Genomic DNA, 57463 nt, shown 5'->3' with positions numbered 1-57463 from the left:
GGACCCGGCCAACAGAGCGACCGCCCGCCACCCCCGAGGCCACCAAGGACCCGCCTTCCTGGTCGAGTCGGCTCTGGTCTGGGGGTTCACCGCCGGGGTGATCGACGGGATCCTGCACCACGCCGGATGGGAGCGGCCGTGGGACCGCTCCCGGCAGGTCCCGCTCGACTGGCGTGCATGAAAGGCTGACCCAGTGTCCTGGCCCGGTCCGGAGCGACCGGAGACATTTCCGCGAGGCAAGCGAGGCTATTGACGGTGAACGTGCTGGACATCCTGCTGCTGCTCGCCGCCGTCTGGTTCGCCGTCGTGGGCTACCGCCAGGGGTTCGTCGTCGGCGTCCTGTCGGTGATCGGCTTTCTCGGCGGCGGTCTCGTCGCCGTCTATCTCCTTCCGGTGGTCTGGGCCGAGCTCACCCAGGACTCCGAGGTCTCCACGACGGCCGCCGTCGTGGCGGTCGTCATAGTGATCGTCTGCGCCTCGGTGGGGCAGGCGTTCACCACACACCTCGGCAACAAACTCCGCCGCTACATCACCTGGTCCCCGGCCCGGGCCCTGGACGCGACGGGCGGCGCGCTGGTCAACGTCGTGGCCATGCTGCTGGTCGCCTGGCTGATCGGCTCCGCCCTCGCCGGTACGTCCCTGCCGACGCTCGGCAAGGAGGTCCGCGGCTCGAAGGTCCTCACCGGCGTCTCCCAGGTCATGCCCACGGAGGCGTCGACCTGGTTCACGGACTTCTCGTCCGTCCTCGCGCAGAACGGCTTCCCCCAGGTCTTCAGCCCGTTCGCCAACGAGCCCATCCCCGAGGTGATGCCCCCGGACCCGGCGCTCGCCGGCAGCCCGGTCGCGGCCCGCGCCAAGAACTCCATCGTCAAGGTCGTCGGTACGGCCCAGAGCTGCGGCAAGGTCCTCGAAGGCTCCGGCTTCGTCTTCGCCGACCGCCGGGTGATGACCAACGCGCACGTGGTCGGCGGCGTGAGCGAGCCGACGGTCCAGATCGGCGGCGAGGGCAAGCTGTACGACGCCAAGGTCGTCGTCTACGACTGGCGACGCGACATCGCCGTACTGGATGTGCCGGACCTCCCGGCCGCACCGCTCAAGTTCAGCGAGGAGAGCGCGGCCAGCCGGGACGACGCGATCGTCGCCGGCTTCCCGGAGAACGGCGCGTACGACGTCCGCTCCGCCCGCGTCCGCGGCACCATCGAGGCCAACGGCCCCGACATCTACCGCCGCGATGAGGTCCAGCGCGGCGTCTACTCGCTCTTCGCGACCGTGCGCCAGGGCAACTCCGGCGGCCCGCTCCTCACCCCGGAGGGCGAGGTGTACGGAGTGATCTTCGCCAGGTCGCTCGACGACCCCGACACGGGCTACGCCCTGACGGTCGACGAGATCCGCGACGACATCACCCTCGGCCGGTCCGCGAACCAGCAGGTCGACACCGAGGGGTGCGCGCTCTAGTGCCCCCCGCCGCGCTGGTGGCGACAGACTCCAGGGCCTCTCGTTTGGATCATGCTGGGCTCGCGTGCCCGCAGTGACATCAGCCGCTACCGCGGCGGGCGCTCCCTGATCCAGCCTGATCCAAACGAAAGACCCTAGCCGCGTTGATGGCGCAGCCGGGCCGAGACCCAGCGCGCCCTGCGGCGGAGGATCAGCGAAATGCCGAGCCGGGCATCATGGCCCTGATCTTCGGAGCCGCCCCTCCTGCGGGTGATCGGCCCCGAGGCCGAGCGGCGGTTGCGTGCTGCGTCACCGTAGTCGTGCGTCCAGCCCATACACCGACGTCTGCCCGTGCCCCATGGTCGGTAACCGCTCCCGAGGCGGCCAATCGGCCTATGCGCGCGGCATTTGGCTGTTCATAGGACAAGCGTTCGTGACGTTCGCCCAATGGGGTGTGTGCCGGTCACTTCCGCCGCCGTCCGGCCGTTCAACGGTCCGGTTCGGGATCCTTGAGCCAGTTGATGAGCTCCGACGAGAACGCCGCCGGATCCTCCTCGTGCGGGAAGTGTCCCAGACCGTCGAACAGCCGCCAGCGGTACGGCGCCTCCACGTACTCCGCCGACCCGGCCGTGCTGCGCGTTCGCATCGCCGGATCGAGTGACCCGTGGAGCTGCAGGGTCGGCACCCGCACGGGCCGTTTCATCCGCCGGTTGAACTGGATGCCGTCGGGGCGCGCCATGGACCGCACCATCCAGCGGTACGGCTCGATCGAGCAGTGCGCCGTGGAGGGAATGGCCATCGCCCGCCGGTAGACCTCGACGGTCTCGTCGTCGGGCAGCCGGGGCCCCGACCAGTCCCGGATCAGCCGCCCCACCAGCGCCGCGTCGTCGGCGAGCAGTTGACGCTCCGGCAGCCACGGCCGCTGGAAACCCCAGATGTACGAGCCGGCCCGGCTCTGCGAGAAGTCGGAGAGCATCGCCGAGCGCCAGCGCCGCGGGTGCGGCATCGAGGAGACCGCCAGTCGGCGCACCAGCTTGGGCCGCATCACCGCCGCCGTCCAGGCGAGGTAGCCGCCCAGATCATGGCCGACGAGCGCGGCGTCCGGCTCGCCGAGGGAGCGCACCACGCCCGTGATGTCGAGGGCCAGGTTGGCGGGGTCGTACCCGCGCGGCGTACGGTCGCTGCCGCCCACCCCGCGCAGATCCATCGCGACCGCCCGGTACCCGGCCTCCGCGAGCGCCGGGAGCTGGTGCCGCCAGGTCCACCAGAACTGCGGGAAGCCGTGCAGCAGCAGCACCAGCGGCCCGTCGCCCATCTCGGCGATGTGGAAGCGCGCGCCGTTGGCCGCGACGTCGCGATGGGTCCAGGGCCCGTCGAGGCGTACGGCAGAACCAGGCGCCGGTGCGGGCCGGGCCGGTTCCGGCGAACTCGCCGGGGTCGAACCGGGAGTGACGCCGGGCTCGGAATCAGGGGCGGTCATGCAGTCGAGCGTGCCACAGACTTGGAGCTTTCCCCGACCTCGCGGGGGTGGGGCTTCACATTCTGGAACACGGCGGCGGTCTGCTTGGCCGAGGCGATCGACTTCTCCGGCGGCTTGACCTTCTTGAACTTCCGCAGCGCGATGAAGGACAGCAGCCCGGCGATCACCAGGAACGCGGCGCCCACGATCAGGAACGACCAGGCCAGGCCCAGTCCCAGATTGTGGATTCCGTACGCGGCGGCGAAGCTCAGCACCGGCAGTGCGAACAGCGCGAACACCGCGGCGATGGCGATGGCCGCGCTGCCTGCGACTCCGCGCTTGACGTCCTGCCGGACCTCCGCCTTGACCAGGGCGATCTCATCGTGCACCAGCGCGGACATCTCGGCGGTCGCCGAGGCGACCAGCTGACCGATACTGCGGTCCGCACCGCCGGCCTCGACAACGGTGCCGGTCGTGACGGCGTCGGCGACGTGCATGCCGGGGTCGCTCATCGGTGACTCCCTACCTTCTCGCTCTTCTCGTCTGCGGATCGCAGGTCGGTCCGTCTGCGGATCGCAGGTGCGTCGGATGTCCGATCATGCCGGACCGGCGCCGTCATCGCTCGCCGCCCCCGCGTGTTCCGCCAGCCTTCGGTGTTCCGCGGCCTTCGCCTCGTACAGCGCGGCCATCCGCAAGTGGTAGTCCGGATCGTCCTGTTCGTAGATGTCGGGGATGCCGTCCCGGTCCTCGTCGAGCTCCTCCGCCTCGTACAGCGCGCGGTACTTACGGACCCGCATCTTGAGCAGGATGCCGGCCAGTACGGCGGCGATCAGGGAGCCCGTCAGCACCGCGGCCTTCACCTCGTCGGTGAGCCCGGGATCGCCGGTGAAGGCCAGCTCACCGATGAGCAGGGAGACGGTGAACCCGATCCCGGCGAGTGCGGCGAGGGCGAAGACATCGGGCCAGGCCAGGTCCTCGTTCAGCTCGGCGCGGGTGAACCGTACGGCCAGCCACGTACCGCCGAAGATGCCGACCGCCTTGCCGACCACCAGCCCCAGGACCACCCCGAGGGTCTCCGGCTCGGTGAAGACCTGGCCGAGCGCGCCGCCGGAGACCGAGACACCCGCCGAGAAGAGTGCGAACAGCGGCACGGCCAGGCCGGCGGAGAGAGGGCGGACGAGATGCTCGATGTGCTCACCGGGGGACTGCTCCTCGCCCTCGCGGCGCGTGCAGCGCAGCATCAGCCCCATCGCGACCCCGGCGATGGTGGCGTGGACGCCGCTGTTGTACATCAGCCCCCAGATGACCAGGGCCAGCGGGACGTACACGTACCAGCCGCGTACCCCCGAGCGCAGCAGCAGCCAGAAGACGGCGAGGCCCGCGAAGGCGCCGCCGAGCGCCAGGAAGTCCAGCTCGCTCGTGAAGAAGACGGCGATGATCAGGATGGCGAAGAGGTCGTCGACGACGGCGAGCGTGAGGAGGAAGGCGCGCAGCGCGGACGGCAGGGATGTGCCGAGGACCGCGAGGACGGCGAGAGCGAAGGCGATGTCGGTGGCTACGGGCACGGCCCAGCCGTCGAGCGAACCGCCGCTCACCGTATTGACCAGCACATACACCAGCGCGGGCGCGGCCATACCGGAGAGCGCGGCGATGACGGGGAGGGCGGCGGCCTTCGGTTCTCGCAGTTCCCCGGCCACGAGTTCACGCTTGAGTTCGATGCCGGCGACGAAGAAGAAGAGGGCGAGCAGGCCGTCGGCGGCCCAGTGCTGCACGGAGAGGTCGAGGCCGAGCGAGCCAGGCCCGAGATGAAATTCGCGTACGGCGTCGTAGCTGCCGCTGAGGGGGGTGTTCGCCCAGACCAGGGCGGCGACGGCGGCGACGAGCAGCAGCACACCGCCGACGGTTTCGGTACGGAGCTGCTCCGCCAGGTAGTTCCGCTCGGGGAGCGGGAGCCGTCCGAGGAACTTGCGTGCGGGCGTGGGCGCGGGCATTCGTGTGCTCCGGTCGGGTCGGCGGGCATGACGTATCACATGCCGACCAGACTTCCCGGCGCCCCTGTGGACTTCTTGTTCATTTGTCGATGCGTTTCTCACCCTACCCGGATGCGCCGAACGGGGCGTCCGGGGTGCGGTCCCTGTGATGGACCGGGTACAGGAGCCGGGGCCCCTGTACCCGGTCCGCGTGCGCTCAGTCCTCGCTGGTCGCGGTGGGGAGCTGGGTCTGGATGAGCTCCATGACCGAGGCGTCGGTCAGGGTGGTGACGTCCCCGAGCTGGCGGTCCTCCGCGACGTCCCGGAGCAGGCGCCGCATGATCTTGCCGGAGCGGGTCTTCGGCAGTTCGGCGACCGGAAGGATCCGCTTGGGCTTGGCGATCGGGCCGAGCACCCCGCTGACGTGGTTCCGCAATTCGGCCACCAGGCCGTCGTCCGCGGAGGCGGTGCCGCGCAGGATCACGAAGGCGACGATGGCCTGGCCGGTGGTGGCGTCGGCGGCGCCGACGACCGCCGCCTCGGCGACCTTGGGGTGGGAGACGAGGGCGGACTCGACCTCGGTCGTGGAGATGTTGTGACCGGAGACCAGCATGACGTCGTCGACGCGGCCCAGCAGCCAGATGTCGCCGTCGTCGTCCTTCTTGGCGCCGTCCCCGGCGAAGTACCGGCCCTCGAAACGCGACCAGTACGTGTCGATGAACCGCTGGTCGTCGCCCCAGATGGTGCGGAGCATGGACGGCCACGGCTCGGTGAGGACGAGATAGCCACCGCCCCCGTCGGGCACCTCACGCCCCTCGTCGTCCACGACCGTGGCGGAGATGCCGGGCAGGGCACGCTGCGCGGAGCCCGGCTTCGTCGCGGTCACCCCGGGAAGCGGGGAGATCATCATGGCGCCGGTCTCGGTCTGCCACCAGGTGTCCACGACCGGGGTGGTGCCCGCGCCGATGTGCTCGCGGTACCAGACCCAGGCCTCGGGGTTGATCGGCTCGCCGACCGAGCCCAGCACGCGCAGGGACGACAGGTCGAACTTGGCGGGGATGTCGTCGCCCCACTTCATGAACGTACGGATCGCGGTCGGCGCGGTGTAGAGGATCGTCACCCCGTACTTCTGGACGATCTCCCAGAACCGTCCCTGGTGCGGGGTGTCGGGGGTGCCCTCGTACATCACCTGGGTGGCGCCGTTGGCGAGCGGCCCGTACACGATGTACGAGTGGCCGGTCACCCAGCCGATGTCGGCCGTGCACCAGTACACATCCGTCTCCGGCTTGAGGTCGAAGACCGCGTGGTGGGTGTAGGCGGCCTGGGTGAGATAACCGCCCGAGGTGTGCAGGATGCCCTTCGGCTTACCCGTCGTGCCAGAGGTGTAGAGGATGAAGAGCGGGTGCTCCGCGCCGAACGCCTCCGGGGTGTGCTCCTTGGACTGGCGGCCCACGATCTCGTGCCACCACACGTCCCGCGCGCTGTCGAAGGCGGTGTCCTGCCCCGTACGACGCACCACGAGGACGTGCTCGACCTGCGGGCACTTGGCGACGGCCTCGTCGATGGCCGGCTTGAGCGCGGACGGTTTGCCGCGGCGGTACCCGCCGTCGGAGGTGATGACCAGCTTGGCGTCGGCGTCCTGGATACGGGAGGCGACGGCGTCGGCCGAGAAGCCGCCGAAGACCACCGAGTGCGCGGCCCCGATCCGGGCGCACGCCAGCATGGCGATCGCGGCCTCGGGGATCATCGGCAGATAGACGGCGACCCGGTCCCCGGTGCGCACGCCGAGCTCGGTGAGGGCGTTCGCGGCCCGCGACACCTCGTCCTTCAGCTCCGCGTAGGTGAGGGTCCGGCTGTCACCGGGCTCGCCCTCGAAGTGGATCGCCACCCGGTCACCGTGGCCGGCCTCGACATGGCGGTCGACACAGTTGTACGCGACGTTCAGCTCACCGTCGGCGAACCACTTCGCGAACGGGGGGTTCGACCAGTCGAGCGTCTCGGTCGGCTCGGTGACCCAGGTGAGCCGCCTCGCCTGCTCGGCCCAGAAGCCAAGCCTGTCCGCCTCGGCCCGCTCGTACGCCTCCGCCCTCACATTGGCGTGCGCGGCCAGCTCGGCCGGCGGAGTGAACCGCCGCTCCTCCTTGAGCAGGTTGGAGAGGGAAGAAGTCTCGCTCATCGTCCCGTCTCCTCCTTGAGAAGATTGGCCAGGCTTTCGTTGCTCACGACATCTCCCTTTCCCAGGGCGTCCTAGCGTCCTATGTGTCCCGGGGCCGGTGCCCCGTCCGGCACGCTCTGCCCGTCACGGGCGAAGAATGCCGGTCGCGCCACTAGCTCATCAGGCGAATGACCGGGTGACAAGGGGCTTCTCCGCAGGCCCCTGGCCGCCCGGCTACCCGCGCATGGCCCTCCCGACCCGGCCTCCCGCCCGGTGCCCTGCCGGGCGGGAGCGGCCCGCTTCCCCCGGACAGGTGGGTGGGAAGAGGAGGGAAGGGGGCCACACACTCTCACGGATGCGGTACGCGGACGGTTCAGGCGCGCGACTCCTCCCGTTCGGTGGGCGGGACCCGGTTGAACACTTCCTCGTCCAGGGCGTCGGCCGTGCCCGTCCCGGCGCCGTCCGCCAGCAGATACGCCTGGGCCTCGCCGACATGGAAGTACATGCCGTGCAGCGCCAGCCGGTTCTCGGCGAGTGCGCGCGCGACCGCCTCGTGGGCCCGGAGATGCTCCAGCTGCTGGACCACATTGGTCAGACAGAGCTGCTCGACCACGTCGTCCGTCGGCCGTCCGGAGATCCCGGCCCACGCATGCTGACGGCTTCTCATCCGCGCCAGGCTGGGCTGCCCGTGGCGCAGCCACCGTGTCAGTGAGGTCGCCGGCGCGTCGGGATCGCCGGGACGCTGCTCGGGCGTGTTCAGCAGGGCCTGCATCGCGCCGCACCCCGAGTGACCACAGACAGTGATCGACTCCACGCGCAGCACATCCACCGCGTACTCGATCGCGGCCGCCACACAGTCGTCCGCGCCGTCGGCCCCCGGCAGGGGTACCAGATTCCCCACGTTCCGTACCGTGAAGAGGTCGCCCGGGCCGCTGGACGTGATCATGCTCGTGACCAGCCGGGAGTCGGCGCAGGTGAGGAAGAGCTGGGAGGGGCGTTGGCCCTCGCGCGCCAGCCGCGCCAGCTCGGCGCGCACCAGCGGGGCCGTGTTGCGCTGGAAGAAGCTGAGCCCGCTGGCCAGTTGCAGTCCGCCCGACCACGGGGCCTCATCACCGCTCCGGTGGTGATTGCGCCACGGCGTCCAGGGGCCGCAGCGGGCATGCGGCTCACCGGAGGGCGGCTCCGCGATGCTGTCGCCCGCCCGTCCGGTGAACTCGGCCGCACCTCCCTGGGCGATGTGCGCGGTGCGCCAGTCGTTCAGGGCCTCGTACGCCGCGTGATCCATGAACGACCCGTCCAGCTCCACCACGCATCTGGCCTCCTGCGGGACCTGGTGCAGCATCCGGCTGAGTCTCGGCACGGCGAGGAAGGTCAACTGGCCCCGGGCCCGCACCCGGTGGACACCGCCCCGCTCCTCCACCGTGATCCGTGTTCTCGCCAGCCGGTGCAGCGCGACCGCCACGGCCACGGCGATGCCGATCACGACCCCCTCCAGCACTCCGGTGAGGACCACGGCGGTGATCGTCACCGCGTACACCAGCATCTCCCGGTTCCGGCGCACGCTGCGCAGATGCGTGATGTTCACCATCTGGACCCCGACGACCATCACCAGCGCGGCGAGGGCCGCCAGCGGGATCAGATCGAGCACGGACACGAGCAGCAGAGCCGCCACCGCGATCCACAGGCCGTGCAGCATCGTCGAGTTCCGGCTCACCGCCCCTGCGGCGACATTGGCGGAGCTTCGCACGGCGACCCCGGTGACGGGGAGGCCGCCGAGGGCGCCGGAGAGCAGATTCCCGGCGCCCTGTCCGGCCAGCTCCCGGTCGAGCCGGGCGCGCGGGATCCGGACGCCGGGTGTCTTGCGCGCGGCCACGAGTTTGTCCACGGCGACCGCGGAGAGGAGCGATTCGACGCTGGCGACGAGAGTGATCGTGAGGACGGCGGCGAGCAGCCCGAGCGCCGGTCCCTCGGGCAGCTCGGGCAGGGCGTGACTGCTCCAGGACGGCAGGTCGACCCGTTCCAGCCGTAGCCCGGCGAGAGCCGCCGCCGCGGTCGCGAGGGCCACTGCGGCGAGCGCTGCCGGGATCTTCCGCACGACCCGGCCCGCGTTCCCCGGGATACGCGGCCACAGGAGCAGCACCGCGATCGTCAGGGTGCTCACGGAGAGCGCGCCGAGGTGCAGGTTGGCCAACTGGGCGGGCAGCCCGCGCACGTTGTCGACGGCGGAGCTCTGAGGCGAGCCGCCGAGCACGATGTGCAGCTGGGCGAGGGCGATCGTCACACCGATCCCCGCGAGCATGCCGTGGACGATCGCCGGGCTGACGGCGAGCGCGGAGCGGGCCACCCGCAGCGCGGCGAGGCCGAGTTGGGCAAGCCCCGCGCAGACGGTGATCGCGCAGGTGGTGCGCCAGCCGTACCGCTGGATCAAGTCGGCGGTGACGACGGTGAGCCCGGCCGCCGGCCCGCTGACCTGGAGCGGTGCTCCGCCGAACCGGCCCACGACCAGCCCCCCGACCGCGGCGGCCACCAAGCCCGCCTGGAGCGGCGCGCCGGTGGCGAGCGCGATGCCCAGGGAGAGCGGGAGCGCGATCAGGAAGACGGAGATCGACGCGGAGAAATCGGCCCCGGCGATCCGGAACCTGTGGCCGCCCGGCGGCGCGGGGCGGGCCGGACGGTCGGTCTGACTGGGAACGCAGGCGCTCATGATTCCCGTCCCCTCCGGGCGGCTGGCGGACGCGTGTGCGGCGCCCGGTTCAACTCTTGGTAAATGGATCGTAATGGAGGGTAAAGATTAATGTAGGGCATTTCGGGCAAATGGACTAGTTATTCACTCGGGGTAGTGATTAGTCATTTTGTACGGCTTGTCGTTTCTTCTTCTTATTGGTCTCGGTGCGAGGTTGTCCGCACTCGACGCCGTGTCGGCAGTCGCCGCTCGGCACTTCGGTACGGAACCTGAAGGAAGAGGTGGGCGGATGCTGGCCGCCACAAAACGGATCTCCTTCGGCGCGGCTGTCATGGCGCTCGCCGTCGGCCTCGCCGGATGCTCCGGTGCCCAGGGCGCCGGGGAGAAAGCGGCGAAGGGCTCCCAGGCGGAGAAGGGGGCGCCCGGAGCGCAGAACGCCGTACGGCTCATCGGTGACGGCTCGACCGCGTTCACCGGTGCGCAGCCGCATCTCTCCGCGCCGCAGCGGCTGAAGCCCGGCCAGAAGCCCCCGCAGTTCGTGGTGTTCTCGTGGGACGGTGCGGGCGAGGACAGCCAGCAGCTCTTCTCGCACTTCCGGGAGGTGGCCCGGAAGTACAACGCGAAGATGACGTATTTCCTGAGCGGTGTCTATCTGCTCCCCGAGGAGAAGGCCCAGCAGTACGACCCGCCGAAGCACCTGCCCGGCCAGTCGGACATCGGCTTCAACGACATCAAGGGGATCAAGGACACCCTGCGCGAGGTGCGGGCCGCCTGGAGCGAGGGCAATGAGATCGGCACCCACTTCAACGGCCACTTCTGCGGCAACGAGGGCGGCGTCGGCACCTGGTCCGTCGACGAGTGGAAGAGCGAGATCAACCAGGCCAAGTCGTTCGTGAAGGGCTGGAAGACCAACGCGGGCCTCCAGGACGAGGCCCCGCTGCCCTTCGACTACGACAAGGAGATGATCGGCGCCCGCACGCCGTGCCTGGAGGGCCAGAAGAACGCGATGCGGGCCGGCCGGGAGCTCGGCCTCCGCTACGACTCCAGCGGCATCGGCAACCAGGTCTGGCCGAAGAAGAAGGAGGGGCTGTGGGACGTTCCGCTCCAGCTCGTCCCGGTGCCGGGCCGCGAGTTCGAGACGCTCTCGATGGACTACAACTTCATGTACAACCAGTCGGGGGAGTCGAGCGGTGACGAATCGCAGCACACGTACTGGGGCAATCAGATGCGTGACGGCCTGCTCCAGGCGTTCGACCGCGCCTACGCGGGCAACCGCGCCCCGCTGATCATCGGCAACCACTTCGAGTCCTGGAACGGCGGCACGTACATGCGCGCCGTCGAGGAGACCATCAAGACGGTCTGCACCCAGAAGGACGTGCAGTGCGTGACCTTCCGCCAGCTTGTGGACTGGCTGGACGCGCAGGACCCGGCGACCCTGGAGAAGCTGCGGGGCCTCGGCGTGGGCGAGGCCCCGAAGGGCGGCTGGGCGGCCTACACGGCGGCCACCTCCCCCATGAACTCCGCCTCCCCGGCCACCTCTGCGTCCCCGGCCACCACCGCGTCCCCGTCCACCGCCGCGGGAAGCTGAGCCGCCGGCCGGCTTTTCGTCAGGAGGGCTGGGGCAGGGCGAGGGCTTCGCTGAGGACGAAGGCGGGGTCGACCTGAGCGGCCAGGTCGACCCCTGTCTTCGCGTTGCCCCAGTTCTCGGCGTTCCTGAGGTGGAAGTGGACCATCTGCCGCGTGTACCGCTCCCAGTCGCGCAGCTCGTACGAGTCCTCCGCCGTGTCCTGCATCGTCTGGAGCGCGCAGCGGTTGTCCGCCTCCAGCAGTTCGAACCGGGCGGGCCGGCCCTTCTCCATCGCCCGTACCCACTCGGAGTGGCCGACCGTGACGAGCAGGTCCTCGCCCACCTCGTCGCGGAGGAACTCCACGTCGTCCCGGCCCTGGACCTTGTTGCCGACGACCTTGAGCGAGACCCCGAAGTCCCGTGCGTACTCCTTGTACTGGCGGTAGACCGACACCCCCTTGCGGGTCGGCTCGGCGACCAGGAATGTCATGTCGAACCGGGTGAACATTCCGGAGGCGAAGGAGTCCGAGCCGGCCGTCATGTCGACGACCACGTACTCGTGGGGCCCGTCGACGAGATGGTTCAGGCACAGCTCAACCGCGCCGACCTTGGAGTGGTAGCAGGCCACGCCCAGATCGGACTCCGAGAACGGGCCGGTGGCCATCAGCCGGATCTCGCCGTCGTCGAGAGCCACGGGGCGGGCGCACGCGTCGTACACCGGGTTGTTCTCGCAGACCCGCAGCAGCCGCGATCCCTCGCCCGGCGGCGTTGTCTTGATCATCGAATCCGCCGAGGAGATCCGCGGATTGGTGCCCCGCAGATACTCCTTGATCAGCGGCAGGTGTGCCCCCATCGCGGGCAGCGTCGCGGCTGCTGTGTCGTCGAGGCCGAGCGCGGCTCCGAGATGCTGGTTGATGTCGGCGTCCACTGCGACGACGGGGGCCTCGTTGGCGGTCAGGTGGCGGATGAAGAGCGAGGACAGCGTCGTCTTGCCGCTGCCGCCCTTCCCCACGAAAGCGATCTTCATGTTCACGTAGGGTAGCCGCATTCTCGCTGCGGGTGAGGTGCTTGTGTGGAGAAGACCACTCCAAGGTGGGACGTACGCGCGGGGCGCGTAGCCTCGCTACTTATGAGTACGACAGCCTCTGACGCTTCCTCCGCGCCATGGCCGGAGGACCCCCTGGCCACCCTGGCGGCCCTGCCGGGCGTCCCCGACGCCGTGGACTCCGTGCGAAAGGCCGTCGACCGGGTCTACGGCCACCGCGTGATGCGGCGTCGTAGCGGCGAGGTCACCTCCGAGGCGGCTCTCCGCGCGGCGCGAGGCTCCGCCGCGCTGTCCGGAGCGGACTGGGCGCTCGAAGAGGTGCGCCGGCGCAGCGATTTCGGCTCGGACGCCGAGGCGCGTACGGTCGGCGCCGCTCTGCGGCTGAACGCCGAGGCAGGCCAGTTGCTCTCCATCTGGTCGCAGTCACCGCTCCGGGTGCTGGCCCGGCTGCACCTGGTGGCCGCCGGCGGTGCCGGGGTGTCCGACCGCACCGTGGGGCGGCCCCGGCTGGCGGGGGAACCGGTCGTGGAGGCGCCCGGCTCCGGCCTCGCGGCTTCCGGCGCCGGTGCGCCGCTGGCCGAGGGGGCGCTGCCCGATGGGGCGCCGGCCGCTGGCCCGTGGGCCGAGGCGCCGCTGCCGGGCGCGGACGAGGTGGCCGCACGGCTGGACGGACTGGCGCAGCTGGTGCTCGCGACCAGTACGGCGCCCGCGCTGGTGACGGCTGCGGTGGTGCACGGGGAACTGCTGGCGCTGCGCCCCTTCGGGTCGTACAACGGCCTTGTGGCGCGGGCGGCCGAGCGCATCGTGCTGATCGGCAGCGGTCTCGACCCCAAGTCGATCTGCCCGGCGGAGGTCGGTCACGCGGAGCTGGGGCGCGCGGCGTACGCGGCTGCCTTTGACGGTTATCTGACCGGGACTCCGGAGGGGATGGCGGCGTGGATCACGCACTGCGGTCGCGCCGTCGAGCTGGGGGTACGGGAGTCCACGGCCGTCTGCGAGGCCCTGCAGCGGGGCGCGGCCTGACGCCCGGCCCCACGTCTGTCCTGCCCGTTATGTTTCGCCGCGTCTCGTTGCGTCTGGTCCAGGGGGCGGCCTGCTGCCCATGCCTCGAACGAAGTTGCGGCGGTACCGTGGGGGCACCGCCGCTGGCATGTCCGTCGAGTTACCAAGCGTCCTCGTTATATTGCCCATCAGGTCGGGTACTTTGCCCGTCGCCTGGTGCGGCTGGCCCGTAATCGACGGGTCGACGTCGCGTGGGTGCTCGGCTTCCATGCTCGGTCCGTGGGGCCTGGTGCGTATAAAGGTAATCCTCTCGGATGTCCTTGGTCTCGCGGGCCGTTGAATCCTTTGTACTCCAGTCCGCCAGGATGCGGAACCCCTGGCCCCACTTCTTTACTTTTAGGTTCAAACACGGGCAAAGAGAGCGGACTGTCGGCGGCGGCTCGCGTACCAGACCAGTCCGGCCGTTGCCGCCGCCGCGCCCACCGCGGCCGCCGCGACCAGGGCGGGGCGGGGTGGCATGGAGAAAGCGGGCAGGCGCTGCTTCAGCCGGACAGGCCGACTGAAGACGAGAACCGGCCATGCGCGTGCCACCGCCTCGCGCCGCAGCGCCCGATCCGGGTTGACGGCGAAGGGGTGGCCGACCGATTCCAGCATCGGCACATCGGTGATCGAATCGCTGTAGGCGTAACAGCGGGCCAGGTCGTACCCCTCGGACGCGGCGAGCGCCTTGACCGCCTCTGCCTTGGTCGGCCCGTACGCGTAGTACTCCACCTCGCCGGTGAAGCAGCCGTCGGGTCCGACGACCATCCGGGTGGCCACGACGCGGTCGGCGCCCAGGAGCTCGCCGATGGGCTCGACGACCTCCGCGCCCGAGGTGGAGACGATCACCACGTCGCGGCCGGCGGTGTGGTGCTCCTCGATGAGGGACGCCGCCTCGTCGTAGATGATCGGGTCGATCAGATCGTGCAGGGTCTCCGCGACGATCTCCTTGACCTGCTGGACGTTCCAGCCCTTGCAGAGCGCGGAAAGGTACTCCCGCATCCGCTCCATCTGGTCGTGGTCCGCCCCTCCGGCGAGGAAGACAAACTGTGCGTACGCGGTGCGCAGTACGGCGCGGCGGTTGATCAGGCCGCCTTGGTAGAAGGACTTGCTGAAGGTCAACGTCGAAGACTTCGCAATGACCGTCTTGTCCAGGTCAAAGAAGGCTGCTGTGCGCGGCAAGGAGTGGTTTTCCACGGGGTCGAGCATATGCGCCCACCATTCGGCGTAAGGTGCGGCGCGTGGGTTTGCTTGAGAAGGCTCTCGGGTACACCATGGAAGTCACGGATCGTTCGCGACCGTGCTAACCCGGTCCGGCTCCTCCCCCCCCGAGTCGGCCGTGGGGACGACCCCCGCTCTCCCCCCCGGCGGGGGTCGTCGCATGTCCGGACCCGTTTTGGGCCTTCGCGCCACGGCGTCCCCCTCTCTTTGATCTCTCCGCGCGACGACCTCGCCACCAGCATGCCCGTCACGGTGCGTAGTCAAAGCGCTCCGCTCCGGAAGTCACCGGTATGAGCTACCGGGATATTCACAACTGGTGAGTTGTCCACAGTTTTTCAGCAAGATCCACACGATTTCTTGTTGTCCTGCACGGTGATTCCGGCCGCGAACTTCGCGGAAGCCGGAATCAGGGATACCGGATCAGTGCGAGATCGCGGAGAGAAGCGCTCGCGGATACCGGATCACGTCAGAGATAGGGGGCGGAGATCGTGGCTGGATCCATGACATCCGATCGCTCGCGCGGGCCCGACGGACACCGTGCCGGACCGCTGATCCTCACCGAGGACGCGGAGTTGCTCGACGACCTGCTGCGCCTGTGCGCCGCGGCCGGCGCCGAGCCGGAGGTGCACCACGCGGTGCCGGAGCGGAAGGGCTCCTGGGAGGACGCGCCGATGGTCCTCGTCGGGGACGACGCGGCGGTCCGCTGCCGGGGGGCCGCGCGCAGGCGCGGGGTGATGCTGGTCGGGAAGGACCAGGACGACCCGGACGTGTGGCGGCGTGCGGTGGAGATCGGCGCCGAGTGTGTGCTGCGGCTGCCGGACGCGGAGAACTGGCTGGTGGACCGTATCGCGGACGCCGCCGAGGGCGTGGGGAAGTCGGCGCTGACCGTCGGGGTGATCGGCGGCAGGGGCGGCGCCGGGGCCTCCACACTCGCCTGCGCGCTGGCCGTCACCGCGGCGCGCGAGGGCGAGCGCACGATGCTCGTCGACGGCGATCCGCTCGGCGGAGGGCTCGACGTGCTGCTCGGCGGTGAACAGACCGAGGGGCGGCGGTGGCCGGATTTCGCGGCTTCCAAGGGGAGGGTCGCGGGCGGTGCCCTGGAGGAGTCGCTGCCCTTACTGCACCAACTGAGGGTTCTCAGCTGGGATCGTGGAGATTCCGTGGTGGTCAGGCCGGAGGCCATGAGATCGGTGCTGGCCGCGGCCCGCAGGCGCGGCGGTGTGGTCGTCGTGGATCTCCCGCGCAGAGTGGACGAGGCCATGGCCGAGGCGCTGGCCCAGGTGGACGTGGGGCTGCTGGTGGTCCCCGCGGAGCTGCGGGCCGTCGCGGCGGCCGGGCGGGTGGCCTCGGCGGTGGGCATGGTCCTTCATGACCTGCGCGCGGTGGTCCGTGGGCCCTACGCCGCAGGCCTCGACGGGCAGTGGATCGCCGACGCGCTCCGCCTTCCGCTGGCGGGTGAAATGCCGCTGGAGCCGGGGCTGTCGGAGGCGCTGGAGAGCGGAGCGCCGCCGGGAGGCCGGGGGCGCGGGCCGCTCGCGGCGTTCTGCACGGCCTTCTGGGAGCGGGCCCTCGCCGCGGACGGGAGCGTGCCCGCATGACCTCCACGATGCCCCTGAGGCCCCTCTCCCCCTCCGGGGCCGGCGGACTGCTCGACGCGGTGCGGCAGCGGCTCGCGGAGAGCGGGGCCGAACCGACCCCGGCCGGGGTGGCCGCCGCCCTGCGGGCGCAGGGACGGCTGCTGGGCGACTCGGAAGTGCTCGGCGCCGCAGAGGAGTTGCGGTGCGAGCTGGTGGGCAGCGGCCCGCTGGAACCACTGCTCGCCGATCCGTCCGTGACGGATGTGCTGGTCTCCGCACCCGACCGGGTGTGGGTGGACCGGGGCGGCGGACTCGAACTGACGACGGTGTCCTTCGCGGACGCGGCGTCCGTACGGAGACTGGCGCAGCGGCTCTCCGCCGTGGCCGGGCGCAGGCTCGACGACGCCAGGCCCTGGGTCGACGCCCGGCTCCCGGACGGCACACGGATGCACGCGGTGCTGCCCCCGGTCGCCATCGGCTCGACCTGTCTGTCGCTGCGGGTGGTGCGCCCCAAGGCGTTCTCGCTCGCGGAGCTGACCCGGGCCGGGACGATTCCGCCGGGCGGCGAGCGGCTGCTCCGCGCGCTGCTGGACGCCCGGCTCTCCTTCCTGATCAGCGGCGGTACGGGCACGGGGAAGACGACCCTGCTGTCCACCCTGCTCGGTCTGGTCGGAGCACGCGAGCGGATCGTATTGGCCGAGGACTCGGCCGAGTTGAGGCCGGACCATCCGCATGTGGTGCGGCTGGAGGGCCGCCCGGCGAACCAGGAGGGCGCTGGCCTGGTGACCCTGCGGGACCTGGTCCGCCAGGCACTGCGGATGCGGCCGGACCGGCTGGTCGTCGGTGAGGTCAGAGGACCGGAGGTCACCGAACTGCTGGCCGCCCTCAATACGGGACACGAAGGAGGCTCCGGCACGGTGCATGCCAACACGGCCGCGGACGTACCCGCGCGGCTGGAGGCCCTCGGAACGGCGGCGGGGCTGGACCGGGCTGCCCTACACAGCCAGTTGGCGGCGGCGCTGTCCGTCGTGATCCATCTGGTGCGGGACCGCGACGGGCACAGGAGGCTCGCCGAGGTGCATGTGCTGGAACGGGACGCCGCCGGACTCGTGGTGCCGGTACCCGCGCTGCGGTGGCGCGTTGACGCCTTCGCGCACGACCGCGGCTGGCCGCGGCTGCGGGCGCTGCTCGGAGGTGCGCTGTGACCGCGGTGTCCATGACGGCCCTCGCGTGTGCGGCGGTGCCGTGCGCGGTGGCCGCGGTCCGGCTGACGGCCCGCGAGGAGAGAGGGCTGCGCCGGGCCAGGCTGCTGCTGGCGTCCGGCGGCACGCCCGGGGGACCGGCGCCCGGGGAGCCTTCGTGGGAGCGGCTGCTTCCGCGGCTCCGGGACAGGGCGCGGGGGATGCCTCGGGAGTGGTGGTGCCTGCCCCCTGCGTTGCTGCTCGCCCTGGTGGGTGAGTCTGTGCTGCCGCTGCTCGGCGGCGCGCTTGCGGTGCCGCTGGTGGGGCGGCGGCTGCGGGCGGGCGAGCGGCGTAAGGAGCGGGAGCGGCGCGCCGCCGGGATCGTGGCGCTCTGCGGCGCCGCCGCGGGTGAGTTACGGGCGGGACTCCAGCCCGTGCAGGCCCTGCTGGTCGCGGCGGCCTCGACCGGCGGACTGGGCGGCGCCGAGCCCGCCGTACTGGCGGCGGCCCGGTTCGGCGGCGATGTGCCGGACGTGCTGCGGCGGGGGGCGCGTGAGCCGGGGGCGGAGGGCCTGGTGGGGCTCGCGGCCTGCTGGCGGGTGGCGGTGGACGGCGGCGCGGGGCTGGCCGCCGGGCTGGACCGGCTGGAGGCGGCCCTTCGGGCGGAGAGCGAGCAGCGGGAGGGCCTGCGCGCGCAGTTGGCGGGCGCCTGGTCGACGGTGGTCGTGCTGGCACTGCTGCCTGTGGTGGGGCTGGCCATGGGCTGGGCGCTGGGCGCGGATCCGCTGCGCGTGCTGCTGCACACCCCGGCCGGTCTGGGCTGTCTGGCGGTGGGCGGCCTGCTGGAGGCCGCCGGGCTGTGGTGGGCCGCCCGGATCGTACGGATCGGCGAGGCGTCATGAGTGCCGCGCTCGTTCCCGGGCTGTGGACGGCGGTCCTGGTGTCGGTCGCCATGGGGTGTCTGTTCGTCGCGGTGTCGGTTGGGCGGAGCGGACGGCGGGTCCGTCGGCGGCTGGCCGTGCTCCTGGAGGCCGGGCACGTACAGCGGCCGTCGCGGGCGCGCCCGTGGACGGTGGAACGGGCAGGGCGCTGGGGTCCGCCGCTGGGTGTGGTGCTCATCGCCTGGGCCCTGGTCGGCGGGATGGCGGGGCTCGCGGTCGGGCTGGCCGGGGCGTACGGGGCCCGGAGATGGCTGCGTACGGACCGCTCCGGCGACAGCTCCTCGGCCGGCGCGGCGGCGCGGCAGCTTCCGCTCGCGGCCGATCTGCTGGCCGCCTGCGTCGCGGCAGGGGCCGGACCGCGCGAGGCGGCGGAGGCCGTCGGGGAGTCGCTGGGCGGCCCCGTCGGTGACGGGCTGGCGCGTGCGGCGGCGGAGATCCGGCTCGGTGGTGAACCGGCGGCGGCGTGGGGGCGGTTCGGCGCGATACCGGGCGCCGCCGGGCTGGCCCGCTGCCTGGAGCGGGCGTCCGCCACCGGAGCGCCGGCGGCGGAGCCGGTGTCCCGGCTGGCCGACGGCTTCCGGGCGGCCCGGTCACGGGAGGCCGTGGCCAGGGCTCAGCGGGCCCAAGTGCTGATCACCGCACCGGTGGGGCTGTGCTTCCTGCCCGCCTTCCTGGCGGTGGGGGTGGCCCCGGTGGTGATCGGTCTGGCGAGCGGACTGCTGAGCGGCAACTGATCTGTGCCGTTGATGATTTCCAGCATTTTCCAATGATTTATCACGGAGGACGGGGAGAGTCACATGTGGACACGACAGACGCGAGAGGCGCGACCGGTACGGCGAAGGGACGGGCTGCTCCGCGCACTGCTGCGGCGGGCGCGGGCCGATACGGGGATGACCACGTCCGAGTACGCGGTGGGGACGATCGCCGCCTGCGCCTTCGCGGCGGTGCTCTACCGGGTGGTCACCAGCGGGTCCGTCTCGGGGGCGCTGGAGGGGCTGATCGGCAGGGCGCTCGGTGCGCAGTTCTGAGTCGGTGCGTACGGCCCGGGGGCGTCCCGTCCGGGCGGGAGGGGCAGATCGGGGCTCGGTGACGGCGGAGGCGGCCGTGGCGGTGCCCGCGCTGGTGGTCTTCACCCTGTCGCTGGTCTGGGGTCTGACGGCGGCAGCCGCGCAGATCCAGTGCGTGGACGCCGCCAGGGCGGGGGCGCGGGCGGCGGCGAGGTCCGAGCCACGGGCCACGGCGCTGGCCGCAGCCCGTTCGGCCGCCCCGCGGGGGGCCAGGGTCACCCTGGACCGTACGGGCGATGTGTGGCGGGTCCGGGTGGAGGCGCCGGCGCCCGGGCCGGGCTCACTGGCCCTGACGCTCGCCTCGGAGGCGGTCGCGCCGGCGGAGGACGCCCAGGGCGGCCCTGAAGGGGCGTCAGGCGGCCCGGAACCGACTGGGGCGACTCCATGAGCCGGGACCGGGGCGCGGCGACGGTGTGGGCGGCCATGGCGGCGACCACGATGTGTGTGGTCTTCGCGGCGGTGCTCGCGATGGGGCAGGCGGTCGTCACGCGCCACCGCGCGGGGGCCGCCGCGGATCTGGCGGCGCTCGCCGCGGCCGACCGCGCGCCGAGCGGCCCGGCCGACGCCTGCCGTCGGGCGGCCGAGGTAGCGGCGGCGCAGGGGGCGCGGGTGATCCGGTGCGTGCTGAGCGGGGAGATCGCGGAGGTGACGGCCACCGCGCGGTTCGGTCCGTACGCGCCCACGGTCAGGGCGCGGGCCGGTCCGCCGCGATCGGGGTATCCGCCGGATCCGCTTCCTCCGCGGGATGCGCCGGACCCTGGGCCTCCGCTTCCTCCGGATCCGGGGGTGCCGCCCTGAGCAGTTCGGTCAGCAGCCGTACGGCGCCCCGCTTGTGCAACGGGTCGTTGCCGTTGCCGCACTTGGGCGACTGGATGCAGGACGGGCAGCCCGCCTCGCACTCGCAGGAGGCGATGGCCTCACGGGTCGCGGTGAGCCAGGCGCGGGCCGTACGGAAGGCGCGTTCCGCGAATCCCGCGCCGCCGGGGTGGCCGTCGTACACGAAGACGGTCGGCAGGAGGGTGTCCGGGTGGAGCGGTACGGAGACGCCGCCGATGTCCCGGCGGTCGCAGGTGGCGAAGAGCGGCAGCATGCCGATGGAGGCGTGTTCGGCGGCGTGCAGCGCGCCGCCGAGCTGCTCGGGGTTGACCCGGGCCGCGTCGAGCTGGTCCTCGGTGACCGTCCACCACACGGCCCGGGTGCGCAGGGTCCGCGGCGGCAGATCGAGCTTGCTCTCGCCGAGCACTTCGCCGGTGATGAGCCGGCGGCGCAGGAAGGAGACGACCTGGTTGGTGACTTCGACGGAGCCGTAGCACAGGCGTCCGGTGCCCCACGGGATCTCGGTGTCGGTTTCGAGGACGGAGATGGCGGTGGTGTCGCGCGCGGTGGTGGAGTACGGCGGGTTGGCCTCCTCGACCAGGGCGACCGAATCCGACAGGTCGAGGTTTTTCACCAGATAGGTGTGGCCCTGGTGGAGGTGGACGGCGCCGTCGTGGACGGCGGTGTGGCTGGCCGCTTCGTCGACCGTGCCGAGCAGCCGTCCGGTCGACGCCTCGACGATCTGGACCGGACGCCCGCCCTCGCCCCGGATGTCGGCGAGATCGGCGGCCCGCTCGCGGCGGGTCCAGTACCAGCCGGCGGCGCGGCGGCGGAGCAGCCCCGCGGACTCCAGCTGCGGCAGCAGGGCGGGCGCGGCCGGGCCGAAGAGCGTCAGGTCGTCCTCGGTGAGGGGGAGTTCGGCCGCCGCGGCGCAGAGATGGGGGGCGAGGACGTACGGATTGTCCGGATCGAGAACGGTGGACTCCACCGGCTGCTGGAACAGCGCCTCGGGGTGGTGGACCAGGAAGGTGTCCAGAGGGTCGTCCCGGGCGACGAGAACGGCCAGCGCGCCCTGTCCCGATCTGCCCGCCCGGCCCGCCTGCTGCCAGAGCGAGGCCCGGGTGCCGGGGTAGCCGGATATCACGACGGCGTCCAGGCCGGAGACGTCGATGCCCAGCTCCAGGGCGGTGGTGGCGGCGAGGCCGAGGAGCTCGCCGGAGTGCAGGGCGTTCTCCAGCGCGCGGCGTTCCTCCGGGAGATATCCGCCCCGGTAGGCGGCGACCCGGCGGGCCAGCGAGCGGTCCACCTCCGCGAGGCGTTCCCGGGCGATGACGGAGATCAGTTCGGCGCCGCGCCGGGACCGTACGAAGGCGACCGTACGGACGCCCTGGACGGTGAGGTCGGTGAGGAGGTCGGCGGTCTCGGCGGTGGCGGTACGGCGTACGGGCGCGCCGCGCTCGCCGTGGAGCTCCGTGAGCGGGGGCTCCCAGAGGGCGAAGACCAGTTCGCCCCGGGGGGAGGCGTCGTCGGCGACCTCGCGCACGGGCAGACCGGTGAGCCGGCCCGCGGCCTGGGCGGGTTCGGCGGCGGTGGCCGAGGCGAGGAGGAAGACCGGGTGCGCGCCGTAGCGGGCGCAGACGCGGCGGAGTCGGCGCAGCACCTGGGCGACGTGCGAGCCGAAGACGCCGCGGTAGGTGTGGCACTCGTCGATGACGACATAGCGCAGCGCGCGCAGGAAGGAGGCCCAGCGGGGGTGGGAGGGGAGGATGCCCCGGTGCAGCATGTCGGGATTGGTCAGTACGTAGTTCGCGTACTGCCGGACCCATTCGCGCTCCTCGACGGGGGTGTCGCCGTCGTAGACGGCGGGGCGCACGCCGTTGCCGAGCGGGGCCGCGAGGGCCTTCACCGCGCGCCGCTGGTCGGCGGCGAGGGCCTTCGTCGGGGCGAGGTAGAGCGCCGTGGTGCCACGGCCGTTGGGCGCCTCGGAGCCGTCGAGGAGGGTGGTCAGCACGGGGGCGAGGTAGGCGAGCGACTTGCCGGAGGCCGTTCCCGTGGCGATGACGACGGACTCGCCGTCCAGGGCGTGCTCGGCGGCCACCGCCTGATGCGTCCACGGGTGCTCGACGCCCGCCCGCTGAATGGCGTTGATCACTTCCGCGCGGATGCGATCGGGCCACACGGCATGACGGCCCTCACGTGGGGGCAGGTGCTCCGTATGGGTGATGCGCGCAGCACGGCCCGCCCCTGCGGCGAGGCGGTCGAGGACCGTGCCGGGAGAGGGGCGTTCGCCCCCGGTCTGCGGGGGTCCACTGGGACGATGATTCCTGGCCATCGGCATCGAGTGTGTCACTGGCATGACGGACAATGGGCCCAAGGCGTCGTGCATGACCGCTGGTAAGTGATTGAATGCCATCGCGGCTGGCGATACGTCCCCTGGCTCCGTCGGGGAGACCCGAGGGGCGACCGCTCGATAGCAAGGTGCTGGAGGATCCGTGGACCTGTCCCTGTCGACTCGCAATGTGTCCGGCCCTGGTGGCGACCGTACGGTCGTCGAGGTCGGTGGCGAGATTGATGTGTATACCGCGCCCAAGCTGCGCGAGCAGTTGGTCGAGTTGGTGAACGACGGCAGCTACCACCTGGTTGTCGACATGGAGGGCGTGGACTTCCTGGACTCGACCGGTCTCGGCGTGCTCGTGGGCGGACTGAAGCGTGTGCGTGCCCACGAGGGCTCGCTGCGCCTGGTCTGCAACCAGGAGCGCATTCTCAAGATCTTCCGGATCACCGGTCTGACCAAGGTGTTCCCGATCCACACCACGGTCGACGAGGCCGTGGCGGCCACCGACTGAGGTCGGACGTCGCTTTCCGGAGGAGTGGGCAGAGGCACCGGGCCGTCGCGCCCGGGTGCCCGCGCCCGTGAGTTTGCACGCTCATACGTTCGAGGGGGATCGCATGGCCACCGTTGAACTCCGCTTCAGCGCCCAGCCCGAACATGTCAGAACGGCCCGTCTGGTGGCGGCCGCCGTTGCTCGCCGGGCAGGCGTCGACGAAGCTGTGTTGGACGAGGTCAGACTCGCGGTCGGTGAGGCATGCAGCCGTGCGGTCGGGCTGCACCGCAGTCATGGCATCACCGAACCGGTGAGAGTCGTGCTCACCGAGGAGGAGAAGGCGTTCTCCATCGAGGTCGGCGACGGGGTGTCCGGTACGGGCGCCGGCGGCGCCGGGGCCTCGGAAGCGGGCGAGGGCGCGTCCCCGGGCGACCACGAGAGTGACGCCGAGGACGAGGACGAGATGGGTCTCGCGGTCATCAGCGGGCTCGTCGACGACGTCGAGGTGACTTCGGGAGACGACGGCGGCGTCATCCGGATGAGCTGGCCCACGACACCGCCCGTCGCGACATCCTGACCGTTTCGGATGTCCTGATCATTTTATCGGCCGCACCCCTTCCGGCCGTACCGGGAAAGGCCCTGCTGAGCAGGGCCTTTCTTATTTCTACCGGGTTTCCGTCCGGCTGAGTAAACGCTTTTATCCCATTACTCGTTTCCCGGGTGATTCCTTATGTCAAGGTCAATTACCTTGTGGCGCGCTCTGTTTTGATCAGGTTCCGCTCCCTACAATCCGTCCATCTTGAACGCTGAGCGTCAAGGAGGACGAATGGCGGGATACTTCCAACCACACCTGTCCGAGCACCCCACTTCTCTCGCGGCCGCGATACTCACGGACGGCAATCGGCTGATCGTGATCGTCATCGCGGTCGTAGCGCTGGCCGCGCTGTTCGTGGCCCAGCTACTGGTGCGCCAGGTCCTGGCGGCCGGTGAGGGCACCGATTCCATGAAGGAGATCGCTGCCGCTGTACAGGAAGGCGCGAATGCCTATCTGGCCAGGCAGTTGCGCACCCTCGGCGTATTCGCCGTGGTGGTTTTCTTTCTGCTCATGGTGCTGCCGGCCGACAGCTGGTCGCAGCGCGCGGGACGTTCGCTGTTCTTCCTGGTGGGTGCGGGTTTCTCCGCGGCCACCGGTTACATCGGCATGCGTCTCGCCGTACGCAGTAATGTGCGGGTGGCCGCTGCCGCGCGTGAGGCGACACCGGCCGAAGGCGAACCGGAAAAAGATCTGACGGCCGTCTCCCACAAAGCCATGAAGATCGCATTCCGTACGGGCGGCGTGGTCGGCATGTTCACCGTGGGGCTCGGGCTGCTCGGGGCCTCCTGCGTGGTCCTCGTCTACGCCGCGGACGCCCCCAAGGTCCTGGAGGGGTTCGGCCTCGGCGCCGCGCTGATCGCCATGTTCATGCGCGTGGGCGGCGGCATCTTCACCAAGGCCGCCGATGTCGGCGCCGACCTCGTCGGCAAGGTCGAGAAGGGCATCCCCGAGGACGATCCGCGCAACGCGGCCACCATCGCCGACAACGTGGGCGACAACGTCGGCGACTGCGCGGGCATGGCCGCCGACCTCTTCGAGTCGTACGCCGTGACGCTCGTCGCCGCGCTGATCCTCGGCAAGGCGGCGTTCGGCGACTTCGGCCTCGCCTTTCCGCTGATCGTCCCCGCGATCGGCGTGGTGACCGCGATGATCGGCATCTTCGCGGTGGCCCCGCGCCGTACCGACCGCAGCGGCATGAGCGCCATCAACCGCGGCTTCTTCATCTCCGCGGTGATCTCGCTCGTCCTGGTGGCCGTCGCGGTCTTCGTCTACCTGCCGTCCTCGTACGCGGAGCTGGACGGCGTCTCCGACCGGTCGATCCTCACGCACGGCGGCGACCCCCGGCTCCTCGCCCTGGTCGCGGTCGCCATCGGCATCGTGCTCGCCGCTCTGATCCAGCAGCTCACCGGCTACTTCACCGAGACCACCCGGCGACCGGTCAAGGACATCGGCAAGTCGGCCCTGACCGGCCCCGCCACGGTCGTGCTCGCGGGCATCGCCATCGGCCTGGAGTCCGCCGTCTACACGGGACTGCTGATCGGTCTCGCGGTGTACGGGGCCTTTCTGCTGGGCGGTACGTCGATCATGCTCGCCCTGTTCGCGGTGGCCCTGGCCGGCACGGGGCTGCTCACCACGGTCGGCGTCATCGTCGCCATGGACACCTTCGGGCCGGTCTCCGACAACGCGCAGGGCATCGCCGAGATGTCCGGCGAGGTGACGGGCGCGGGCGCCCAGGTGCTGACCGAGCTCGACGCCGTGGGCAACACCACCAAGGCGATCACGAAGGGCATCGCCATCGCCACGGCCGTACTCGCCGCGGCGGCGCTCTTCGGCTCGTACCGGGACGCCATCGCGACCGCCGTCGCGGATGTCGGGGCCAGAGCGGGCGAACTCACGCTCAGCCTGGACATCTCCCAGCCCAACAACCTGGTCGGGCTGATCCTCGGCGCCGCGGTCGTCTTCCTCTTCTCCGGGCTGGCCATCAACGCGGTGTCGCGGTCGGCGGGCTCGGTGGTCTACGAGGTGCGGCGGCAGTTCCGCGAGCATCCCGGGATCATGGACCGCACGGAGAAGCCGGAGTACGGGCGCGTCGTCGACATCTGCACCAAAGACGCGCTGCGCGAGCTGGCCACACCGGGCCTGCTCGCCGTGCTCACGCCGATCGCCGTGGGCTTCTCGCTCGGCGTGGGGGCGCTCGGGTCGTTCCTGGCCGGCGCGATCGGCACCGGCACCCTGATGGCCGTCTTCCTCGCCAACTCGGGCGGCGCCTGGGACAACGCGAAGAAGCTGGTCGAGGACGGGCACCACGGCGGCAAGGGCAGCGAGGCGCATGCCGCGACGGTCATCGGCGACACCGTCGGGGATCCGTTCAAGGACACGGCGGGCCCCGCCATCAACCCGCTGCTGAAGGTGATGAACCTGGTCGCGCTGCTGATCGCCCCGGCGGTCGTGCAGTTCAGTTACGGGGGCGACGCCAGCGCGGGGGTGCGCACGCTGGTCGCGGTGCTCGCCCTGGTGGTCATCGTGGGGGCGGTCTATGTCTCCAAGCGGCGCTCGGTCACCGTGGACGACGGGGACGGGAGCGGCGGGGAGGGCAGGGGCGGCGGCAGCGAGAAGTCGCCCGATCCGGTGGCGGCGTCATGACCTCCGGTCACCCGTTGGTCGTCCTTCGGCCACCGGATGACCGCTTCTGGTCACTTTTCTTCGCCTGATGGACCGGGCAGCCGATCCGGCTCTGCCCGGGTCATCGATCGGCGCCGGTCATGATCGGATCCGGTCAAGGTGCGTACGGACGGCGCGGATTGACCTGCCGTCCGTACGTGCCGCCCGCATGTGCGGGCCCTGCGTGCGGGCGCTACGCGCCGCGCCGGAGCGGGCCGTGCGCGTGAGGTGTCTCTCCCTTGGTGCAAATGGCTGCAATAGCCTACGTACCGGACGTCCGGGGCGCGGCTGCCACCCCGGCGGCGTGTATGTTCCGGGGCCGAGAGCCTTGGAAGGGACCCATCCGGTGAACAAGAAGCTTGTGGCCACGCTGTCCGGCGGTGCGGTACTGCTCATGGCGCTGTCCGGTTGCAGCGGTGACGACAACGACAGCAAGGTGAACGACTGGGCCAAGAAGGTCTGCGACCAGGTCCAGCCACAGCTAAAGAAGATCGCGGACGCCAACACGTCCATCCAGCAGGCGACCTCGGACAGCAGTAAACCCGCTGACGTCCAGACGGCGGACGCCGCCGCCTTCCAGTCTATCTCCCAGGCGTACAAGTCGCTGGGCGCCGCCGTGAACAGCGCGGGCGCCCCGCCCGTCACCGACGGCGAGAAGACCCAGCAGGAGGCCGTCAAGGAGCTCAACTCCACCGCGGCGTCCTACGGGGGCCTCAAGACGAAGGTCGACGAGCTGGACACCAAGGACCAGGCGAAGTTCGCCGACGGCCTCAAGGGCGTCGCGGACGAACTGGCCACCCTCAGCAAGAGCGGCGACCAGGCGCTCCAGAAGCTGCAGTCCGGCGATGTCGGCAAGGCGATGGCGAAGCAGCCCGGCTGCCAGAAGCCCACCGTGGGTGGCGCGTCCGCCTCTCCCACGACGGCGGGCAGCGAGCGCTGACCCGCGCGGCGGCGCCTGACCGCCGCGGGCCCCGTCGCGGGCCCGTCGTGGACCGCACTCCCGAACGTGGCACCCGCGGCCCGGCCCCATCGGACTCACACGTCCAGGGGCCGGGCCGCGGGCCGTTGTCAGTGGGAGACGCCACAATGGGCGGGTGAGTACGACCAGCTTTCCCACGCCCGACCACTCGCCCCGACTCCGTGCGGCCCTGCTCGCCGCCGACTTCACCGCCGACGGCCTCCTGGAACTGCTCGGCGCCTCCGCCTACGCCGCGCTGGCCCGCAGCGAGACCGTGCCCGCGCTGCGCGCCACCCGCGGTGACACCCCGCTCGAAACGCTCGTCCGGCTCTTCCTGCTCCAGAGGGCGGTCCCCGAGGAGCGTGCGGAAGCCGCCCTTCCGCTGGACGCCGCGCTGACGGACGGCTGGGTCGTACGGGACGGCGACCGGATCACCGCCACCGTGGACGTACGGCCGTACGGCGGACCGGACGGGCAGGACTGGTTCATCGTCTCCGACCTGGGCTGTTCCGTCGGCGGTGCCGCGGGCGCGCGGGGGCACGGCGAGGATGTGGTGCTCGGCGTCGGCGGCGCCTCGACGACCCTGGCGGGGCTCACGGTCCGTACGCCCGTGGGCCGGGCGCTCGACGTGGGCACGGGCTCCGGCATCCAGGCGCTGCACGCCACCCAGCACGCGACCCGGGTCACCGCCACCGATCTCAACCCGAGGGCGCTCGGCTTCACCCGGCTGACCCTGGCGCTCTCCGGGGCGCCCGCGGCCGAGCTGCGCGAGGGCTCCCTCTTCGAGCCGGTCGGGGACGAGACGTACGACCTGATCGTCTCCAACCCGCCGTTCGTGATCTCCCCCGGCGCCCGGCTGACCTACCGGGACGGCGGAATGGGCGGGGACGATCTGTGCCGCACGCTCGTTCAGCAGGCGGGGGACCGGCTCAACGAAGGCGGATACGCGCAGTTCCTCGCCAACTGGCAGCACGTGGAGGGGGAGGAATGGCAGGAGCGGCTGCGGTCGTGGGTGCCGCGCGGCTGCGACGCCTGGATCGTCCAGCGCGAGGTCCAGGACGTGACGCAGTACGCCGAGCTGTGGCTGCGCGACAGCGGCGACCACCGCAGTGATCCGCAGGCGTACGCGGCGCGGTACGACGCCTGGCTGGACGAGTTCGAGGCCCGCGGGACGAAGGCGGTCGGTTTCGGCTGGATCTCGCTCCGGAAGTCGGGCGCCGCACAGCCGTCGATCGTCGTGGAGGAGTGGCCGCACTCGGTGGAGCAGCCGCTCGGCGAGAGCGTACGGGCCCACTTCGAGCGGCAGGACTATCTGCGGGCGCGCGACGACGCGGCGCTGCTCGCCGAGCATTTCGTGCTCGCGGCGGAGGTCGTCCAGGAGCAGGTCGGGCTGCCGGGCGCCGAGGACCCCGAGCACGTGGTGCTCCGGCAGCACCGCGGAATGCGCCGGGCCACCAAGGTGGACACGGTCGGCGCCGGGTTCGCCGGGGTCTGCGACGGGTCCCTGAGCGCCGGGCGGATCCTGGACGCGATCGCCCAGCTCATGGGGGAGGACCCGGTCCTGCTCCGGGACCGGACGCCGCAGTCGATCCGGCTGCTGGTGGAGGAGGGCTTCCTGGAGCCGGCCCCGGTCCCCGCCACGCCGGCCGCCCCGGGGGCGGCGGCACCGGGTCCGGCGCTGGGGTGAGCCGCCCGCCGGTGAGCCGCCGGACGACCCGCGACGCGCCGCGTTCATCCGGAGTTCGCGCCGGGTATGTCCCGGGGTGCCAGCATCTGCCTCCTGGATTCCCGGCGCCCCGCGACTGGCGCCACGGAGAGACGGGAGGCGGCCGTGGAGAGCGAGCCGGCGATCTTCGCGGGAGTGGTGTTCACGCTGTTCGGTGCCGGGCTGCTGCTGTGGACGGGCGCTCGCGTCCTGCACCGGGCACCGGTGGCGCACGGCGTGCGGCCTGCGGCGTCCATCACGCTCGCGACACTCTCGGGCGTGGTCTTTCTCGCTCTCGGCGTGTGGTGCTTCGGTCGTATCTGATCCAAGCGATCCACCGTCCCGCCGCCGCCCTGAGGCCATGATCGTCCCGCCCCGACGGGCGGGACTCACGCGACCCGGCGTGCGGTGCCACCATCCCCCGGACCTGCTGCGGAAGCGCCCCGGACCTGGGCCGCGACCCGGCGGGGACGAGTCCCGGGCGCCCCATGCGACGCCCGTACCCGACCGTCATCAGGCGCCCCGGAGTGCCCACCGCCGGGGCGGCCCGACGCGACGGGCGAGGGGGTCCGGGCGGCAGGAACGGCTGGAGTCGGGTTACCGTTCGAGTGGCCGTTGCGGTCTTTTGCCGTTTGACACGGGGGCGGGTTGTACCGTCACACTCCGCAGCGAAGCAGCGTCACCGCTGGGCCGTCACGCGCCCCGCCGTGCCGTTCTGCCGTACTGCCGTACGGGCCCACCCAGCGCCGACCGGAGAGAAGAGCGAAGTTGTCCCCGACCAGCGAGACCGCACACGGCGGCCGCCGACTCGTCATCGTCGAGTCGCCTGCCAAGGCGAAGACGATCAAGGGCTACCTCGGCCCTGGCTATGTCGTCGAGGCGAGCGTCGGGCACATCCGTGACCTCCCGAACGGCGCCGCCGAGGTGCCCGAGAAGTACACCGGCGAGGTGCGCCGCCTCGGAGTGGACGTCGAACACGACTTCCAGCCGATCTATGTTGTCAACGCCGACAAGAAGTCCCAGGTCAGAAAGCTCAAGGAGCTGCTGGCCGAATCCGACGAGCTCTACCTCGCCACCGATGAGGACCGCGAGGGCGAAGCCATCGCGTGGCACCTCCAGGAGGTGCTCAAGCCCAAGGTCCCCGTCCACCGGATGGTCTTCCACGAGATCACCAAGGACGCGATCCGGGCCGCGGTGGCCAATCCGCGTGAGCTGAACGCGCGCATGGTCGAGGCGCAGGAGACCCGCCGGATCCTCGACCGGCTGTACGGCTACGAGGTCTCGCCGGTCCTGTGGAAGAAGGTCATGCGGGGCCTCTCCGCGGGCCGAGTCCAGTCCGTCGCCACCCGGCTCGTCGTCGAGCGCGAGCGCGAGCGCATCGCCTTCCGCTCCGCCGAGTACTGGGACCTGACCGGCACGTTCGCCACTGGCCGCCCGGGGGATCCGTCCGACCCGTCCTCGCTGGTCGCCCGGTTGAACTCGGTCGACGGCCGGCGCGTCGCCCAGGGCCGCGACTTCGGCTCGGACGGCCGGCTCAAGTCCGACCAAGTGCTGCACCTCGACGAGGCGAACGCGCGGGCGCTGGCCGCCGCGCTGGCGGAGTCCTCCTTCGCGGTGCGCTCGGTCGAGTCCAAGCCGTACCGCCGCTCGCCGTACGCGCCCTTCCGCACGACGACCCTCCAGCAGGAGGCGTCGCGCAAGCTCGGCTTCGGGGCGAAGTCCACGATGCAGGTCGCGCAGAAGCTGTACGAGAACGGCTTCATCACCTATATGCGTACGGACTCCACGACCCTCTCGGACACCGCGGTGGCGGCGGCCCGTGCCCAGGTCACGCAGTTGTACGGGGCGGGCTATCTGCCCGACAAGCCGCGTACGTACGCCGGGAAGGTCAAGAACGCCCAGGAGGCGCACGAGGCGATCCGTCCTTCGGGTGATCGTTTCCGCACCCCCGCGGAGACCGGACTGAGCGGCGACCAGTTCCGGCTGTACGAGCTGATCTGGAAGCGGACCGTCGCCTCCCAGATGAAGGACGCGGTCGGCAACAGCGTCACCGTCAGGATCGGCGGAACGTCGAGCGACGGCCGGGACGCGGAATTCTCCGCCTCCGGCAAGACGATCACCTTCCACGGCTTCATGAAGGCGTACGTCGAGGGCGCGGACGACCCGAACGCGGAGCTGGACGACCGCGAGCGCAGGCTGCCGCAGGTCGCCGAGGGCGACGCGCTCGCCGCCGAGGAGATCTCGGTCGACGGCCATGCCACCAAGCCGCCCGCCCGCTACACCGAGGCGTCGCTGGTCAAGGAGTTGGAAGAGCGCGAGATCGGCCGCCCGTCGACGTACGCCTCCATCATCGGCACCATTCTCGACCGCGGTTATGTCTTCAAGAAGGGCACGGCACTGGTGCCGTCCTTCTTGTCCTTCGCCGTCGTCAACCTTCTGGAGACCCACTTCGGCCGGCTCGTCGACTACGACTTCACGGCCAAGATGGAGGACGACCTCGACCGCATCGCCCAGGGCGAGGCCCAGTCGGTGCCGTGGCTCAAGCGCTTCTACTTCGGCGAGGGCGACGACAACGCGGGCGCCGCTTCGAGCGCGGGCAACGGCGACGGGGACCACCTCGGCGGCCTCAAGGAACTCGTCACCGACCTCGGCGCGATCGACGCCAAGGAGATCTCCTCGTTCCCCGTCGGCGACGGCATCATGCTGCGCGTCGGACGGTACGGGCCGTATGTGGAGCGCGGCGAGAAGGACGCGGAGGGCCACCAGCGCGCCGACGTGCCCCAGGAGATGGCGCCCGACGAGCTGACCGTCGCTTACGCGGAGGAACTGCTGGCCAAGCCGAGCGGCGACTTCGAGCTGGGCGCCGACCCGGTCACCGGCAACCAGATCGTGGCGAAGGACGGCCGCTACGGGCCGTACGTCACCGAGATCCTGCCGGACGGCACGCCGAAGACCGGCAAGAACGCGGTCAAGCCGCGCACCGCCTCGCTCTTCAAGTCCATGTCGCTCGACACGGTCACCATCGACGACGCGCTCAGACTGATGTCGCTGCCGAGGGTGGTCGGGACGGACGCCGAGGGTGTCGAGATCACCGCGCAGAACGGCCGGTACGGCCCGTATCTGAAGAAGGGCACGGACTCGCGGTCGCTGACCAGCGAGGACCAGCTCTTCGACATCACGCTCGAAGAGGCGCTGGCGATCTACGCCCAGCCCAAGCAGCGGGGCCGGGCCGCGGCCAAGCCGCCGCTGAAGGAGCTGGGTACGGACCCGGTGAGCGAGCGCCCGGTGGTCGTGAAGGACGGGCGGTTCGGCCCGTACGTCACGGACGGCGAGACGAACGCGACCCTGCGGACGGACGACAGCGTCGAGGCGATCACCCCGGAGCGCGGGTACGAGCTGCTCGCGGAGAAGCGCGCGAAGGGCCCGGCCAAGAAGACCGCCAAGAAGGCGGCGAAGAAGGCTCCCGCGAAGAAGGCGCCCGCCAAGAAGGCCACGACGGCGAAGAAGGCCGCCGCGAAGAAGACAACGGCCAAGAAGGCGACCGCAACGGGCGGGACGACCACGGCGAAGAAGACGGCGGCGAAGAAGTCGTCGGCTTCGGGCTCGGCGACGAGGGACGCGTAGCGACGACGGTCGCGTAGCGGCGGCGGGACGGGCGCAGGGCGTGCGAGGCCGGCGCAGGGCGTGCGGGGCCGGCGCAGGGCGTGCGGGGCCGGCGCGTGCCGTCCGGCGTGCGGTGTCCGGCGCGTGCCGCTCGACGGGCGTCGCCTGGTGCGCATGGCGCGAAGCACGCCGTGCGACGCGCGCTGCCGCGGGCTCGGACGCGTGCGGGCCGCGGGGCGTGAACTCCTTGCGGCCGCGCACGACGGACGCGTGATGGCCGTCGTGCGCGGCGGGGAGACCGGGCGAGGGTGGCCAGGTGGTCGTTTGTTCGGACGGGGCTCCGGGGTTGTCAGCGGCTCCGGATAGGCTGGGCGGATGACACGAGCCGAGCAGCCAGGGGTCGTGAGCTCCTCCTCCGACTCCGACGCACTTGCCGCAGACTCACGAGAGCGCGCCGTTCGATCACTGTTGCGCCTTCCTCCGCTGCGGCGGTTGTGGGGTGCCCAGTTCGTCGGCGGGATCGGCGACGTACTCGCCGTTCTCGTGCTTCTGCTGCTTTCGTTGCAAGCAGCGATCGCGGAGGGCTCGTTCGGTACGGGATACCGGGGCGCGGCGTTCGCCGTCGCCGCCGTGTTCGGCGTCAGGATCCTGGCCACGCTGCTGTTCGGAGCGGTGCTGCTGGGGCCGCTGACGGCGTTGGTCGCACCGCGTACGGGAGCCCCGGCGACCGCCGGGAAGTCCGGGACGGCGGGGCGGCCCGGGGACGCGGGCGCGGCGCCTGACGGGGCCGGGGCCGGTTCCGGAGAGTCCGGCGGTACCGGAGCCACGCCCGCTCGGCCCGCCAAGCCCGCCAAGCCCGACCGCGACGGTGGGCCGCTGGACCGTCGCTGGACGATGATCGTCGCCGATGTCCTCCGCCTCGGTCTGCTGATCGTCGCGCCGCTGTGGCTCGACTGGACCCCCGACCGCGCCCTCCCGATCCTCCTCAGCACGGTCTTCGTGGTGGGCGTGGCCGAGCGCTTCTGGACGGTGGCCAAGGAGAGCGCCGCGCCGTCGCTGCTCCCCGCCCCGCCGCTGGAGGGCGCCGCCGTACGTCCGCTGCCGGACCACCTCGACGCACTGCGGCGGCTCTCGCTCCGTACGACGTTCCTGTCCGTCCCCGCCGCGGCCGCCGTCCTGCTCGTCGCGACGCTGATCGGCAACCTGCTGGGCATGGGCATCGAGTGGTTCTCGCTGCACCAGGCGGCCCTCGGCTCGTATGTCGCGGCCGGGCTGTTCTCGGCGTCCGTCTCCGCCCTGTACTTCCTCGAACTGCCCGACGGGGCGACGCCCCGGCCGCGCTCCCCGCTCGAAGGGCTGCGCCGTCCGGGGAGCGCCGGTTCCGGGAGCGCCGGTTCCGGAGGTTCTGGTTCCGGCGGTGGGGACAAGGGCCGTACGGGCGCGGTGCCGCTGCTCGTCCTCGCCTGCGGCGCGATCGCCGGAGCCGTCGCGTCGGCGGTGGCCGTCTCCGTCCTCCAGGCCAAGGACCTCGGCGGCGGCCCGGTCGCCTTCGCACTGCTGGTCCTCGCCCTGACCGGCGGTACGGCGCTGGGCATCCGCTGCGGCGCGAAGGTGTTCCCCGCCCTGTCCCGGCGCCGGCTGTTCGCGTTGGGCATCGCGGTCACCGGCGTCGCGCTGCTCGCCATGGGCCTCGTGCCGGACACGGCGACGGTGCTGTTCCTCGCGCTGTTCACCGGCTTCACGGCGGGCGTCGTGGCGTATACCGGCCACGCCCTGGTCGATGTGGAGATCGAGGAGTACCGTCGACAGCGAGTCACCGAACACCTGCAAGCTGTAGCCAGGGTCTTCGTTGCGCTCGGCCTGGTGGCCGCCCCCCTCCTCGCCGCGGCCATCGGCCCGCACCGCCTCGCCAGCGGCACCTTCGTCTTCGCCCACGACGGCGCCGCGTTCACCCTGATGCTGGTCGGCGCACTGCTGCTGCCCGTCGCGGCGATCGTGCTGGCCAAGACGGACGACCGGTCCGGCGTGCCGCTCCGGCGTGACCTCCGCGACGCGCTGCGCGGCGGAGCCGACCCCGTACAGGCCCCGGCCGGGACCGGCTTCTTCCTCGCCGTGGAGGGCGGGGACGGCGCCGGGAAGTCCACACAGGTCGAAGCGCTGGCCGACTGGATCCGGGCCAAGGGCCACGAAGTGGTGGTCACCCGGGAGCCGGGCGCCACTCCGGTCGGCAAGCGGCTCCGGTCGATCCTGCTCGACGTGTCCAGCGCCGGGCTGTCCAACCGCGCCGAGGCGCTGCTGTACGCGGCGGACCGCGCCGAGCATGTCGACTCGGTCGTCCGCCCCGCCCTGGAGCGTGGCGCGATCGTCATCTCCGACCGCTACATCGACTCGTCCGTCGCCTACCAGGGCGCGGGCCGCGACCTCTCCCCGACCGAGATCGCCCGTATCTCGCGCTGGGCGGCGGACGGGCTCGTACCGCACCTCACGGTGCTGCTCGATGTCTCCCCGGAGACGGCGCGCGAGCGCTTCACGGAGGCGCCGGACCGGCTGGAGTCCGAGTCCGCCGAGTTCCACCAGCGGGTAAGGACCGGCTTCCTCACCCTGGCCGCCGCCGACCCGACGCGCTATCTCGTCGTGGACGCGGGCCAGGAGCCGGAAGCCGTCACCAAGGTCGTACGGCACCGGCTCGACCAGCTTCTGCCACTCTCCGAGGCCGAGATCAAGGCCAGGGAGGAGGCGCGGAAGGCCGCCATCGAGGAGGCTCGCCGCAAGGCCGAGGAGGAAGCCGCCCGCAAGGCGGAGGAGGAGCGGCTGGAGCGCGAGCGCCAGGCGCAGCTCGCCAAGCTCCGTGCCGAGGAGGAGGAGCGCAAGCGGCGCGAGCTGGAAGAGGCGCGCCGGCGCGAGGAGGAGCGGCAGGCGCAGGAGGCCAGGGAGCGCGCAGAGGCGGAGCGCCGGGCGGCCGAGGAGGAGCGCAAGCGGCGCGAGGCCGAGGAGCGGGCGTACGAGGCGGAGCAGGCGCGCCTGAGGCGACAGGCTCAGGAAGAGGCCAGGCTCCGCGCCGAGGCGGAGGAGCGGCGGCTGGAGAAGCAGCGCAAGGCGGAGGAAGCGCTGCTCAGGGCCGAGGAGGCGCGTCGCGTCGCCGAGCGGGCGGCGGCCGCAGAGGCCGCCGCGGCCGAGGACTCACCCGCCGAGGTCACGGTCCCCACCCCGGTCATCAAGCATGACCTCAGGAAGCCGGACTTCACGAAGCCGGCGAGCGCCCCGGAGGACGTGACGCAGGAGGTTCCGGCGGTACGTCCGGACACCCCGCGGCCCGGGCGGGACCGGCCCGGCGCGGCCGACGAGACGGCGGTTCTGCCGCAGGTGGGGGACGGGCCGCGGGAGTCTCGACGGGACGCGCGAGCGGCCGACGAGACCGCCGTTCTGCCGCCCGTACGGGACGGTGACCCGGCCGACCGGGTGCCCCGGGGCTTCTTCCGCGAGGACGACCCGGCGCCCTCCGGGGAGCGGGAGAACGAGCGCACGCGGGAACTGCCGGTGATCGACCCGGACGCCGCTCCGGAGTCCCGCCTCCAGCGCCCGCCGGAGCGCCCGCGCCGCCGCTCGGACTGGGCGGAGGAGACGCCGCTGGACGATCTGCCGACCCTGGCGGACGAACTGCTCGGCCCGCGTGACGGGACGGCCGACGACGCGGCCGACACCAAAGACACCGGCGACACCGGCGACACCGACGGAAGGCGCCGCCGCTAGCCGGTCGGCAGCCGGCTGCCCGTCGGCCGCTGGTGGGGCCGGAGCCGCCCCGGTGGGGCCGGGGTGTCAGACCCCGGCCCCACAATGGACTCCGAGCGGGTACGCCCCGTCGGGCACGTCCCGTCGGGACGGCACAGGTACGGAGTGACGGAGCCGAGGAGCCACGAGGCTCGCGGCGCGAGAAGGCGGGGCGGTGGCGGCGCATGACCGTATGGGACGAGCTGGTCGGGCAGGACCGGGTCACTACCACGCTGGCCGCCGCCGCCCGTGACGCGGACGCGCTGGTCACGGCGGAGGCCGCGGGCGACGCCCCGCCCGAGGCGTCCAAGATGACGCACGCCTGGCTCTTCACGGGACCGCCGGGGTCGGGGCGGTCCACGGCGGCCCGCGCCTTCGCCGCGGCCCTGCAGTGCACCAGCCCGGACCGGGCCCTGGGCGGCGAGCCGGGGTGCGGCTTCTGCGACGGCTGCCACACGAGCCTGATCGGTACGCACGCCGATGTGGACGTCATCCGTACGGACCTGCTCTCCATCGGCGTCAAGGAGACCCGCGAACTGGTCCGCCGCGCCCAGCTCTCGCCGGCCGGCGGGCGCTGGCAGGTCAATGTGCTGGAGGACGCGGACCGGCTCACCGAAGGCGCGGGCAACGTCCTGCTGAAGGGGGTGGAGGAGCCGGCGCCCCGGACGGTCTGGCTGCTCTGCGCGCCCTCCCTGGAGGACGTCCTGCCCACGATCCGCTCCCGCTGCCGCCACCTCGTCCTGCGTACCCCGCCCGTGGCCGCCGTCGCCGACGTCCTGATCCGGCGCGACGGGATCGAGCCGGACGCCGCCCACGCCGCGGCGCGGGCCACCCAGGGCCACATCGGGCGGGCCCGCAGGCTGGCCACCGACCCGCGCGCCCGGGCCCGGCGGGCCACCGTCCTCAAGATGCCCCTGCGCGTGGACGACATCGGCGGCTGCCTGAAGGCGGCGCAGGAGCTGATCGACGCCGCCACCGAGGACGCCAAACAGGTGGCCGAGGAGGTCGACGCCAAGGAGACGGAGGAGATGAAGGCCGCTCTCGGCGCCGCGGCGGGCGGCAGGATGCCCCGGGGCACCGCCGGGGTGATGAAGGAGCTGGCCGACCGCCAGAAGCGCCGCTCCACCCGTACGCAGCGCGACAGCCTCGATCTGGCCCTCACCGACCTGACCGGGTTCTACCGCGATGTGCTCGCCCTCCAGATGAGATCGCGGGTCGCGCTCGCCAACGCCGATGTGCAGGACGCGCTGGAGCGGGTGGCCCGCGCCTCCACCCCGGAGCGGACCCTGCGCCGCATCGAGGCGATCGTCGCCTGCCGCCAGGCCCTGGACCGCAACGTGGCGCCGCTGCTCGCGGTGGAGGCGATGGCCGTGTCGCTGAGAGCGGGCTGACCCGGGGCGCGCGCCCGTACGGTCGCAAGATCAACCGCACCGGTCGGGATTCACCCGTACGAGCGTGGCCGGACCCCGGGCAGGGCCGGACGGCTAGCATCCCTGGATGGACACCAGGCGCCTGTTCCGCATCTCCGCCACCGCGCTGGCCGCAGCCGGCCTGCTGATCTCCGGCTGCAGTTCCGGTGGCTCGCCGATGGAGGCGTCCGCGTCGAACCCGGCCCCGGGCCCGGTGTCCGGCGACCCGGCCGCCCTGAAGAAGTACTACGACCAGAAGCTCGCCTGGCGCGACTGCGGCGTCCCCGACTTCCAGTGCGCCACGATGAAGGCCCCGCTCGACTACGCGAAGCCGGACGGCACCGAGATCGACCTGGCCGTCGCGCGGAAGAAAGCCACGGGACCGGGCAAGCGCCTCGGCTCCCTCATGGTCAACCCGGGCGGCCCCGGCGGCTCGGCCATCGGCTACCTCCAGGCGTACGCCGGCATCGGCTACCCGGCCCCGGTCCGCGCCCGGTACGACATGGTGGCCGTCGATCCGCGCGGCGTGGCCCGCAGCGAGCCCGTCGAATGCCTCAGCGGCACCGAGATGGACGCGTACACGCAGGTCGACCAGACCCCCGACGACCCGGCCGAGGCCACCAAGCTGACCGAGTCCTTCAAGAACTTCGCCCGGGGCTGCGAGAAGCGCTCCGGCACGGTCCTGCCGCACGTCTCCACGGTCGAGGCCGCCCGCGACATGGACCTCTTCCGCGCGGTGCTGGGCGACCGGAAACTCTCCTATGTCGGAGCCTCGTACGGCACCTTCCTCGGCGCGACCTACGCCGAACTGTTCCCCCGGCGCACCGGCCGACTCGTCCTCGACGGAGCGATGGACCCGTCCCTCCCGGCCCGCGAGCTGAACCGCGACCAGACGGCCGGCTTCGAGACGGCCTTCCGGTCCTTCGCCGAGGACTGCGTGAAGCAGGCGGACTGCCCCCTGGGCCAGAAGTCCGCGGCCGATGTCTCGAACCGGATGAAGGCGTTCTTCACACAGCTGGACGCGCGCCCCGTCCCGGCGGGCGGAGGCCGTGAGCTGGGCGAGTCCCTCGCCACGACCGGCGTGATCGCCGCGATGTACGACGAGTCCGCCTGGCCCCAGCTCCGCGAGGCCCTCGCCGCCGCGATGGACAGCGACGGGGCGGCGCTGCTCGCCCTGGCCGACTCGTACTACGAACGCGAGAGCGACGGCACGTACGCCAATCTGATGTTCGCCAACTCCGCGGTGAACTGCCTGGACCTCCCGCCCTCCTTCTCCGGCCCCGACGAGGTCATCAAGGCGCTCCCCTCCTTCGAACAGGCCTCCCCGGTCTTCGGCAGGGGCCTCGCCTGGGCCGCCCTGAACTGCACGTACTGGCCGGTCAAAGCCACCGGCACCCCGCACCGCATCGAGGCGAAGGGCGCGGCCCCGATCGTCGTGGTCGGCACCACCCGCGACCCTGCCACCCCCTACAAGTGGGCCCGGTCCCTCGCCGACCAGCTCTCCTCGGGCACGCTCCTCACCTACGAGGGCGACGGCCACACGGCGTACGGGCGCGGCAGCGACTGCATCGACACGGCGATCAACACCTACCTCCTGGAGGGCACGCCCCCCGCCCGCGGAAAGAAGTGCTCCTGACCCGCCCGGACCACCCTGACCTGCGAGAACCCCTACGCACCGGGGGTGGACGGAGCACCCCTCGAAACTGTGTAGACTTGGCGGCGCCGCAGACCGCACGATGGTCCGGACGGCGCGCCGCCTTAGCTCAGTTGGCCAGAGCAACGCACTCGTAATGCGTAGGTCTCGGGTTCGAATCCCGAAGGCGGCTCCGGCAAAGGCCAGGTCACATAGCCCGTGACCTGGCCTTTTGTGTTACTCGGGGCATGACGCGTCACACGGCCGGGGCGCCGCGAGATGGCTTGCGTGAGCGATGTGTGAGCGGAGCGCCGCCGGGGCCCGCTTCTCGGGCCTCCGGCGCTGGGCCTTCTTCTTGGTCTTGGCACGGGCTTTCGCCTGGTCCGTTCCGAGACGGTGGTCACGGATATCGACTGCCGGCGGCCCGACAAGCCGGTACTGAGGACACGCGGACCCATGCCCGGTGAGGGGCCCGCGCGGAGACAACCCCAGAAACGGGTGCTCAATTCCCGGCGCTACGGCCGTGGGTGGTGAGTCCGGACAGAAACAGGGTGAGCCAGCGGGCGCGGGCGGAGGCGGGCTGGTCGGTGGGGGCGGTGGAGAAGAGCAGGTACATGTCGTCGATGGTGACGTCCGGATGGATGTCGCCATCGGCCTGACCGGTCTGGATAAGACTGGTCAGAGCGTTCGCCGCGCGTTCCACCGGTGCCTTGTCAGCCGGGTCGGCGCTGAGGACGAGGGCGGCGGCTTTGACGGCGCGGTCGGCTGCGGACGCCTCCATGACGTGCTGGAGGAAGTGCGTGATCTCGTCGAGGGCGGGTGCACCAGCCGCGACGCGCTCTACGGCGGCTTCGGCGCCGGCCGCTACTCCGTCCAGATACTCGGCGATGACGGCCGCGACCAGGTCGGTCTTGTTCGGGAAGTGCCGGTACAGGGTGCCGACGGCGACGCCCGCCGCAGCGGCGATTTCGTCCATTCCGGCCTCTGGACCGTGAAGCGAGATCTGCTCGCGGGCGGCGTCGAGGATCTTCTTCCTGTTGCGGACCGCGTCGGCGCGCGGCGCTCGGGCCTGGGTCACGAGAGCTCTCCAGCGGTTGGGCGGTCTGCACTTGCATTTAACGTGAGCTATTGTTCATCATGGTTCATGAACCATAGTTCATGTTAGTTCCCGGGGTGCCTCATCCCTGTCGGGATCCCGAGTGTCGGGAGACGTTCGGCCCCGTTCGGCCCCCTGATCACACCCCGGACCCCGATCCACCCGACAACACCGCGGAGGAACGCACCACGACCACTCCCCTCACCTTCGACCTCGGCGGCGATCTGACCGTCAATCGGCTCGGCTACGGCACCAGCAGGGCGTCAACTTCATCGACACCGCGGACTCCTACGGCCCGATGGTCGCCGAGCGGATCACCGCCGACGCCCTGCACCCCTACCCGGAGGGCGTGGTCGTCGCGACCAAGGTCGGAAACACCCGCCCCGGCCTCAGCGTGTGTTCGTGCCGGTCGGCCGTCCCGCCTACCTGAAGCAGCAGGTGGAGCTGTCGCTGCGGGAGCTGCGGACCGAGCGGATCGACCTCATGCAGCTGCACCGCATCGATCCCGACGTGCCCCTGGCCGACCAGATCGGCGCCCTGGCCGAACTCAAGGCGGAGGGCAAGCTGCGTCACATCGGCCTCTCCGAGGTGTCCGTGGAGCAGCTGAAGGAGGCCCAGTCCATCACCGGGATCGCCAGCGTCCAGAACCTCTACAACCTGGTGACACGCCAGTCGCAGGACGTCCTGGACTACGCCACCGCCCAGGGCATCGCGTTCATCCCGTGGTTCCCGATCGCCATGGGCAAGCTCGCCGAGCCGGGCAGCCCGGTCGCTGGTCTCGCCGCAGAACTAGGGGCGACGCCGGCCCAGGTCGCCCTGGCCTGGCTGCTGCACATCTCGCCTGTAGTGCTGCCCATTCCTGGCACCACCTCCCTGGAACACCTCGCCGAGAACCTCCAGGCCGCCAAGCTCTCCCTGACCGACGACGACGTGGCGCGCCTGAACGCACTCGTCTGATCCGGTGATGTGAGTCGGAGACTCGTTGGTCGGGTACGAGTCGTCCGGTTCCGAAGATTCCGCCGTTGTCGGTGACCGATGCCCAGCGAGCCGTGCTGGAGTGTGCCGAATCGAATCTGCTACGTCCGTTCGTGTGCGGTAACCATCTCAGGGGCGCGGGATGTTCCGCAGGTTGGCGCGGGCCAGGTCCAGCATCTTGCCGACCCCGCCGTCGAGCACGGTCCGGCCGGCGGCGAAGGCGAACCCCCTGACCTGCGCGACGGATATGTGCGGCGGGATCGACAGCGCGTTGGGATCGGTCACCACGTCGACCAGGAACGGCCCGTCGTGGGTGAGCGCCTGCTTCAGCCCCTCGGCGACATCCGCGGGGCGCTCGATGCGGATCGCCTGGATGCCCGCACCGCGGGCGATCGCCGCGTAGTCCACCGGCTCGTGGTCGGTCTCGTGCTCGGGCAGCCCCTCTACCAGCATCTCCAACTTCACCATGCCCAGTGAAGAGTTGTTGAATACGATCGTCTTCACCGGCAGATCGTGCAGCTTCACCGTGAGCAGCTCGCCCATGAGCATGCCCAGTCCACCGTCACCCGACATCGAGATCACTTGGCGGCCGGGGTGGGCGAACTGCGCGCCGACGGCGTGCGGCAGCGCGTTGGCCATCGTGCCGTGCAGGAACGACCCGATCACCCGGCGCCGCCCGTTGGGGGTCAGGTAACGCGCCGCCCATACGTTGGACATGCCGGTGTCCACGGTGAACACCGCGTCGTCGGACGCGAGTTCATCCAGAACCGCGGCCACGTACTCAGGGTGGATCGGGGTGTGCCGCTCGACGTCGTGGGTGTAGGCGGAGACCACCGTCTCCAGCGACTTGGCGTGCTTGTGCAGCATCCGGTCCAGGTAGGTACGGTCCCGCTTGGCCTCGACCAACGGCAGTACAGCACGCAGTGTCTCCCGGACGTCGCCGTGGATCCCGAGTTCCAGGACGGTGCGACGGCCGAGGTTGCCCGCATTGTGGTCGATCTGTACGGTCCGGGCCTGGGGCAGGAAGTCGTTGTACGGGAAGTCGGTGCCGAGCAGGACGACCAGGTCGGCCTCGTGCATCGCGTCGAAGCAGGCGCCGTAGCCCAGCAGGCCGCTCATGCCGACGTCGTACGGGTTGTCGAACTGGATCCACTCCTTGCCCCGCAGGGTGTGCCCGATGGGGGCGGCAACCTTCTCGGCGAGCGCCATGACCTCGGTGTGCGCGTCCCGCACCCCCGCGCCGCAGAACAGCATCACCTTCCGTGCCGCGTTCATCTTCTCGGCCAGTGCCTGAACCTGTCCCTCCGGGGCGACGACCCGGCCGTACTCGGTGACCAGGTCGCTCTTTCCCGTCGGGTGAGTCGCCTCGTCGTGGGCGACATCGCCCGGTATGACCAGGACCGACACCGCGCTGTTGCCAAGAGCCCGCTGCATGGCGATCCGCAGAACCCGGGGCATCTGCTCGGGGGTGCTGATCATCTCGCAGTAGTCGCTGCACTCGGCGAACAGCCGCTCCGGGTGGGTCTCCTGGAAGAAGCCGGTGCCGATCTGGTGGGACGGGATGTGCGAGGCGAGTGCCAGCACGGGCGCACCGGAGCGGTGCGCGTCGTACAGGCCCTGGATCAGATGCGTGTTTCCAGGGCCACAGCTTCCGGCGCACACCGCGAGCCTGCCGGTCAGCTGCGCCTCCGCCGCTGCGGCGAAGGCAGCGGCCTCCTCGTTCCGTACATGCACCCACTCGATGCCGTCGGTACGGCGTACCGCGTCGACCACCGAGTTCAGGCTGTCACCCACCACGCCATAGATCCGCTCCACGCCCGCCTGGCGCAGAATGTCCACCGTCTGCTGAGCCACGGTCGGATTACGCATACCGGACTTCTCTCCTCAGGTTGCACGCCTGTCCACGACTGCCGTAGGGCTCAATATAGTTGATGCGTCTACTTTGTGATCATCGGTGCCGGGCGTCGTCGCCCGGGGAGTCGGAGTGACCGCACATCATTCACCGTCACTTCGCGAGGAAGTCGCGCAGCGCGGCGTTGACCTCATCGGCGTGGGTCCAGAGCAGACCATGCGGCGCTCCTTCGATCTCGACGTAGTCGGCCTCGGGGAGTGCCTTGTGGAAGCGGCGCCCCGTAGCGTCGATCGGGAGGATGTTGTCCTTCGTGCCGTGCAGGATCAGTGCGGGCTTGCCACTCGCGCGGACCGCCTCGACATCGGAGCGGAAGTCCTCGATCCATGCCGGCACCACGGCGTACGCGGCCACCGGAGCGCTGCGGATCGCGACGTTCCAGCTGCCGGTCACGACTTCCTCGCTGATGCGCGTGCCGAGGTTCTCGTCGAGGTTGTAGAAGTCCGCGTAGAACTGCTTGTACCAGGCGTATCGATCCGCCTTGCCGGTCGCGGCGATGTTGTCGAAGACCTCCTGTGGCACCCCGTCCGGGTTGTCGTCGCGGGCGACGAGGAACGGCTCGAGCGAGGCGAGGAAGGCAAGCTTCGCGACCCGCTCATGACCGTATCGGCTCACGTGGCGGGCGAGCTCCCCCGTGCCCATCGAGAAACCGATGAGGACGACATCCCGCAGGTCGAGGGTCTCAAGGACCGTGTTGAGGTCGGCGGCGAAGGTGTCGTAGTCGTAACCGGAGTTCACCTTCGACGACTGGCCGAAACCACGCCGGTCATAGGTGATGACCCGGTAGCCCTGGGCCAGCAGCTCGCGCGTCTGGCGTTCCCAGCTGTGTCCGTTCAGGGGGTAGCCGTGGATCAGGACGACCGGCTGCCCGGAACCCTGGTCCTCGTAGTAGAGCTCGATCGGCGTGCTGTTCTCCGTGCCGACGGTGATGTAACCCATGATTTCTTCTCCTTCTGGCCGGCGAACCGATCGCGGGCCGAGAACATGCATATGAAGAACGTGTGTTACCGGAGGGTGGGGCAGAGATATCGCAGCTCCGCAACGGTCCGCGGTGGTACGCGTATCTCACCCTGGGTGTTCAGCGGATATGGCCTCCTCCCGCGGTCGCCGTGTGCGCGGCAGCGTGATCCACATCGGCTACGACGGTGACTCGGCCACCATCGCCGGGGTCTGGATCGGGAATGATCGATTCTGGATCGACGAGGTAGACCTCGTGACCATTCAGCGTCAGCCGTCGCGCGACCTCCAGCAGCATGCGCCGTGCTACGTCGTCGATCGAATGGACCCTTGTCAGGTCCAAGGCCACCCTGGCGTCCGAAGGCGGAATTCCCTCGGCTTCCTGGATAATTCTCTCGGCTCCGGCAAAGCCGATGCCACCTTGCAGTTGCAGGACCCGGGGCGCGTTCGGGCCGTTGCCGACGACATGGTTGGACCGCACGACGGCACGCGCGGCCGCCGGGACCTCCATCACGTGCAGGCCCATGTCTGAAGAGAATCGCTCGAACAGTGACACGCCGCGAACGCTGTTCCCGTGACTGTCCAGTCGGGGCGAGAAAGTGGCCATGCCGATCTGCCCGGGGAGCGCGCCGATCAGGCCCCCGGCCACCCCGCTTTTCGCCGGAATGCCGACCTGGGTCGCCCAGTCACCAGCGGCGTCATACATTCCACAGCTGAACATCACGCTCAGCACCTGACGTACTACCGCTTCCGGAACTACCTGCTCACCCGAGAGAGGGTTTATCCCGCGGTTGGCCAGCGTCGCGGCCATTATGGCCAGATCTCGTGTGGTGACAAGCACGGAACACTGGCGGGTGTAGCCGTCCACGATGGGCCTGGGATCCTCGGTGAGGACCTGGTGACTGCGGAGCATGTGCGCAATGGCGAGGTTGCGGTGCGCGTTCTCCATCTCTGACGCACATACCGCCTCATCCATCCTCAGCCGACGACCGGCGAACGCCGAGAGGCCGCGGAGTACGCGGTCCACACGCTCTCCCGGATTCAGATTCTCCGCGCCGGTCAGCGAGTGTACGGTGATCGCTCCGGCGTTGATCATGGGATTGAGAGGGCGCCCGGTGCCGCTTTCGAGGGAGATCTCGTTGAACGCCTCTCCGGACGGCTCGACACCGACTTTGGCGAGAACGGAGTCGAATCCGCGATCAGCCAGGGCCAACGCGTATGCGAACGGCTTGGAGATTGATTGGATGGTGAACTCGATATCGATGTCACCGGCACCATAGACCTCTCCGCCAATCATGGCAAAGGCCGCTCCTAGGCGCTCGGGGTCCGCTGCTGCGAGCTCAGGAATGTATTCCGCCAGCTCTCCGGACGTGTCCGATTCCACATCTCCCAGTACTTCGGCCAAATAGTCGGGAATTATCGGCCGCATTCGCCCTCCATGCATTATTGCAGTATTCACGCTGTGAGAGCCGCGTTATGAGTGTCTTGGTATCGAGCCGCACCTGGCAGCGCTTTACGGCGCGGCCTCACAGTGTCGATGCGATCAGGGAGATGGCCTCATGCTGTGCCGGGGTGGCGCGTGTCATCACTCCTGAAAATCTGACGAGATCGTGCTCGACCGTCACGGATAAGCGGGTCTGTTACGAGGATTCCAAAAGTTCTGCCGGAGCAGGAGTGGCGGTAAGAGCGCGAAGCTGATCGGCGTCGACATTGGCTCCGAAGGCGGGGGTTCCCGGCTCGAGCCGCACGCCCGCTGCGAGGTCGCCGATGGTGAGTGGGTCGAACCCGAGAGCGTCGATCAGCGCGGACACCACCGCGATGTCCTCGGGCGAGTCACCGGCGAGCGCGATGGCCTTGCGTCCGAGGCCGCCGGCTGGACGAGCCCCGTCTTCGAGGTCGTGGTATCCCATGTGGTTGAGGGCTTTGACGACACGTGCGCCCTTCAGGAACCGCTGAACGGCTTCGCTCGACGAGGTGCCGGGCGGGAGGACCGCGTCACGGGGACCGTCGACCTCCCACCAGTGGTTCATCGCGTCGATGACCAGCTTTCCCTCCAGCTCCGCAACGGGGAGGTCGCGGTGTCTGCCGAGAGGGAGAGCGAGGACGACCACGTCGGCGGTGTCCGCCACCTGGGCCGGCCGTACGGCGGTCGCTCCGGGGGTGAGGATCTTGGTGGAAAGCGCGATCCTGGAGGGGTCACCGGACCCGGCGACCAGGACTCGATAGCCGGCAGCGACCGCCAGGCGCGCCAGGACGGTGCCAACTTTCCCGGCTCCCAGAATCCCAACGGTGTTGACAGGGCCGGTCATCGCGTGGCTCCCGCCGTGGCTGCGGGCTGTTCGGCCAGAAGTTCGCGGATCCGAGGGATGACGTGGGTGCCGTACAGCTCGACCGAACGTAGACGTGCGGATGCCGCAACGGTCCCGGCGGCGGAGTAAATCAGGTCGAACCGGCCCGCGTTCAGTACCCGGATGGCATGGGCGATCTTGGTCGCGACCGTCTCCACCGAGCCGACATACAGGGATCCGCGGTCCACTTCGGCGTTGAACTCCTCCCGGCGCAGCGGCGGCCAGCCGCGCTCCTTCCCGATCCGGTCACGGATCACCTTGTAGCCCGGGTAGAAGAGCTCCTTGGCCTCTTCGTCAGTGGAGGCGACGAAGCCGGGCGAATGTGCCCCGACCGGCTGTGCGGTCGTGCCGTACTCCTCACTGGCGCGCCGGTACAGGTCCACGTACGGAGCGAACCGGTCGGGGGCGCCGCCGATGATGGCGAGCATCAGCCGGAAGCCGTACTGAGCGGTGCGGAGCACGGACTGCGGTGTCCCGCCAACCCCTACCCAGGTGTTGAGACGCCCTGAATCGGTCTTCGGGTAGACATCCGCCTTGTGCAGGGCGGCGCGCGTGGTGCCCTCCCAGGTGACCGGTTTCTCGTCCAGGAGCCGGTGGAAGAGGTCGATCTTCTCCTCGAACAGCACGTCGTAGTCCTTGAGTTCGTACCCGAACAGGGGGAACGACTCCGTGAAGGAACCCCGTCCGAGGATCACCTCGGCGCGGCCGTTGGAGAGCGCGTCGACCGTGGCGAACCGCTGGAACACACGCACCGGGTCGTCCGAGGACAGCACTGTCACGCCCGAGGCGAGCCGGATGCGCCGCGTTGCCGTCGCGATGCCCGCCAGCACTGTCTCAGGGCTGGAGATCGCGTACTCGGGTCGGTGGTGCTCGCCCAACGCCACAACGTCGATACCGACCTGGTCGGCAAGGACCGCTTCGGCCACTGCGGTGCGGATCGCCTGCGCGTGCGAGACGATCATGCCTTGGTCGTCTCGCGGCCGGTCTCCGAAGCTGTCGATACCGAACTCGATTTGCGAAACATCCATCGTGTTCACTTCGCTCAACGCTTTCGTTGTGTCGTGGTGTGGCGGTGGGTGACTCGTGACGACAGGGCGGGATGCCTCTCCCGGGCGACCTGTGGAGTGCCCGGCTGGTCAGGTCTCGCGACCACACCGCCTCCACCGATCGGTTGACACTTCAACCATGACACTCATATGGTTGAGATGTCAACTAGATGGGTGTCATGGTGTTTGTGGCCGCCCGCCGCGGGTTGGGATGCCCTCTCGGCGGGCGCCCTGGCGGCATGAGGACTCTCGCGCGCACCGTCGAGTTCCTCGTCGACAATCAACCGATTCATTCAGTGGACTGAAAATCGGCCGTATTGCGTGACCAATATCTCGCGTTGCTCCGGTTCTGCGCGTTGGCTGAGCGCCCGATGCTGGGAGTGTGATCTATTGGATGGATTTTCTCCCTGCTGCTGTATTGATATCCGTGATCCCTGGAGTGAATCAGCTGTTGGGTCTGGGTAACGCCATTCGGTCCGGCGCGCGCTGGGCTCTTGTCGGAATCCTTGCGCGCCTTGTTGCTTTCGCGCTGCTGATCGGTGCCGTCGTGCTCGGTCTCGGTGCGGCCCTCGCGCAGTCCCCGGGGATGCTGGCCGTAATAAAATGGAGCGGAATCGCATACTTGACCTGGATTGGTCTGGCAGCGCTGAGACGTAAACCGGAGAACGCTTCTGCCGTCGTGGACGAAGGGGGGCGCGCCGATCGGTGGCGGATTCCCCGCCAGGAGTTTATGGTCGCCATGACCAACCCCAAAGCGCTTCTGCTTTTTGCGGCTCTCCTCCCTCAATTCACGAGTGGCGGACGGAATACGGAGCTGCGCATTGCTCTTCTGGGTCTGGCCTATATGGGAGTCGAAGCCGTCATTGGTGGCCTCTACGTTGGAGCCGGAAGGATTCTTCGATGGCGTCTTCGGTCGTACAAGGGAACGTTCGCTCGTCGGGTCGACCAAATTTCCGGAATCTGCATCCTCGTGCTTGCGGGTGCGTTGGCTGTGGGCAGCGTTTGACGGCGGTCCGCCTCTGACCGCGCCGCCAGGAGGCATGCCTTATGGCGGCCTCACGGTATCGATCGGCCAGAGCGATCTCCTCGGCTTGCGCACCCTGATCCCGGCCTCAGAGGCGGCGTCCCGGCGCCCCGGCCGGCCACCCGTGCTGTCGGCGTCCGGTTGCGACGCCTCGGATTCATACGAACAGGTCATCCGCCGCGCCAGGATGGAGCCGCGAGAAGAAGGAGAAGCAGTGGTCCTCAAGCTCGATGTACCCGGCCGCTTGGTCTGCGGTGACGTGGATGAAGGCTACGGCGCAGTGGCCGACGCCTTTCGCGAGAATTTCGCCGCACGTAACGAGATCGGCGCCGCCTGCGTCGTCTACCACGGTGGGCGGAAGGTCGTGGACCTCTGGGGCGGCTACCGCGACGGCCGCAAGCGTCTCCCCTGGGAGGCGGAGACGATGGTGCCGGTCTTCTCGACGTCCAAGGGTGTGGCGGCCATCGCGCTCGCGGTGTTGCACGCACGTGGTCTGCTCGACCACGATGAGCGTGTAGCGGCCTATTGGCCCGAGTTCGCTGTCGCAGGCAAGGGTGATGTCACTGTTCGTCAATTGCTCGCCCATCAGGCGGGGCTGGCGGCGATCAGCCGGCCACTCGGGCTCGCTGACCTGACCGGCTCCCGTACCCTCGGCACGGCTCTCGCCGAGCAGCGTCCGGCCTGGGAGCCGGGCACCCGGCATGGCTACCACGGCCAGTCCTTGGGCTGGTACGAGAGCGAGCTCATCAGCCGGATCGACCCTGGAAGACGTCGTATCGGCCGGTTTTTCGCCGACGAGATCGCGGCACCGCTTGGCCTCGACTTCCACTTCGGTCTCCCGCGGGACACCGATCGCGACCGGATCGCGCGTATCCACGGATTTCGTTCCTGGGAGTTGATGCTGCACCTGGGGGCGATGCCGGCTTCATTCGTCCGGGCGTACGCGAATCCACGCAGCCTGACCGCGAGGGCGTTCGGCAATCCGCGAGTGCTGGGCACCGTGGAGAACTTCAACCGGCCGGATGTGCAGGCCGCGGAGATTCCGGCGGCCAACGGCGTCGGCCAGGTGCGGTCGATCGCCAAGCTCTACGGCGAGGTGGCAGCGGGCGGCGCTGCCCTGGGGCTCGTCGATACCACGATGGAGGCCTTGCGCGGCGCTGCCCCACCTCCGGCGAACGGGCTGTTCGACGAGGTGCTGCGTGTCGAGACGAGGTTCTCCCTGGGGTACGTCAAGCCGTTCCCGGCCTTCAGGTTCGGCTCCGGGTCGGACCGGGCCTTCGGCACGATGGGCCTGGGTGGGTCATTCGCCTTCGCGGACCCGGACACCGGTACAGGCTTCGCGTACGCGATGAACCGTACCGGATTCCGGCTCTGGGACGATCCCCGTGAAGTGGCCCTGCGGGAGGCGCTGTTCGCACGGGTCCTCGGTGAACGGCCTCAGCGGCCCGACCCGGCCTCCAGGCGTTCTGGCCGCTGACGCACGACGGCTTCGTTCGCGGCGGCATCGACATAAGTTGACCCATCAACCATGTTTGGCTTAGGGTCCTACGTAAAAGCTCAGCAAACCCTGCGACCCTCCAGTTGCCGGAGTGGGGGGCGGGAGTGGAGGGAAGCTCCTCGCGCCCATGGCCGCGGGTGCTTCCAGAGGGTGCCTTCCTGGCGCAGGTTGCCGCATCCGTCCCCGGTCAGTCCGGCTGTTTCTCCATGTGGTCCAGGATGCGCCGGGAGAGCCGGCCGAAGGTCTTGAGCTCGTCCGGGGGCAGGGCATCGACAAAGAGGCGGCGGACGTGCTCGACGTGCTGGGGTGCTGCCTCTCCGATCGCCTCGTAACCGGCCGGTGTGGCGACGACGAACGCTCCGCGTCCGTCGTCGGGACACTCCTCCCTGGCCACGAGTCCACGCTTCGCCATCCTCGTGACCTGGTGGGACATCCTGCTCTTCTCCCACTCCGCGAGTTTGGCCAGATCCAGGAAGCGCAACCGCCCGCTGCCTCTTTCGGTGAGGTTGACGAGCACGATGTAGTCGGAGGCCGACAATCCGGAGTCGGCCTGAATGTGTCGGGACAGCCGTCCGATCAGTGTCTCCTGCATGCGGATGAAGCTGTCCCAGGCGGTCTTCTGTTCCGGGTCTAGCCAGCGTGGCGGTGCGTCCATGGGCGCAGTCTAGCGAGGTCGTTGATAATTCATCTATATGTGGGGCGGGACCGGGCCCTCGGTGAGGCGGCATCCGTCGTGGCCGAGATGCCTCGGTTCGCACCCGGCCTCCGTGTGTGCGGGGAAGGCGCCGGGGCCGGTGCCTGCCGGGCGATGGTGCCATGGAGGGGTTAAGTTGATGCGTCAACCTACTCGGGCTAAGCTGGGGCCCGGCTGACGGAGATTCGCCGAGTCGAGCGGGGCCACAGACCTCACAAGGAGGACGCATGACGATCGAAGTGAGCGACGTGCCGGAGGCGAAGCGCTATGAGGCCCGTGTCGGTGGAGAGTCCAAGGTGGCGGGCGTCGCGGAATACATCCGGACGCCGGAACTCGTCGCGTTCGTACACACCGAGGTCGCAGCGGAGCACGAGGGCGCGGGAGTCGGGTCCGCACTGGTCCGCACGGCCCTCGACGAGGCACGTGCCGCGAATCTGCGGGTGCTGGCCACCTGTCCCTTCTTCGCGGGCTGGATCAGCCGGCATCCCGAGTACCAGGACCTGCTGTATCAGTCCCGCAGCAAGGTCAGTGACTGAAAGCCGGGCACGACAGGAGGAGGCGGTCATGAGCGGTGAATCAGCGCGCAGGGCATACCGGGCGGAGTCGATCACGGTGACCTTCGAGGCCGGGCGCTGCCTCCACGCCGCCGAATGCGTCCGTGGCCTGCCCGAGGTGTTCGACCCGGGAGCGCGGCCGTGGATTCGGCCGGACAGGGCCCCTGCCGAGCGCCTGGCGGAGGTGGTGCGGCGCTGTCCCTCGGGTGCGCTCCAGTACGAACTCGTGGAGGGCGGGGGAGGAAACCCCTGACCGGCCCACCATGATCACCCGCAGTGCCACCGGCCGCCTGATCGTGCGCGGGGAGCTGAGCGTGGACGCCCCACAAGGTTCGCGCGCCGAGGCCAGGAGCACGCTGTGCGGCTGCGGGCAGAGCTGCGCCACCAGCCGTACTGGGACCGGACGGGACCCTGCGGTCGGTGACGCGGCCGGTGCTCGCTTCCCGCATGCGACTCCCAAGGTCTTGGAGTCGAGCAGATGCCTCTTGCCGTGCGGTTCTCCGAGTGCGGCACGCCTGACGTGCTGACTGCCGTCGATATTCCGCCGCTCACCGCGGGCCCCGGGCAGGTACGGCGCCCGACGGAGGCCCGGTCGGGCGGAGAGGTCTCAAGGGCATAACCCGGTTCTGGCAGAGCTTGTCCCGATGAAGCCCGTCACCGTCACCTCTCGGAACGGCCTGCCGCTGCGCTCCTGCCCGACATCGCCGGTCAGGGGGGCGAGCCGACCGGATCGTCCAGGGTGCTGTCGGTGTAGGGCGATCCCGGCGACGTGACACCCGGCGTTCCCATTCCGTCGGCAGCCGCACTGCGGACTCATGCGGGCGAGAGTATCTCCTGGAGGATGCGCAGCAGTTCGGCGCGGTCCCGCGAGGTGATCTTCGCGAGCCTGCGGTCGTACTCCGCCGCCAGGGCTGCCAGCGCACGGTCTCGCGCCTCTGTGCCCGCAGAGGTCAGTACGAGGCGGTGGCGGCGCAGGTCCGCGTCGTCGATCTCACGCCGGATGAATCCCTTGGCGACGAGGCTGCGGACGTAGACCGTCACGCTCGCTTTGGGCAGCAGCAGCGCCGCCGCGATCTCTGCCGGGTACGGCGACGCGGCCACCTCCGCCAGGACGAAGAACTCCTTCGTCTCCAGCCCGAGATCATTGAGCTCCTGCGTGCAGGCATCCATCACGACGCTCAGCAGTCGCTGGTTCAGCGTCCACAGCTGCGCACCGTTGACCGGCATGCGCACCCCCATCCAGAAGTGGTACCGTTCTGTATTAGTTTCAAGTTGCACCAGTGGTCTTTTTGTACTGGTGTCGCCGTGGAACAATAGTCTCACGAAGGGGCCTGTCCATGCTTCAGCGCATAGCGATCCCGCGCGGACCGATCGAGCTCGCCGGCGACCTTTACCTGCCCGACGATGCCGACGGCATCGCGCCGCTGCGCGCCGTGGTGCTCTCCACGCCCGGCAGCAGCGTGAAGGAGCAGATCGGTGCAAACTACGCATCTCGCCTCGCCGCCCGCGGTATCGCGGCGCTCGTCTTCGATCCCGCTCACCAAGGTCAGAGCGGAGGCGAGCCCCGCGATATCGAGGACCCCTACCGTCGCGGTGAGGACATCTCCTACGCCATCGACGCACTCACCACGATTCCCGGCATCGACCCGCGGCGCATCGGTGTCCTGGGCATCTGCGCCGGCGGGGGCTATGCCGTGCACACCGCACGCACGGACCATCGCATCAAGGCTGTCGGCACGGTCGTCCCCGGCAATATGGGCACCTCGTTCCGCAGTTTTCAGTCCGATGGCCCGGCGGCCGCGCTCGACGCCCTCGCCGACGTGCGCATCGAAGAGGCTCGCTCCGGCGAGATGACCCGGGTGAACTGGCTGCCCGATACGCTGGAGGGCGCCGCGGCGGCCGGTCTGACCGACATCGACACCATTCAGGCCGTTACCTACTACCGCACCGGGCGGGGCGGCAACGAGCACTCCACCAACCGCCGCCTCTCGCGCAGCGATTCCCTCCTGCTCGGCTATGACGCCTTCCACCTGGTCGACCAGCTCCTGACCCAGCCACTGCAAGTCATCCTCGCCGGACGCGTCGGCAACACCGGCTCCTACGAGGCCGGCATGCAGCTGTGGAAGATGGCTCCCAACCCGGTCGACCTGATGGTGATCGAGGGCGCCGGCCACTACGAGATGTACGACGAGCCCGCATACGTCGACGCCGCCGTCGAACGGCTTGTCACCTTCTACGTCAACAACCTGTAGGAATATCAAAACCGGCGAATCCGTAGGGTCGCAGCGCCGGCACACGACCCGGAGACCGGAGCGCAGGGCTGTCCGAAGTCGTCGGCCGGAGCCCTGTCAGACCCATTGCGCGCTTCTCCTGGACAGTGAGGGAAACGGTCGCTTCCCGGAGGACGTAACGGTGATGCCTCCGGCGCGCCGGCTGCCCACTCGGTCCGCAACCCCGCGCTTCAGGCTACTGGTCAAGCCCGCGGAGTACAGCTGCTGGATCAACGGCGCCGCCGTCCGGAAACTGGCGCCGGCCACCCGGATTCCCGGAGGAGTGGAGCAAGTCGTGCTGTTTGTGCTCGCCGATAGGGGAGGCCGGTTGTCGTGACGAACACCGATAAGACCGTCGTTGTCCTGGGTGCCACGGGCCAGCAGGGAGGATCGGTCGCCGAGGCCCTGCGGGCCGACGGCTGGGGGGTACGCGCGGTCGTGAGGGACCCCTCCGGCCATCGGGCCCGGTCCCTCTCCGCCGCCGGCGTCCAGACCGTCCGTGGTGACCTCGGCGATCCGGAGTCGCTGCGCGCGGCCTTCTCCGACGCCCACGGCGTCTTCAGTGTCCAGCCGAACTCCGGCCAGGCCGGCACCGACGTGACCGACGAGGACGAGGTCCGCTTCGGCGCGGCGGTGGCCGAGATCGCCGAGCGCTGCGGCGTCGCCCACCTTGTCTACAGTTCGGCAGTCACCGCGGGTTCGTCAACGGGCGTGGCCCATCTCGATACCAAGAACCGTGTGGAAACCCGTGTACGCGGTCGGGACATTCCCAGCACGGTCATCCGGCCGGCCACGTTCATGGAGCTCCTGGTGACCCCCGATATGGGCCTCGACCGCGGACACGTCTCCTTCCTGATGCGCCCGGACCAGGCCATGCAGTTCATCGCTGTACGCGACATCGGCCGCATCGTCGCCGCGGTCTTCGGCTCACCCGACCGCTACGTCGGCCGCACCATGGAGATCGCGGGGGGCACGCTCACCGGCAATGCCCTTGCCGAGCACCTGACCCGGGCCACCGGCCGGGCGATCAGCTACAGTCGCCTGTCCGACACACTGCCTGCGCGGGACGAGGTCCTCTGCAAGCTGGAAGCACTTGTGGACGACGGCCGGCTGGCGGGAAACGCGAACCTCGACGCTTTGCGCGCGGAGTTCCCCTTCCTGCTGCGCTTCGACAGATGGCTGGAAGGCCCTGGTGCGGACCTCCTCAACAAGGTGCTCCGTTCCCCGGGCACGGGCATCGCCCCGCGCCGACGAGGCGCTTCCGGGCGAGCTCGGCCGTCGTAGGGAGGACGGTGCCCGCACAGCCACTTCAGGATCGTCGCCCTGCTCGCCGGCGCGGAGCTGTACACGATGGGCCTCACCCGACGGAGCGGGGCACTGCGTTTCCATAAGAGCCGGCTGTCACACGTACTCCGCTCCCTTTTCGTTCGTGGGCGAGTGTGCGGGTTGTCGTGCCTGGTTCCGGAAGTGTGCGGGTGATGAGCCGACGACGCGGCGGAATGCGGTGCTGAATGCGCTCTCGGACCGGTAGCCGGTGGCCTGTGCGAGTTCGGAGATCGTCAGGGTGTCGCGGGCGAGGGCGTCGCGTGCGAGGTTCATGCGCCATTGGATGAGGTATTCCCGTGGCGGGACTCCGACGTGGCTCTTGAAGGTGTGGGCGAACACGGAACGCGACATGTGGCTGATGTCGGCGAGTTCCTGGAGGTTCCAGGAGTGGGCTACGTCCGCGTGTACGGCGCGCAGGGCGGCGCCGATGCCGTCCTCGTTCAGGGCACTGAGCCAGCCGGTGGGCCGGTCTGTCTGACCGGCGTGCGCTCGAAGCATGTGCACGAGCAGGATCTGTGCGAGGTGGTTCTGGACCAGGGGGCCGCCGGCGGCGGCGACCCCGACCTCGGTGGCCAGAAGGTCGATCAGCTGCGCGAGCCGCCTGCCATGAGGGTCGGCCGCACGGACGATCACAAGGGGCGGCAGGAGGTCGGTCAGGAGGGCCGCGTTTCCTTCATCGAAGGCGATGTGTCCGACGCAGAGGTAGAGGTCGTCCTCGGACCGCGGGCCGATGTGCACGAACCCGTCCTCGGCACCCGCCCACGCCGCTGCCGCTGGGCGCGGGCTTGCGTCGAGTGTGCCGGCCAGCACGTAGGGCGGCGGGTTTCCCAGCATGAAGGTGTCGCCCTCCTGCAGGAGCACCGGCTCGTGCCCTTCGAGGATCAGCCAGCACGTGCCGCGTACCAGGCCTCCGATCCGCACGTGCGGAAAGGTGTCGAAGCGCAGGGCCCAGTCTCCCGTGGCCCGGAGACTGGGGCCGATCACGGTGCGGGGCCTCAGCAGGCCGATCGCGTCAGCCACGGGGTCCTTGAATCCGAGCACCGGAGACACCTCCAGGACGATACGTAATGAATTCCGGACTGCGCATCATGGATTGTATCTCCGGTGCCCCGCAGTATCGGTGTCGAACGGATCGGCATCGAGAGATTGACGGAGACACCTACATGGGACAGCTGGAAGGCAAGACGGCGGTGGTCACCGGGGGCAGCACCGGCATTGGTCTGGCCACCGCGGTACGGCTGGCGGACGAGGGCGCGTACGTGTTCGTCACCGGCCGACGCGCGTCCGAACTGGAGGCCGCGGTCAAGACCGTCGGAGCACACCGGGCCGCCGCGGTCGTCGGCGACATCGCGAAGCCGGAGGATCTGGACCGGCTCTACGAGGCGGTCCAGGCGCGAGGCAGGGGTTTGGACGTACTCGTGGCGAACGCGGCGACCGGTGCGTTCGTGACGCTGGAACACACCACCGAAGAGCACTTCGACCAGACCTTCGCGGTCAACGTCCGAGGCACGATGTTCACCGTGCAGAAGGCGTTGCCGCTGCTCAACGACGGAGCCTCGGTCGTCCTGGTCGGGTCGACGGCTGCGGACCGCGGAGTGGCGGCGTTCGGCGCGTACGCGGCGTCGAAGGCGGCCGTCCGGTCCTTCGCGCGGACGTGGTCCACCGAGCTCAAGGACCGCGGCATCCGGGTCAACGTGGTCTCGCCGGCATGGATCGAGACTCCTGGGGGCACCGCTGCCTTCGGCGACGAGGAGACGGCCCGGGCCGTCAAGGAGAATGTCGCCGCGACCGTGCCCAAGGGCCGCTTCGGTCAGCCCGAGGAGGCCGCCGCGGTCGTGGCCTTCCTGGCCTCGGAACAGAGCAGCTATGTCGTCGGTTCGAACATCTACGTCGACGGGGGCGAGAACCAGACCTGAGCAGCCGCCATTCGAGGGGCCGCGTCTGCAGCGTCCCAGCGGCGCTGATCCGGTTGCAGTGCATCTGGGTTGGAACAGCCGCATCTGTGAGCAATGGCCGCCGCAGCGAGATCGCGACGGGTGCCACAAACGAATTATGAGCACGATGACAGCCCGGACACCGGGTGGGAAAGGCAGCGATGCCCGACTTCAACATGCGTGAGTTCTACGACCGTTACTGCGAGGCGCTCAACGCGCACGAGTTCGACCGTATGGGCGAGTTCGTCGGCGAGTTCATCATCTCGCACGGCGAGCCGGCCACACGCGCGGACGTCGTCGCGGCACTCAGGAGCATCACCGACGCCGTTCCGGACTTCCAATGGGAGATCAAGGAGGTGGCGATCAACGGTGACATTCTGGCCTGCCACTCCGTCAATCACGGTACACCCACCAAGGAATGGCTCGGCGTGGCGCCCACGGGCGCTCCTATCGAGATCGACGAGTTCGCCATCTACCGGATCCGCGACGGGAAGTTTGTGCAGATGTCGGCCGTCCAC

Annotated in this window: 49 protein-coding genes and 1 tRNA gene (2 of these 50 only partly in view); 32 read left to right on the top strand and 18 right to left on the bottom strand. The window is 70.1% G+C overall.

The window, feature by feature from the left end; translation table 11 throughout:
• Together AB0P17_RS00730 and AB0P17_RS00725 are read left to right on the top strand one after the other, a co-directional pair.
• Positions 1-181 carry the 3' portion of a CoA pyrophosphatase gene (locus AB0P17_RS00730; RefSeq protein ID WP_365806282.1) on the top strand. The gene continues 614 nt to the left of window position 1, outside the view, so the window shows 181 of its 795 coding nt (coding positions 615-795); its start codon lies off the left edge, out of view; it ends in the stop codon at positions 179-181.
• A 74-nt stretch (positions 182-255) separates the two neighbouring features.
• Complete coding sequence (locus tag AB0P17_RS00725; protein ID WP_365806280.1) at positions 256-1455, top strand: MarP family serine protease; 1200 nt, start codon at positions 256-258, stop codon at positions 1453-1455.
• A gap of 134 nt (positions 1456-1589) precedes the next feature.
• Here the strand turns inward: AB0P17_RS00725 and AB0P17_RS00720 are convergent, their stop codons facing one another.
• The 6 genes from AB0P17_RS00720 to AB0P17_RS00695 all read right to left on the bottom strand — a co-directional run bounded on the left by AB0P17_RS00720 (position 1590) and on the right by AB0P17_RS00695 (position 9722).
• Entirely contained in the window at positions 1590-1769 is a 180-nt protein-coding gene (locus tag AB0P17_RS00720) for a hypothetical protein (RefSeq protein WP_365806278.1), read from the bottom strand.
• A 152-nt stretch (positions 1770-1921) separates the two neighbouring features.
• Positions 1922-2914 (bottom strand): alpha/beta hydrolase, encoded by a 993-nt coding sequence (locus tag AB0P17_RS00715; RefSeq protein ID WP_365806277.1) that lies wholly within the window; start codon positions 2912-2914, stop codon positions 1922-1924.
• A complete protein-coding gene (locus AB0P17_RS00710; protein WP_365806491.1) occupies positions 2911-3390 on the bottom strand; it encodes a phage holin family protein in 480 nt (159 codons plus the stop codon). Before AB0P17_RS00710 ends, AB0P17_RS00715 begins: the two co-directional genes overlap by 4 nt.
• Before the next feature lie 99 nt (positions 3391-3489).
• Positions 3490-4884: a Na+/H+ antiporter NhaA gene (gene nhaA / locus AB0P17_RS00705; protein WP_365806275.1), complete on the bottom strand. Its 1395-nt coding sequence runs from the start codon at positions 4882-4884 to the stop codon at positions 3490-3492.
• 196 nt (positions 4885-5080) lie between these two features.
• On the bottom strand, positions 5081-7039 hold the full coding sequence (gene acs, locus AB0P17_RS00700) for an acetate--CoA ligase (RefSeq protein ID WP_365806273.1): 1959 nt from the start codon (positions 7037-7039) through the stop codon (positions 5081-5083).
• Between the two features lie 352 nt (positions 7040-7391).
• The gene (locus tag AB0P17_RS00695; RefSeq protein ID WP_365806271.1) at positions 7392-9722 is read right to left on the bottom strand and encodes a SulP family inorganic anion transporter; all 2331 of its coding nucleotides are present in this window, start codon (positions 9720-9722) and stop codon (positions 7392-7394) included.
• Positions 9723-9990: 268 nt separating this feature from the next.
• Between AB0P17_RS00695 and AB0P17_RS00690 the strand changes: the two genes are divergently transcribed.
• Positions 9991-11289 carry a hypothetical protein gene (locus AB0P17_RS00690; RefSeq protein WP_365806270.1) on the top strand — a complete coding sequence of 433 codons (1299 nt, stop codon included), beginning with the start codon at positions 9991-9993 and terminating at the stop codon, positions 11287-11289.
• Positions 11290-11308: 19 nt separating this feature from the next.
• Here AB0P17_RS00690 and AB0P17_RS00685 read toward each other — a convergent pair whose 3' ends face one another.
• A complete protein-coding gene (locus AB0P17_RS00685) occupies positions 11309-12295 on the bottom strand; it encodes an ATP-binding protein (RefSeq protein ID WP_365806269.1) in 987 nt (328 codons plus the stop codon).
• A gap of 102 nt (positions 12296-12397) precedes the next feature.
• Between AB0P17_RS00685 and AB0P17_RS00680 the strand changes: the two genes are divergently transcribed.
• Positions 12398-13336 (top strand): oxidoreductase, encoded by a 939-nt coding sequence (locus AB0P17_RS00680; protein ID WP_365806268.1) that lies wholly within the window; start codon positions 12398-12400, stop codon positions 13334-13336.
• A gap of 381 nt (positions 13337-13717) precedes the next feature.
• Here AB0P17_RS00680 and AB0P17_RS00675 read toward each other — a convergent pair whose 3' ends face one another.
• On the bottom strand, positions 13718-14563 hold the full coding sequence (locus AB0P17_RS00675; protein ID WP_365806266.1) for an HAD-IB family hydrolase: 846 nt from the start codon (positions 14561-14563) through the stop codon (positions 13718-13720).
• 512 nt (positions 14564-15075) lie between these two features.
• On the opposite strand from AB0P17_RS00675, the gene ssd reads away from it, so the two are divergent.
• The 7 genes from ssd to AB0P17_RS00640 all read left to right on the top strand — a co-directional run bounded on the left by ssd (position 15076) and on the right by AB0P17_RS00640 (position 20139).
• Positions 15076-16173, top strand: coding sequence for a septum site-determining protein Ssd (gene ssd / locus AB0P17_RS00670; RefSeq protein ID WP_365806264.1), 1098 nt, complete (start codon positions 15076-15078; stop codon positions 16171-16173).
• Positions 16170-17357: a TadA family conjugal transfer-associated ATPase gene (locus tag AB0P17_RS00665; protein ID WP_365806262.1), complete on the top strand. Its 1188-nt coding sequence runs from the start codon at positions 16170-16172 to the stop codon at positions 17355-17357. The genes ssd and AB0P17_RS00665 overlap by 4 nt, the downstream gene beginning before the upstream one ends.
• 11 nt (positions 17358-17368) lie before the next feature.
• Positions 17369-18235 carry a type II secretion system F family protein gene (locus AB0P17_RS00660; RefSeq protein ID WP_365806490.1) on the top strand — a complete coding sequence of 289 codons (867 nt, stop codon included), beginning with the start codon at positions 17369-17371 and terminating at the stop codon, positions 18233-18235.
• The gene (locus tag AB0P17_RS00655) at positions 18232-19008 is read left to right on the top strand and encodes a type II secretion system F family protein (protein ID WP_365806260.1); all 777 of its coding nucleotides are present in this window, start codon (positions 18232-18234) and stop codon (positions 19006-19008) included. Before AB0P17_RS00660 ends, AB0P17_RS00655 begins: the two co-directional genes overlap by 4 nt.
• Before the next feature lie 63 nt (positions 19009-19071).
• Entirely contained in the window at positions 19072-19302 is a 231-nt protein-coding gene (locus AB0P17_RS00650) for a DUF4244 domain-containing protein (RefSeq protein WP_365806259.1), read from the top strand.
• A 4-nt stretch (positions 19303-19306) separates the two neighbouring features.
• Positions 19307-19729, top strand: a complete 423-nt coding sequence (locus tag AB0P17_RS00645) for a TadE family type IV pilus minor pilin (protein WP_365806488.1) — start codon at positions 19307-19309, stop codon at positions 19727-19729.
• The gene (locus tag AB0P17_RS00640; protein WP_365806257.1) at positions 19726-20139 is read left to right on the top strand and encodes an Rv3654c family TadE-like protein; all 414 of its coding nucleotides are present in this window, start codon (positions 19726-19728) and stop codon (positions 20137-20139) included. The genes AB0P17_RS00645 and AB0P17_RS00640 overlap by 4 nt, the downstream gene beginning before the upstream one ends.
• Here the strand turns inward: AB0P17_RS00640 and AB0P17_RS00635 are convergent.
• Positions 20027-22570, bottom strand: coding sequence for a DEAD/DEAH box helicase (locus tag AB0P17_RS00635; protein WP_365806255.1), 2544 nt, complete (start codon positions 22568-22570; stop codon positions 20027-20029). The two genes, AB0P17_RS00640 and AB0P17_RS00635, sit on opposite strands and share 113 nt — an antisense overlap.
• 79 nt (positions 22571-22649) lie before the next feature.
• On the opposite strand from AB0P17_RS00635, the gene AB0P17_RS00630 reads away from it, so the two are divergent.
• The 11 genes from AB0P17_RS00630 (at position 22650) to AB0P17_RS00580 (ending at position 39507) form a co-directional block, all read left to right on the top strand.
• Positions 22650-23003 carry an STAS domain-containing protein gene (locus AB0P17_RS00630; RefSeq protein WP_003967428.1) on the top strand — a complete coding sequence of 118 codons (354 nt, stop codon included), beginning with the start codon at positions 22650-22652 and terminating at the stop codon, positions 23001-23003.
• Between the two features lie 103 nt (positions 23004-23106).
• Positions 23107-23559, top strand: a complete 453-nt coding sequence (locus AB0P17_RS00625; RefSeq protein WP_365806253.1) for an ATP-binding protein — start codon at positions 23107-23109, stop codon at positions 23557-23559.
• Positions 23560-23808: 249 nt separating this feature from the next.
• Positions 23809-26220, top strand: a complete 2412-nt coding sequence (locus tag AB0P17_RS00620) for a sodium-translocating pyrophosphatase (protein ID WP_365806252.1) — start codon at positions 23809-23811, stop codon at positions 26218-26220.
• Between the two features lie 364 nt (positions 26221-26584).
• Positions 26585-27178, top strand: coding sequence for a small secreted protein (locus tag AB0P17_RS00615; protein WP_365806251.1), 594 nt, complete (start codon positions 26585-26587; stop codon positions 27176-27178).
• A gap of 154 nt (positions 27179-27332) precedes the next feature.
• Complete coding sequence (locus AB0P17_RS00610; RefSeq protein ID WP_365806249.1) at positions 27333-28883, top strand: methyltransferase; 1551 nt, start codon at positions 27333-27335, stop codon at positions 28881-28883.
• A 144-nt stretch (positions 28884-29027) separates the two neighbouring features.
• Entirely contained in the window at positions 29028-29225 is a 198-nt protein-coding gene (locus tag AB0P17_RS00605) for a hypothetical protein (protein WP_329824091.1), read from the top strand.
• Between the two features lie 444 nt (positions 29226-29669).
• A complete protein-coding gene (gene topA, locus AB0P17_RS00600) occupies positions 29670-32525 on the top strand; it encodes a type I DNA topoisomerase (protein WP_365806247.1) in 2856 nt (951 codons plus the stop codon).
• Between the two features lie 354 nt (positions 32526-32879).
• Positions 32880-36254, top strand: coding sequence for a dTMP kinase (gene tmk, locus AB0P17_RS00595; RefSeq protein ID WP_365806246.1), 3375 nt, complete (start codon positions 32880-32882; stop codon positions 36252-36254).
• Positions 36255-36457: 203 nt separating this feature from the next.
• Positions 36458-37663 carry a DNA polymerase III subunit delta' gene (locus AB0P17_RS00590; RefSeq protein ID WP_365806245.1) on the top strand — a complete coding sequence of 402 codons (1206 nt, stop codon included), beginning with the start codon at positions 36458-36460 and terminating at the stop codon, positions 37661-37663.
• Between the two features lie 106 nt (positions 37664-37769).
• Positions 37770-39317 carry an alpha/beta hydrolase gene (locus AB0P17_RS00585; protein WP_365806243.1) on the top strand — a complete coding sequence of 516 codons (1548 nt, stop codon included), beginning with the start codon at positions 37770-37772 and terminating at the stop codon, positions 39315-39317.
• A gap of 116 nt (positions 39318-39433) precedes the next feature.
• Positions 39434-39507 (top strand) — tRNA-Thr (locus AB0P17_RS00580).
• A 309-nt stretch (positions 39508-39816) separates the two neighbouring features.
• Here the strand turns inward: AB0P17_RS00580 and AB0P17_RS00575 are convergent.
• Entirely contained in the window at positions 39817-40392 is a 576-nt protein-coding gene (locus AB0P17_RS00575) for a helix-turn-helix domain-containing protein (protein ID WP_365806241.1), read from the bottom strand.
• A gap of 316 nt (positions 40393-40708) precedes the next feature.
• Here AB0P17_RS00575 and AB0P17_RS00570 point away from each other — a divergent pair, with 316 nt between their 5' ends.
• Together AB0P17_RS00570 and AB0P17_RS00565 are read left to right on the top strand one after the other, a co-directional pair.
• The gene (locus tag AB0P17_RS00570) at positions 40709-40840 is read left to right on the top strand and encodes a hypothetical protein (protein WP_365806239.1); all 132 of its coding nucleotides are present in this window, start codon (positions 40709-40711) and stop codon (positions 40838-40840) included.
• On the top strand, positions 40813-41367 hold the full coding sequence (locus AB0P17_RS00565) for an aldo/keto reductase (protein ID WP_365806237.1): 555 nt from the start codon (positions 40813-40815) through the stop codon (positions 41365-41367). The genes AB0P17_RS00570 and AB0P17_RS00565 overlap by 28 nt, the downstream gene beginning before the upstream one ends.
• A 147-nt stretch (positions 41368-41514) precedes the next feature.
• Here the strand turns inward: AB0P17_RS00565 and AB0P17_RS00560 are convergent, their stop codons facing one another.
• The 5 genes from AB0P17_RS00560 to AB0P17_RS00540 all read right to left on the bottom strand — a co-directional run bounded on the left by AB0P17_RS00560 (position 41515) and on the right by AB0P17_RS00540 (position 47627).
• A complete protein-coding gene (locus AB0P17_RS00560; protein ID WP_365806236.1) occupies positions 41515-43254 on the bottom strand; it encodes a pyruvate dehydrogenase in 1740 nt (579 codons plus the stop codon).
• A 136-nt stretch (positions 43255-43390) separates the two neighbouring features.
• Entirely contained in the window at positions 43391-44233 is an 843-nt protein-coding gene (locus AB0P17_RS00555; RefSeq protein WP_365806235.1) for an alpha/beta hydrolase, read from the bottom strand.
• Positions 44234-44372: 139 nt separating this feature from the next.
• Positions 44373-45680, bottom strand: coding sequence for a glutaminase (locus AB0P17_RS00550; RefSeq protein WP_365806233.1), 1308 nt, complete (start codon positions 45678-45680; stop codon positions 44373-44375).
• Positions 45681-45891: 211 nt separating this feature from the next.
• On the bottom strand, positions 45892-46560 hold the full coding sequence (locus tag AB0P17_RS00545) for an NAD(P)-binding domain-containing protein (RefSeq protein ID WP_365806232.1): 669 nt from the start codon (positions 46558-46560) through the stop codon (positions 45892-45894).
• On the bottom strand, positions 46557-47627 hold the full coding sequence (locus tag AB0P17_RS00540) for an LLM class flavin-dependent oxidoreductase (RefSeq protein ID WP_365806230.1): 1071 nt from the start codon (positions 47625-47627) through the stop codon (positions 46557-46559). The genes AB0P17_RS00545 and AB0P17_RS00540 overlap by 4 nt, the downstream gene beginning before the upstream one ends.
• Positions 47628-48027: 400 nt before the next feature.
• Between AB0P17_RS00540 and AB0P17_RS00535 the strand changes: the two genes are divergently transcribed.
• Positions 48028-48651 (top strand): LysE family translocator, encoded by a 624-nt coding sequence (locus AB0P17_RS00535; protein WP_365806229.1) that lies wholly within the window; start codon positions 48028-48030, stop codon positions 48649-48651.
• Between the two features lie 34 nt (positions 48652-48685).
• Positions 48686-50146: a serine hydrolase domain-containing protein gene (locus AB0P17_RS00530; protein WP_365806228.1), complete on the top strand. Its 1461-nt coding sequence runs from the start codon at positions 48686-48688 to the stop codon at positions 50144-50146.
• Between the two features lie 208 nt (positions 50147-50354).
• Here AB0P17_RS00530 and AB0P17_RS00525 read toward each other — a convergent pair whose 3' ends face one another.
• The gene (locus tag AB0P17_RS00525) at positions 50355-50822 is read right to left on the bottom strand and encodes a MarR family winged helix-turn-helix transcriptional regulator (protein ID WP_365806226.1); all 468 of its coding nucleotides are present in this window, start codon (positions 50820-50822) and stop codon (positions 50355-50357) included.
• A 266-nt stretch (positions 50823-51088) separates the two neighbouring features.
• Here AB0P17_RS00525 and AB0P17_RS00520 point away from each other — a divergent pair, with 266 nt between their 5' ends.
• Positions 51089-51397: a GNAT family N-acetyltransferase gene (locus AB0P17_RS00520; protein ID WP_365806224.1), complete on the top strand. Its 309-nt coding sequence runs from the start codon at positions 51089-51091 to the stop codon at positions 51395-51397.
• Positions 51398-51425: 28 nt separating this feature from the next.
• Positions 51426-51668: a (4Fe-4S)-binding protein gene (locus tag AB0P17_RS00515; protein WP_365806223.1), complete on the top strand. Its 243-nt coding sequence runs from the start codon at positions 51426-51428 to the stop codon at positions 51666-51668.
• A gap of 560 nt (positions 51669-52228) precedes the next feature.
• Here AB0P17_RS00515 and AB0P17_RS00510 read toward each other — a convergent pair.
• The gene (locus AB0P17_RS00510; protein WP_365806221.1) at positions 52229-52654 is read right to left on the bottom strand and encodes a MarR family transcriptional regulator; all 426 of its coding nucleotides are present in this window, start codon (positions 52652-52654) and stop codon (positions 52229-52231) included.
• A 98-nt stretch (positions 52655-52752) separates the two neighbouring features.
• Between AB0P17_RS00510 and AB0P17_RS00505 the strand changes: the two genes are divergently transcribed.
• Both AB0P17_RS00505 and AB0P17_RS00500 read left to right on the top strand, forming a co-directional pair.
• Positions 52753-53667, top strand: a complete 915-nt coding sequence (locus AB0P17_RS00505) for an alpha/beta hydrolase (RefSeq protein WP_365806219.1) — start codon at positions 52753-52755, stop codon at positions 53665-53667.
• A 351-nt stretch (positions 53668-54018) separates the two neighbouring features.
• A complete protein-coding gene (locus AB0P17_RS00500; protein WP_365806218.1) occupies positions 54019-54969 on the top strand; it encodes an NmrA/HSCARG family protein in 951 nt (316 codons plus the stop codon).
• 117 nt (positions 54970-55086) lie between these two features.
• On the opposite strand, the gene AB0P17_RS00495 is transcribed toward AB0P17_RS00500, so the two are convergent.
• Positions 55087-56031, bottom strand: coding sequence for an AraC family transcriptional regulator (locus AB0P17_RS00495; RefSeq protein ID WP_365806216.1), 945 nt, complete (start codon positions 56029-56031; stop codon positions 55087-55089).
• A gap of 143 nt (positions 56032-56174) precedes the next feature.
• Here AB0P17_RS00495 and AB0P17_RS00490 point away from each other — a divergent pair, with 143 nt between their 5' ends.
• Positions 56175-56927, top strand: a complete 753-nt coding sequence (locus tag AB0P17_RS00490; RefSeq protein WP_365806214.1) for an SDR family oxidoreductase — start codon at positions 56175-56177, stop codon at positions 56925-56927.
• Between the two features lie 179 nt (positions 56928-57106).
• On the top strand, positions 57107-57463 hold the 5' portion of the coding sequence (locus AB0P17_RS00485) for an ester cyclase (RefSeq protein ID WP_365806213.1). The gene runs 36 nt beyond the window's last position; the window shows 357 of its 393 coding nt (coding positions 1-357); the start codon lies at positions 57107-57109; its stop codon lies off the right edge, out of view.

This window comes from Streptomyces sp. NPDC088124 (assembly GCF_040685895.1).
In the GTDB taxonomy this organism is placed as follows: Bacteria; Actinomycetota; Actinomycetes; order Streptomycetales; family Streptomycetaceae; genus Streptomyces.
Note: the sequence above shows the minus strand (reverse complement) of the source record. Positions and strands in the feature narration are given on the sequence as shown.

Excerpts from the sequence above, each read along its gene's own strand:
- AB0P17_RS00720 (WP_365806278.1), bottom strand. The coding sequence starts at position 1,769 with ATGGGCTGGACGCACGACTACGGTGACGCAGCACGCAACCGCCGCTCG.
- AB0P17_RS00715 (WP_365806277.1), bottom strand. The coding sequence starts at position 2,914 with ATGACCGCCCCTGATTCCGAGCCCGGCGTCACTCCCGGTTCGACCCCG.
- AB0P17_RS00710 (WP_365806491.1), bottom strand. The coding sequence starts at position 3,390 with ATGCACGTCGCCGACGCCGTCACGACCGGCACCGTTGTCGAGGCCGGC.
- nhaA (WP_365806275.1), bottom strand. The coding sequence starts at position 4,884 with ATGCCCGCGCCCACGCCCGCACGCAAGTTCCTCGGACGGCTCCCGCTC.
- acs (WP_365806273.1), bottom strand. The coding sequence starts at position 7,039 with ATGAGCGAGACTTCTTCCCTCTCCAACCTGCTCAAGGAGGAGCGGCGG.
- AB0P17_RS00695 (WP_365806271.1), bottom strand. The coding sequence starts at position 9,722 with ATGAGCGCCTGCGTTCCCAGTCAGACCGACCGTCCGGCCCGCCCCGCG.
- AB0P17_RS00690 (WP_365806270.1), top strand. The coding sequence starts at position 9,991 with ATGCTGGCCGCCACAAAACGGATCTCCTTCGGCGCGGCTGTCATGGCG.
- AB0P17_RS00685 (WP_365806269.1), bottom strand. The coding sequence starts at position 12,295 with ATGAAGATCGCTTTCGTGGGGAAGGGCGGCAGCGGCAAGACGACGCTG.
- AB0P17_RS00680 (WP_365806268.1), top strand. The coding sequence starts at position 12,398 with ATGAGTACGACAGCCTCTGACGCTTCCTCCGCGCCATGGCCGGAGGAC.
- AB0P17_RS00675 (WP_365806266.1), bottom strand. The coding sequence starts at position 14,563 with ATGCTCGACCCCGTGGAAAACCACTCCTTGCCGCGCACAGCAGCCTTC.
- ssd (WP_365806264.1), top strand. The coding sequence starts at position 15,076 with ATGACATCCGATCGCTCGCGCGGGCCCGACGGACACCGTGCCGGACCG.
- AB0P17_RS00665 (WP_365806262.1), top strand. The coding sequence starts at position 16,170 with ATGACCTCCACGATGCCCCTGAGGCCCCTCTCCCCCTCCGGGGCCGGC.
- AB0P17_RS00660 (WP_365806490.1), top strand. The coding sequence starts at position 17,369 with ATGACGGCCCTCGCGTGTGCGGCGGTGCCGTGCGCGGTGGCCGCGGTC.
- AB0P17_RS00655 (WP_365806260.1), top strand. The coding sequence starts at position 18,232 with ATGAGTGCCGCGCTCGTTCCCGGGCTGTGGACGGCGGTCCTGGTGTCG.
- AB0P17_RS00650 (WP_365806259.1), top strand. The coding sequence starts at position 19,072 with ATGTGGACACGACAGACGCGAGAGGCGCGACCGGTACGGCGAAGGGAC.
- AB0P17_RS00640 (WP_365806257.1), top strand. The coding sequence starts at position 19,726 with ATGAGCCGGGACCGGGGCGCGGCGACGGTGTGGGCGGCCATGGCGGCG.
- AB0P17_RS00635 (WP_365806255.1), bottom strand. The coding sequence starts at position 22,570 with ATGGCATTCAATCACTTACCAGCGGTCATGCACGACGCCTTGGGCCCA.
- AB0P17_RS00625 (WP_365806253.1), top strand. The coding sequence starts at position 23,107 with ATGGCCACCGTTGAACTCCGCTTCAGCGCCCAGCCCGAACATGTCAGA.
- AB0P17_RS00620 (WP_365806252.1), top strand. The coding sequence starts at position 23,809 with ATGGCGGGATACTTCCAACCACACCTGTCCGAGCACCCCACTTCTCTC.
- tmk (WP_365806246.1), top strand. The coding sequence starts at position 32,880 with ATGACACGAGCCGAGCAGCCAGGGGTCGTGAGCTCCTCCTCCGACTCC.
- AB0P17_RS00590 (WP_365806245.1), top strand. The coding sequence starts at position 36,458 with ATGACCGTATGGGACGAGCTGGTCGGGCAGGACCGGGTCACTACCACG.
- AB0P17_RS00585 (WP_365806243.1), top strand. The coding sequence starts at position 37,770 with ATGGACACCAGGCGCCTGTTCCGCATCTCCGCCACCGCGCTGGCCGCA.
- AB0P17_RS00570 (WP_365806239.1), top strand. The coding sequence starts at position 40,709 with ATGGTCGCCGAGCGGATCACCGCCGACGCCCTGCACCCCTACCCGGAG.
- AB0P17_RS00560 (WP_365806236.1), bottom strand. The coding sequence starts at position 43,254 with ATGCGTAATCCGACCGTGGCTCAGCAGACGGTGGACATTCTGCGCCAG.
- AB0P17_RS00555 (WP_365806235.1), bottom strand. The coding sequence starts at position 44,233 with ATGGGTTACATCACCGTCGGCACGGAGAACAGCACGCCGATCGAGCTC.
- AB0P17_RS00550 (WP_365806233.1), bottom strand. The coding sequence starts at position 45,680 with ATGCGGCCGATAATTCCCGACTATTTGGCCGAAGTACTGGGAGATGTG.
- AB0P17_RS00545 (WP_365806232.1), bottom strand. The coding sequence starts at position 46,560 with ATGACCGGCCCTGTCAACACCGTTGGGATTCTGGGAGCCGGGAAAGTT.
- AB0P17_RS00540 (WP_365806230.1), bottom strand. The coding sequence starts at position 47,627 with ATGGATGTTTCGCAAATCGAGTTCGGTATCGACAGCTTCGGAGACCGG.
- AB0P17_RS00530 (WP_365806228.1), top strand. The coding sequence starts at position 48,686 with ATGCCTTATGGCGGCCTCACGGTATCGATCGGCCAGAGCGATCTCCTC.
- AB0P17_RS00525 (WP_365806226.1), bottom strand. The coding sequence starts at position 50,822 with ATGGACGCACCGCCACGCTGGCTAGACCCGGAACAGAAGACCGCCTGG.
- AB0P17_RS00520 (WP_365806224.1), top strand. The coding sequence starts at position 51,089 with ATGACGATCGAAGTGAGCGACGTGCCGGAGGCGAAGCGCTATGAGGCC.
- AB0P17_RS00515 (WP_365806223.1), top strand. The coding sequence starts at position 51,426 with ATGAGCGGTGAATCAGCGCGCAGGGCATACCGGGCGGAGTCGATCACG.
- AB0P17_RS00510 (WP_365806221.1), bottom strand. The coding sequence starts at position 52,654 with ATGGGGGTGCGCATGCCGGTCAACGGTGCGCAGCTGTGGACGCTGAAC.
- AB0P17_RS00505 (WP_365806219.1), top strand. The coding sequence starts at position 52,753 with ATGCTTCAGCGCATAGCGATCCCGCGCGGACCGATCGAGCTCGCCGGC.
- AB0P17_RS00490 (WP_365806214.1), top strand. The coding sequence starts at position 56,175 with ATGGGACAGCTGGAAGGCAAGACGGCGGTGGTCACCGGGGGCAGCACC.